This is a genomic window from uncultured Stenotrophomonas sp. (assembly GCF_945952405.1).
Lineage (GTDB): Bacteria > Pseudomonadota > Gammaproteobacteria > Xanthomonadales > Xanthomonadaceae > Stenotrophomonas.
The window spans coordinates 1-56803 of record NZ_CAMFIA010000015.1 but is presented as its reverse complement, the minus strand read 5'-3'; the positions used below and the strand labels follow the sequence as shown (position 1 = coordinate 56803).

Genomic DNA, 56803 nt, shown 5'->3' with positions numbered 1-56803 from the left:
CAAGCGCTGCGAAGGGCTATCCACAGCTTTCCGCAGCGCCGGTCCACACCCGGTGTGGAAAACCGCCTGGCGCCACACCGTTCCGTTGCCCGCGCTGGCCGCCCGCCCGGCACGCGCGTAACCTTGTCATCCCGAGTCCATCGCGGTGGACGGCGAACCCGCCCCACCCCAAGCAATGAAAAGCATCGAGCATCGAGACTTCACCCTGTCGCCGGAAGACAACGAGCGACTGGCCAACCTGTGCGGCCCCTTCGATGGCCACCTGCGCCAGATCGAGCTGAAGCTCGGCGTGGAGATCGCCAATCGTGGTTTCGTGTTCCGCATCAGCGGGCCCAGCGAGGCGATCACCGAGGCGCAGAAACTGGTTGAGGCGCTGTACGCCGAAGCCGGCGAGACCACCTTCGACAACCACGCCATCCACCTGCGGCTGGCGCAGGCCAACGTCGAGCAGATCGCCGAGCGCTCCTATGAAGCGCAGGACGTGGCGATCAAGGTCAAGCGCGGCACGGTGCGCGGACGCGGTGCCAACCAGGGCCGCTACCTGCACCAGATCGCCACCCACGACATCAACTTCGGCATCGGCCCGGCCGGTACCGGCAAGACCTTCCTGGCGGTGGCCAGCGCGGTCGAAGCGCTGAACGAATCGCGGGTGCAGCGCCTGATCCTGGTACGCCCGGCGGTGGAAGCCGGCGAGAAGCTCGGCTTCCTGCCCGGCGACCTGAGCCAGAAGGTCGATCCCTACCTGCGACCGCTGTACGACGCCCTGTACGAGATGATGGGCGTGGAAAAGGTGGTCAAGCTGCTGGAGAAGAACGTCATCGAGATCGCGCCGCTGGCCTACATGCGTGGCCGCACGCTCAACGATGCGTTCGTCATCCTGGACGAGGCGCAGAACACCACCATCGAACAGATGAAGATGTTCCTGACCCGCCTCGGTTTCGGTTCCACCGCGGTGGTCACCGGCGACCTGACCCAGACCGACCTGCCCAAGCACGTGCGGTCCGGACTGCGCGATGCCATCGATGTGCTGCGCGGCGTCGAGGGCGTCAGCTTCACCTTCTTCGAATCACGCGACGTGGTCCGCCACCCGCTGGTGGCGCGCATCGTCAGCGCCTACGACCGCCGCGACCTGCATCAGATCCAACCTGGAGCAACTCCATGACCCGTGGTCCCGTGCGACTGGACGTCGCCGTCAGTTATGCCATGCCGCGTGCCGGCCTGCCTGCGGCCGTCAGCTTCCGCAAGTGGGTGGCCGCCGCGTTGAAGGGCCGCATCCGCGAGGCCGACCTGGCCATCCGCGTGGTCGATGCCAAGGAAGGGCAGTCACTGAACCGCCATTACCGTGGCAAGGACTACGCCACCAACGTGCTCAGCTTCCCGGCCGAAGTGCCCGAAGGCCTGCCCAAGGGCGTCAAGTTCCCGCTGCTCGGCGACCTGGTGATCTGCGCACCGGTGGTCGCCCGCGAGGCCGACGAGCAGGGCAAGGCGCTCAACGCCCATTACGCGCACCTGACCGTGCATGGCGTGCTGCACCTGCTCGGCTGGGACCATGAGGACGACAAGGAGGCCGAGGCAATGGAACAGCTGGAGCGCGATATCCTGGCCGAACTCGGCATCGCCGACCCGTACGCCGGCGAGCGCTGAACGCCCGCGGCCAGCAACGTTCTGGCCGCAGCACAGGAGGAACAAGGATGAGCCCCCAGGACAACTACCTTCCGATCGGCGGCAGCCTGATCATCATTCTGCTGGTGCTCGGCGTCCACGCCGTGCGCCGCATCAGCGCCACCGACCCCAGCGGCCGGCACTGGTTGCTGCGCAGCCTGGCGGTGCTGTCGCCCATCTGCCTGCTGGCGGGCCTGGCGCTCGGCGTCATCGGTCCCCGCCTCAACGGTGGGCCGGAACCCGCGCACATTCCCGGCCTGTGGAATGCCGCGCTGCTGCTGGTGCTGCTGGGTGCACTCATGCTTCCCGTGCTGTGGCGGATGATGGTGCACCGATGGCTGGGACGGCCCGCTGCCGCGCTGCCGTTCTTCCACGCCTCGCGGACCTCGCTGCTGGTCCTGTTCGTGCTGGCCGCGGTCTACATGAAGGTCGCCAGGGACGTGACGCCAGCGCTGATGCCCTGGAGCATGGCGCCCGGCCTGCTGGCGGCCGCAGTGCGGACCGCCGTACAGCTGGTCCATATCGCGCTGCTGTCGGTGCTGCTCACCCTGTCGATGATGGCGGTGCGCGCCGTGGTGGTCGGATTCATCCACCTCATCAGCAGGCCGTTCAGGCGTCCTTCGAGGCTATGATGACGCCCCCACGCCCGCGGAACCCGTTCGTGTCGCTGCGCTGCTGCCTGCCCCTGCTGTGTGCCCTTGCCACCTCACCGGCGTTCGCGGCCGGCGTGGACCTGCCCGCCCTGATCGAGTGCCGCCAGGGCGTGGCCGAGCTGGGCGCGCTGGCGCCGCTGCTGGCCGACCCGCTGAAGGCCGTGGCGCAGGGCCTGCAACCGTTGCCACAGGGCAACCAGTTCATGAGCGAGTACCGCTTGGCCCGCCCGATCAGCGTGTTCGGCGCGTCCACCGAGCGGGTGGCGCTGGCCGGCGCCAGCATCATGGCGGTGCTCGACCAGGCCGATCCGCGCCCGCTGGCCAGGCAGCTGCAGCTGGAGACCGGCTACGACCAGGACGGCAAGTTCATGGCCGGGCGCGAGCTGGTCAGCCGCGACGTGACCGACCCCAGGACCGGCGAGGCCCAGATCGAGTCGATCATCCTCAGCGTCTCCACCGTAGCCTCCCACCCCGGCAAGACCCTGGCCGGCTGCACCTACAGCCTGGACCTGCCGGAACCGGACCCGGCCCCGCCGGCAGCGGCCACCGGCAGTCACTGACAGGCCGCCACATCCTGCTAGACTTGGGCCAACGCCCGGCCTGCCGGGTGCCTTTTTTCCAGAGATGTCAGAAGACGACAGTAGTAGCTCCCCTGCGGAGCACAGTGAAAAGAAGCGGGGTTGGCTTGAACGCCTGACCTCCGCCTTCTCCGGCGAACCCCATACCCGCGACGAGCTGGTCGCTGTCCTGCACACCGCGCAGGAAGAGGGTCTGATCGCCGCCGATACCCTGAAGATGATGGAAGGCGCCATTTCGGTGGCCGAGCTGACCGTGGGCGACGTGATGATCTCGCGCTCGCAGATGGTCTCGCTGCCGGTCGAAGCGCCCTTCCTGGACCTGATGAAGCAGGTGGTCGAGTCCGGCCATTCGCGCTTCCCGGTACACGGCGAGAACAAGGACGACATCCTTGGCATCCTGCTCGCCAAGGACCTGCTGCGCGGGGTGGTCGCCGACCATGGTCCGGCCAACGTGCGCGAGCTGCTGCGCCCGGCGGTGCTGATCCCGGAGGCGAAGAAGCTCAACGTGCTGCTGAAGGAGTTCCGCCTGTCGCGCAACCACATGGCCATCGTGGTCGACGAGTACGGCGGTGTTGCCGGCCTGGTCACCATCGAGGACGTGCTGGAACAGATCGTCGGCGAGATCGACGACGAGCATGACGAAGCCGAGGATCCGTCGGCGCAGATCGCCATCCAGTCCGACGGCCAGTACGTGGTCGATGCGCTGACCCCGATCGGCGATTTCAACGAACGCTTCGGTGCCACCTTCTCCGACGAGGACTACGACACCATCGGTGGACTGGTTACCGAAGCGGTGGGCCACCTGCCGGAAGTCGGCGACGAGCTGGCGCTGGACCGCTTCATGTTCCGCGTGGCGCGTGCCGATGCACGCCGCGTGCAGGCCTTCCACGTGACCGTGCTGCCGCCGGACGCGCAGGACGACGCTTGAACCGCCGCGGCCCCCTCCTGACCCTGTGGCTGGCACTGTGCATGCTGGCCATGGCCGTGCCGCTGGTCGCTTCCGCGCAAGCGGTGGCGGCCGCGCCGGCCACGCCCGCCGTGCATGCGGACCCCGCGGTGCCGCGTATCGGCGTGGTGACCATGCAGCCGGGCACGGTGTTCTTCGAGCGCTTCGGCCACGACGCCATCGTCGTTGTCGATCCGGCCAGCGGCGCGGCAACGTCGTACAACTTCGGTTACTTCGATCCCTCCGAGGACGATTTCATCAGCCGCTTCGTGCGCGGCGAGATGATGTACTACCTGGTGGCGCTGCCGCTGCAGCAGGACCTGTCGTACTACGACGAGACCGGCCGTGGCGCCAGCGTGCAGTGGCTGGACCTGCGCCCCGACCAGGCCCGTGCGCTGGCCGCCGACCTGGCCGAACGGGCCAAGCCCGAAAACGCGCGCTACCACTACGACTACTACACCGCCAACTGCGCCACGATGGTGCGCGACACCGTGGACAAGGCGCTGGATGGCGGCCTGCAGTCGCAGCTGTCGGGGCGCTCGCGCGGCAACACGTATCGCAGTGAATCGGTGCGGCTGGCCTCGCCTGCACCGTGGATGTGGCTGGGCTTCGATGTCGGCCTCGGGCCGTTCGCCGACCAGCCGCTGTCGCGCTGGCAGGAGGCATTCGTGCCGATGCGGCTGGCCGATGCACTGCGCCAAGCCCGCAACAGCGATGGCCGGCCGCTGGTGCAGTCCGAACAGGAACTGCTGCCACACCGCATCGACCCGGAGCCGAAGGAATTCGCGCGCCGCTGGTGGCCATGGCTGCTGTGCGGCCTGGTGATCGCCGCCGCTGTATTGGCGCTGCGCAGCCGCCCTCGCCTGCTGGCCGGCCTGGCGCTGCCGTTCTGGCTGCTGTGCGCCATCGCCGGCAGCCTGCTGGTGTTCCTGTGGGGCTTCAGCACCCACTACGCCGCCTGGGCCAACCGCAACCTGCTGCTGCTTTCACCACTGGCCGTGCTGCTCGTTCCCGGGGCGATCGCCCTGCTGCGCCGGCGCGTGCCCGGCCGCATGTTCAGGATCGTCCTGTGGCTGCTGGCGGTGCAGGCCGTGGCCGCACTGGTGCTGCACTGGCTGAGCCTGCAGGCGCAGTACAACGTGCAGTGGATCGTGCTGCTGTTGCCAGTGCACGTGGCCCTGGCCTGGGTACTGGGGCGCCGTCCTCACTTGTCCGAAACACGCCACTGACGCACGATGGCGGGCATGTCATTGCCCGCCTCCGCTTCCGCACCTGCCTCGGCCAACCCCGCCTGCGTCATCAACTGCGTCCACTACGATGACGAAGGCAAACGCCACGACATCAGCCTGGATGCCATCAGCGATGTGATCGCCGGTGGCAACGGTTTCGTCTGGGTCGGCCTGTACGATCCCAACGACGACGTGCTGCTGAAACTGCAGGAGGAATTCTGCCTGCACGACCTGGCCATCGAGGATGCGCGCAACGCGCACCAGCGCCCCAAGGTCGAGACCTACGGCAATTCGCTGTTCGTGGTGGTGACCACCGCGCAGATGGTCGACGAGCGCATCCAGTACGGCGAAACCCATGCCTTCCTCGGCCCGCGCTTCCTGGTCACGGTGCGCCACGGCGCCTCGTTGTCGTACGCGCCGGTGCGTGCCCGCGTGGAACGCGAACCGCAGCTGCTGAAGATGGGCCCGTCGTACTGCCTGTACGCGGTCACCGACTTCGTGGTCGACAACTACCTGCCGATCGTGCACCGCTTCCGCGACACCCTGGAGCTGCTGGAAAAGGACATCTTCGCCGACACCTACAAGCGCAGCACCGTGGTGCGGCTGTACGAGCTCAAGCGCGAACTGAACAAGATGCGGATGGCGGTGGCCCCGCTGCAGGATGTACTGGCGCAGCTGCGCCGCTACCAGGGCGAGCTGATCCCCGACGAGGTGAAGCTGTACGTGCGCGACGTGCACGACCATGCGGTGCGCATCAGCGATGTGATCGATACCCTGCGCGAGATGCTGGGTACCGCGCTGAGCGTCAACCTGTCACTGGTGACTCTGGCGCAGGGTGAAACAGTCAAGCGCCTTGGCGCATGGGCCGCGCTGCTGGCCGCGCCGACATTGATCACCAGCTGGTACGGCATGAACTTCAGCCACATGCCGGAGCTGAGTGAACCCTGGTCCTACCCGATGATGATCATCGGCGTCGGTGGCGTCTGCGTGGGGTTGTACCGGTTGTTCAAGCGCGCGAAGTGGCTGTAGGGGCGTATCGACCCACGGTCGATACCCACCAGAGCGCTGGGCCACGATCGTGGGTCGTGGCGCATGACCCGCTTCTGCTAGTGCCGGCCGTTGGCCGGCAACCCGGCAATGCCGGCCAGCGGCCGGCACGACCGCTCGGCATCAAGCCACGTAGACGGTCTTGATGTTCATGAATTCATGGATGCCGTGGTCGGCCAGTTCGCGGCCGAAGCCGGACTGTTTACTGCCGCCGAACGGCAGCCGCGCATCGCTCTTGACGATGGCGTTGACGAACGCGGCACCGCATTCCATCCGCTGCGCGAACGTTTCACCACGCACCGGATCGCGCGTCCACACGCTGCCGCCCAGGCCAAAGCGGGTATCGTTGGCCACGCGCAGCGCTTCGGCCTCGTCGCCGACCCGGATCACCGCAGCCACCGGACCGAACAGTTCCTCATCGTAGGCCGGCATGCCCGGGCCCACCTGGTCCAGCACGGTAGCCGGGTAACCCGCATGCGTACCGGCGATCGGCTCGCCACCGACCAGCACCCGCGCGCCCTTGGCCACGCTGGCCTGCACCTGCTTGTGCAGTTCGTCGCGCAGGTCGGCCCGCGCCATCGGCGCCAGCGTGGTGGCGCGGTCGTCGGGATCTCCGTACTGGCGCTGGCCCGCCGCTTCGACGAAGCGACGGGTGAACTCATCGGCCACCGCCTCGACCACGATGAAGCGCTTGGCGGCGATGCAGGTCTGCCCGCTGTTGTCGAAGCGCGACTTCACCGCCGCCGCCACGGTGCGGTCGAGGTCGGCATCCTCCAGCACCACGAATGCGTCGCTGCCGCCCAGTTCCATCACCGATTTCTTCAGCTGGCTGCCGGCATTGGAGGCGATCGAGCGCCCTGCCCGCTCGCTGCCGGTCAGGGTCACCGCCTTCACCCGCGCATCGCGCAGCACCTCGGCCGCCTGGTCGTTGTCGATGTGCAGCACATCGAACACGCCGTCCGGCAGCCCCGCCTCCCGGCAGACCGCCAGGATCAGGTCGGCACACTGCGGCACATTGCTGGCGTGCTTGAGCAGCGCCACATTGCCGGCCATGAATGCCGGGGCCAGGAACCGGAACACCTGCCAGATCGGGAAATTCCACGGCATCACCGCGAACACGCAACCGATCGGTTCGTAGCGCACATAACTGCGCTGGGCTTCGGTATCGATCAGCTGCGGCTTGAGATAGTCGGCCGCGTGGTCGGCGTAGTACTCGCAGGCGGCCGCACACTTGTCGACCTCGGCCAATGCCTCGGCCTTGAGCTTGCCCATCTCATGGGTCATTGCCTGCTGCAGGTCGTCGCGCCGCGCGCGCAGCTGCGTGGCGATCTGGCGCAGGATCGCCCCGCGTTCCTGCAGCGAACGCCCGGCCCAGCCGGGGAACGCGTCGGCAGCGGCCTGCAGGCGCTGCTCGATCCCGGCAGCAGCCATCAGTTCATGGCGGTAGGTCACCAGGCCGGTGGCCGGGTCGATGATCTCGACGGTCATGGGGGATCTCCCTCTGGTAGATCCCCATTGTGCGCCGCCGCGCGTGATCCGGATGTTGCCGGATCAGCCGTTGTCCTGCCGTGCCAGCTGCAGGTCGCGCTGGCGCCGCTTCTCGGCGCGCGCATTGATGTACCAGCCGACCACCGCGGCGATCGACACCGCTGACACCAGCAGCGTCGCCAGCGCGTTGATCTTCGGGCTGATGCCCATGCGCACCGAGGCGAATACCTTCATCGGCAGCGTGGTCGAGCCCGGCGTGGCCACGAAGCTGGCCACCACCACGTCATCCAGCGACAGGGTGAAGGCCAGCAGCCAGCCCGCCACCAGCGCCGGCGCGATGATCGGCAGGGTGATGCGGGTGAACACGGTCAGCCGGCTGGCGCCGAGGTCCATCGCCGCCTCCTCCAGGGAAAGATCCATTTCCTGCAGGCGCGAGGACACCACCACGGTGACGAAGCACAGGGTGAAGGTGACGTGGGCGATCCAGATGGTGGCCAGGCCGCGTGCCGGGAAGCCGGGAATCGCCCCCATCGAAGCCAGCAGCGCCATCAGCGAGAAGCCCAGGATCACATCCGGCATCACCAGCGGCGCGGTGACCAGCGCACCGAACAACGGCTTGCCGCGGAAGCGCTTGAAGCGGGTCATCACCATCGCCGCCAGCGTGCCCAGCACGGTCGCGGTGCAGGCGGTCCAGAACGCCACCACCAGGCTGGTCCACATCGCATCCATCAGCGCGCGGTCGGCAAACAGGTCACTGTAGGCACGGGTGGAGAAGCCGGCCCAGACCATCGCCAGCCGCGAGCTGTTGAACGAATAGAACATCAACAGCAGGATCGGCAGGTACAGGAAGGCGAAGCCGAGCAGCAGCACGCCCAGCCCCAGGCCCTTGGCGGTACGCGGGCTCATGCCTGCTTCCCTTCCAGCAGGCGCTGCTGGGATCGGTTGAACAGCAGGATCGGCACCAGCAGCAGCAGGATCATCGCCACCGCCATCGCCGAAGCGCCCGGCCAGTTGCGGTTGTTGAAGAACTCATTCCACAGCTGGCGGCCGACCATCAGCGTTTCCGAGCCACCCAGCATCTCCGGGATCACGAACTCGCCAATGGCCGGGATCATCACCAGCATGCAGCCGGCGATGATGCCGGCCCTGGACAGCGGCAGGGTGATGCGCAGGAATGCCTGCCACGGCCTGGCCCCCAGGTCGTAGGCCGCTTCCAGCAGGCGGTGGTCGTGCTTGACCAGGTTGGCGTACAGCGGCAGCACCATGAACGGCAGGTAGCAGTAGACGATGCCGATGTAGGCGGCGGTCGGGGTATCGATCAGCTGCAGCTTGGGCAGGCCGATATGGGTCATCAGCGCCTGCAGGCCGGTGAACTGCAGGAACTGGTCGAGCAGGCCGTTGCGGTCCAGGATCGCTTTCCACGCATACACGCGGATCAGGAACGAGGTCCACGACGGCAGCACCACCAGCATCATCGCCACGTTGCGCGCCGCCGGCGACAGGCGCGCGATGGCATAGGCCATCGGGTAGCCGATCAGCAGGGTGAGCAGGGTGGAGATCGCCGCGATCTTGATCGAGCTGAGGAACGCCTGCGCATAGATCGAATCACGGAACAGCGCCAGGTAGTTTTCCAGGTTCAGCTTCAGCGAGAAGCCGCCGTCGGCGTACTGCAGCAGCCAGGTGTATGGCGGCGAGCCGACCCGGCTGAGCGAGAAGCTGATCATCAGCACGATCAGGAACGGCACTGCGAAGAACAGCAGCAGCCACAGGTACGGAATGCCGATCACCGTGGCACGCAGCCCCGGCAGCCAGCGCTTCAGGCCGGCGACGCTCATGAGGTCAGCACCACGCCGTCGTTGTCGCGCCAGTGCACCCACACGCTGTCGCCCCAGGTCAGCCCATCGCTGGCCCAGCGCTGCGAGTTGGCGAAGTTGGCCAGTACCTTGGCGCCACTCGGCAGGCGCACGTGATAGACCGAGTGGCTGCCGAAATAGGCGATGTCCTCGATCACGCCCTGCGCCTTGTTGGTATGCCCTTCCGGCTCGTCCTTGCCGATCATCACCTTCTCCGGACGCAGCGCGAACGCGACCGGCTGTCCTTCATAGCCGGTGATGCCGTGGGCGATGTAGATCGGCGCCGGGAACAGCGGCGAACGCACGGTCACGTACTCGGGCAGGTCCTCGTCGATCACCCCATCGAACAGGTTGACCGAGCCGATGAACTCGGCAACGAAGCGGTTGGCCGGCTGTTCGTAGACCTCGTCCGGCTTGCCGACCTGCTGGATCCAGCCGGCATCCATCACCGCGATGCGGGTGGCCATGGTCATCGCTTCTTCCTGGTCGTGGGTGACCATCACGCAGGTCACGCCCGACGATTCGATGATGCTGACCAGTTCCAGCTGCATCTGCGAGCGCAGCTTCTTGTCCAGCGCACCCATCGGCTCGTCCAGCAACAGCAGCTTCGGCCCCTTGGCCAGCGACCGGGCCAGCGCCACGCGCTGCTGCTGTCCGCCGGACAGCTGATGCGGCTTGCGCTTGCCAAGGTGGCCCATCTGTACCAGATCGAGCATTTCGCCGACGCGCTTGCTGATCGCATCCTTGCCCAGGCCATCCTGCTTGAGCCCGAAGCCGATGTTCTGCTCGACCGTCATGTGCGGGAACAGCGCGTAGGACTGGAACATCATGTTGACCGGCCGCTGGTACGGCGGCAGCGCGTCCAGGCGTTGGCCATCGAGGGTGATGCTGCCCTTGGTGGGCGTCTCGAAGCCGCCCAGGCAGCGCAGCAGGGTCGATTTGCCACTGCCCGAGCCACCGAGCAGGGCAAAGATCTCGCCCTTGCGCACGTCCAGGTTGACGTCGTCGACAGCGACGAAACCGTCGAATTCCTTGCGCAGGTCACGAATGGAGAGATAGCCGGGCACACCGGTCGTGTCGACGACGGCGGCTACCGGCTGGGCTTCAACGGGCATGGGGGCTCCGGGAGCGGGCGGTGGACAGCGGCCGCCATTCTACCGGCCAGGGGCCGCAGGGGATATGACGGCAACGGGCAGGAAGACGCCAGAGCATTGCCCACGCTCCTCAACCCTCCCTGCCCGCCCGCTGAGGCAGAAGAATTGTTACAAAATAACAATTCCTTCCGCGGCGAGGCGATCAGTTCTCGTTGCCATGATTGTCAGCAAAATACTCGTACCCGTATGCGTGCTCGGACGCCAGATCGCGGGCCGTCCTGGCAACGTAGCGCGCATCTTCCGGGCTTGGAAACTGTTCGTCCAGATCTGTGGTTGCGAGCGCATGCGCATCGGCAAAATGCGTTACTTCATGGTAGATGGTGGCCGCGCGCGACCCAGAGGGCACATGTGGGCCTACCGGAAGATCGAAAAATCCCGGGCAGTAATTCACAACATAGGGAACTGCAGTGGAGATCCACGCGATGGTGTCTGCGACCATCTCTTCCGGACAATCACAGGAAGGTGGCTTGAGCAATGCGAACCGGGTAGCGACTCCCGAGATCGTCTTTCTGATCCGGTCGTTGATCGGGTTTGCGATATTGGGATCACCGTGCTCACCAAACCACGATCTGTAGCGGGCGGTTTCATTGAACGTCACGATAATGGATGATTCTCCGAACTCATATCCATAGAGTGACTCCAGATACTTTTTTTCGAACTGCGGGCGATACCTGCCGCAGCCGTCACTCCCGCGGTGACGTCCTTCAACCGGGCTGGCGTGCAGGATGTTAGGCGCGATGCTTTCTGCGACGCGGTTTCGGCGGCTTTGCCAGCAGGCGGCAGCGGAGCGACGATCAGCATTGAAACGGGAGCAGTGGAAGCCTCCTTGTCGATCCTGGTCGCCCCTGCGGCCTCTGAACCGTCAAGAATCCTGTATCTGAGGACAGGGGTAGAAACCCTGTATGTCTGGCCAGGACGAAGCTCATAGCTCAAGGAGACATTGACCTGTCGAACAAACCGTTGCCCGGGTTGCAGCGTCACCGCCCTCTCGCGGGCGGCGGCCCCCAGGTGGGCAATGATTCCGCGATATGCAGCTGCACTTCCATCCTGCGCGACAACAAGAAACGCATCATTCCACAACCTTCCATCCTGCAGGGCTCTGGGCAGGCCACGCTCGGGAATGCTGAGCGCCACTGCGCCGGAGTTGAGGTAGGTGACGTGGATCACGACGTCGGTCGCAGCGGCTCCAGCCGCCTGCTTCATCTGCACGGACAACTGCGCACTCGCGGGAGCAGCCGCGACCAAGAACATGATTACGAAACCGATCCAGGATAGGGTTTTCATTGCTCACTCCGTTGAGATTCATGTTCAACAAGCATCCGTGACATGAGAGTTGAAGTGCAAGCAATCGGCGGACGGATACTGATCCGTCCGCCATTTTCCGGCATTCTCGGCGAATTACCCTGCTATAGAAGACTTCCAGCGGAGGAAAAGCGACTGCTCCGTCTTTCAGGCACTCGCCCACTGCGTTTCCATCGTGAATGTTATTCCAGGCGTGCCGAACCACGGTCGGCAGCCAGCGGCCAGCCGGCCGCGGTGGACCCGGAGGCGGCAGGCTGGCAGGTGGGGTGGCTGGGGCCGGCAGGGGGTCGGTTCTGGCGGGAGAGCGTGCCGACCAACGGTCGGCACCCACCTTTACCAGTCGGCAGTCACCTTTACCTGCCGGTCGGCAGCCACCTTTGCCTGGCGGTCGGTGCTTAACGGCCGGTCTTCACCTCGGTCCAAAGCCGGGTGTAGAGCTTGTCGGTCTCCGGCGTGTTGATCGAATAGGTGAACATCTTCTCGGCCACGTCGGCCGGCGGGTAGATGGTCGGGTCGGTACGGATCGCCTCATCCACCAGCGGGGTCGCGGTCGGCACCGGGTTGGCGTAGTGGATGAAGTTGGTGTTGGCCGCGGCGACCTTCGGCTCCAGCAGGAAGTTGATGAACCTGTAGGCGGCTTCCGGGTGCTTGGCATCCTTCGGGATCGCCAGCATGTCGAACCACTGCGGGGCGCCTTCCTTCGGAATCGAATAGGCCACGTGCACGCCGTTGCTGGCTTCCTCGGCGCGGTCGCGGGCCTGGATGATGTCACCCGACCAGCCGACCACCAGGCAGGTGCCACCGTTGGCCAGCGAGCCGACGTACTGCGAGGAGTGGAAGTTCTGCACGTACGGGCGGATCGACTTCAGCAGATCGGCCGCCTTCTGCAGTTCGGCCGGGTCCGCACTGTGCGGGTCCAGGCCCAGGTAGTGCAGCGCGATCGGGATCATGTCCGCCGGCGTATCCAGGATGGTCACGCCGCAGTCCTTCATCTTGCTGATGTTCTCGGGCTTGAACACCAGGTCCCAGCTGCTGGCGATGTCGGCACTGCCGCCGAAACGCTGCTTCAGCATCTCCACGTTGTAGCCGATGCCGGTGGTGCCGATCATGTACGGCACACCGTACTGGTTGCCCGGATCCTGGGTGGCGATGCGCTTCATCACCGCCGGATCGAGGTTGGCCAGGTTCGGGATCTTGCTCTTGTCCAGCGGCAGGAACACGCCGGCCTGGATCTGGCGCCCGAAGAAGTTCAGGGTCGGCACCACCACGTCGTAGCCGCTGTTGCCGGCCAGCAGCTTGGTCTCGACCATCTCATCGCTGTCGAACACGTCGTAGGTCACCTTGATTCCGCTCTCCTTCTCGAAGGTCGGAATGGTGTCCTCGGCGATGTAATCGCTGTAGTTGTAGACGTTCAGGACCTGGCTGTCCTGAGCGCCACCGTTGCCACCGCCACAGGCGGCGAGCATGGCGGAGGCCAGGCCGAGCGTGAGGATACGCAGCTTCATCGGGTGCTCCAGAATGCGGGAAGGGGGGCCGGCGGGGCCGGCGACGGGTGCCAGCCTACCCCCCGGCGGCGGATTTTTCTATTCCAGATGCTCAGACGTTCAGCAGCAGGAACTCGCGTTCCCACGAGCTGATGACACGGAAAAAGGTCTCGTATTCCTTGCGTTTGACCGAGATGTAGGCCCGGCAGAAGCGCTCGCCCAGAAGCGCCTGCAACTCGCTGCACTGCTCCAGCCCGTCCAGCGCTTCACCCAGCGAGCGCGGCAGGTTGTAGCCCAGTTCCTTGGCGCTGCCGGTCACCGGTGCATCCGGCGCCAGCCGCTCGCGGATGCCGAGCAGGCCGCAGGCCAGGGTCGCGGCCATCGCCAGGTAGGGGTTGGCGTCGGAACCGGCAAACCGGCTCTCCACGCGCATGTTCTCAGGCGTATCCAGCGGCACGCGCAGGCCACAGGTGCGGTTGTCGAAGCCCCAGTGCACGTTGCTCGGCGAGACTTCGCCGAACACCAGCCGGCGATAGGAATTCACGTTCGGTGCGAAGAACGCCATCGCCTGTGGTGCGTACTTCTGCAGGCCGCCCAGGTAGTGGCCGAACACCGGGCTGAACTCACCCTCGGCATCGGTCTCGCCGGCAAACACGTTGCTGCCATCACTCACCCGCACCAGGCTCTGGTGGATATGCATGGCGCTGCCCGGCTCGTTCTCCATCGGCTTGGCCAGGAAGGTCGCGTACACCCCGTGCCGCAACGCCGCCTCGCGCATGGTGCGCTTGAACAGGAACACCTGGTCGGCCAGGTCCATGGCGTCGGCATGGGTGAAGTTGACTTCCAGCTGGGCCGCGCCGGATTCATGGATCAGCGTATCGACATCCAGCTTCATCGCATCGGCGTAGTCGTACATCAGATCGAGGATCGGGTCGAACTCGTTGACCGCGTCGATCGAATACGACTGCCGCGCGGTTTCCGGGCGCCCGGAACGGCCGGCCGGCGGCAGCAGCGGGAAGTCCGGATCGGTGTTCTTCTGCACCAGGAAGAATTCCAGCTCCGGTGCCACCACCGGGCGCAGTCCCAGTTCGGCGTAGGCCGCCAGCACCCGCCGCAGCACGTTGCGCGGTGCCAGCTCGTGCGGCTCTCCGTTCTTGGTGTAGCAGTCATGGATGACCTGTGCGGTGGCATCGGCGGCCCACGGCACCATGCGCACGGTGTCCGGATCCGGCCGCAGCATCATGTCCGAGTCCGACGGCGAGGTCAGCTCGTAATAGTCGTCGGGGAACTCGCCGGTGACGGTGGTGGCGAAGATGCCTTCGGGCAGGCGCGTACCGTAGTCGTGCGAGAACTTGTCGGCAGGAATGATCTTGCCGCGCGCGTTGCCGGTGATGTCCGGCACCAGGCATTCGACTTCGGTGATGCGCCGCTCCTTCAGCCAGCGCAGCAGGCTGCTTTCCTGCGGTGCGGGGGGCGTTGCCGTCTTGCGCGGGCGCGTTCGGGAGCTCATCGGGAATCCAGTCGGTTCTGTTGGTGCTGCCGGCAAGCTTGGCCGAACGCACGGAAAATAGCGTGATAGAACGGCGCCTGCATGACACGCCATTCCGGGTGCCACTGTACGCCGAGCACGAAACGATGGTGCAGGCTGCGCGCCGCCTCGACCAGCCCGTCATCGGCGTGGGCCTCGACCCGCAGGCCCGGTGCCAGCCGGGCAATGCCCTGCCCATGCACCGAATTGACCTGCACCCGGTCACCGCCCTGCCACTGCGCCAGCCAGCCCCCGGCGGCCAGGCTGACCGCGTGCGCCGGCCCATACTGCACTTCCACTGGCGCCAGCGGATCTTCGCGATGGTCGGCCAGTCCTTCCACCGCGTGCACCTGTGGATGCAGGCTGCCACCGAGCGCGACATTCAGTTCCTGGAAGCCGCGGCAGATCGCCAGTACCGGAAGATCCAGCGCCAGTGCCGCGTGCAGCAGCGCAAAGGCGGTGGCGTCACGGGCCGGGTCATGCAGATTGCCGGGCCAGCTGCGGCCGCCCTCGTAGTGCTGCGGTTCGATATTGCTGGCCGCACCGGTCAGCAGCAGGCCATCCAGCCCCTGCAACCAGTCATCGACCGGCAACGGGGGCTGCAGGCTCGGCAACACCAGCGGCGTCACTTCGGCGGCTTCGGCCAGCGCGCGCACATACTTCTCGCCAGCCACCGCGAAACGGTGATGGCCGATCACGGTGCTGTCGGTGGGCAGGCCCACCCAGGGCAGGCGGCGCATGGGAATACTCCTTGGCGTGCGGACACGTTACCCGCCGCCCGGCGAACGCGGCAAGCCATCACCGTCACACCACGGCCGTCACGCATCGGCCAAACTACGCCGGTGAACACCGATCACCCTCTCCCACTCGGACCGTCTGCGCAGCAAGCGCGAGGCGCGCCGTGAGCGCCGCTTTCCCGCCCAGCTGGTACGCCGCCAGCCTGCCCGAACCGGCGCCGTTGCCCTCGCTGCAGGGGGACGTGCAGGCCGACGTGGCGGTGCTTGGCGCTGGCTACACCGGCCTGACCGCGGCACTGGAACTGGCCGCGCGCGGGCAGCGCGTGATCGTGCTGGAAGCGCAGCGGATCGGCTGGGGCGCCTCCGGACGCAATGGCGGCCAGGCGCTGGTCGGCTACGGCTGCGAGGTCGATGAGCTGGAACGCCAGCTCGGCCGCGAGGACGCACGCCACCTGTTCGACTGGTCGCGCGATGCGGTGCAGTCGATGCGCGCGCGCATCGATCGCCATCACATCCACTGCCATTGGGTGGAAGGCCACGCCAGCGTCGCCATCCGCGAACGCCATGAGCGCGACCTGCGCGGCCACTGCGAGCACCTGCAGCGCTACTACGACTACCCGATGCAGTGGTGGGACCGCGACGTGCTGCGCAGCCAGCTGGACAGCCCGCGCTACCGCGCCGCCATGTTCGACCCGCTCAGCGCGCACCTGCACCCACTGGCCTATGCACGCGGCCTGGCCGATGCGGCACGTGCAGCCGGAGTGGTGATCCATGAGAATTCCGCGGTGACCCGCGTGCAGCGCGGGCCTCGGCCAACCCTGCACACCGCGCGCGGCAGCGTGCGCGCCGCGCATCTGGTGGTGGCCGGCAACGCCTGGCTGCAGGGGCTGCTGCCCGAGCTGGAACGGCGGATCATGCCGGTCGGCACCTACATCGGTGCCAGCGAACCGCTGGGAGCCGAGCGCGCCCGCGCCCTGATCGGCAACAACATGGCCGTGGCCGACACCGCCTGGGCGCTGGACTATTTCCGGCTCAGCCATGACCACCGGCTGCTGTTCGGTGGCCGCGCCAGCTACTCGGCACTGCCACCGCCCGGGCTGCACGGGGTGATGCAGCGACGCATGCACCAGGTGTTCCCGCAGCTGGCCGACGTGGCGCTGGAGCAGGTCTGGGGCGGCTACGTGGACATCACCCGCAACCGCGCGCCGCACTGGGGCCGGCTGGATGGCAACCTGTACTTCGCGCAGGGCTTCTCCGGCCACGGCGTGGCAGCAGCCGGGCTGGCCGGCGAAGTCATCGCCGCCGCGATTGCCGGCCAGAGCGAGCGCCTGGAGGTGTTCCAGCGCCTGCGGCATGCCTCCTTCCCCGGTGGCCGGCTGCTGCGTACGCCGCTGCTGGTGGCGGCGATGTCCTGGTACAAGCTGCGTGATGCGCTCTGGTAGCCCTGCCCCTGCCCAGCGCATGACTTGATCCACAGCGCCGCTTTGTTTGCATAATCGGCGCAGGAGCTGGGGAGCACGTGGATGCAGTGGTGGAAGGACGGACTGCTGGTGAGGATACGGGTCAGCCCCGAGGGGCTGGCGCTGGCGCTGGTCTATGCGGTGGCCTGCTGGGGCGCGCGCAAGCTGTCGCTGGACCAGTTCTTCCTGCCCGCCGGCATACGCGTGGCGGCCCTGCTGTTGTGCCCACCCCGCCTGTGGCCCTTTCTGCTGCTGGGTGAATACGCCTACTTCGCGCACCTGCGGATCCCCCTGATCGGCAAGTACGGGCTGACCTGGGTGATCTGCGCCTCGGTGTTCCTGATGCCCGCGGTGATGCTGATCGTGCACCTGCACCGCAGGCTGCTGGCGCGCACCACGATCGTCGGCGTGATCTCGATCGCGGTAGGCGCGGCCACCGTCATCAGCCTTCTCAACCTGGGCATTTCGCACCTGCTGTGGCCGCCGCTGCGTGAAACCTCGTTCCTGACCAGTGCGCTGCGCTATGCACTGGGCGATTTCATCGGCATCCTGATCCTGGCGCCGCTGGCGCTGCTCTGGATCCGGCGCAAGGAAGAGGCCTGGAACGCCCCGGCCATCGCGGCCACGCTGGCGGCACTGCTGGCGATGCTGGTCATCGGCCTGCAGGCGACCCCGATTCCCACCTCGATCGTGGAACCGGGTGCACTGCAGCTGCTGCTGATCCTGCCGATTCCAGCGATCGTGCTGACCTGCATGCAGGGCTGGCGCGGCGCGGCCATCGGCGTCGCCGCCATCAACATGATCCTGGGCCTGAGCGCCCCGGCCGACCGCCCGGACGCGTTCGACGCCGCCACCTTCGCCACCCAGCAGGCCATGGCCATCGCCAGCGTCGCGCTGTTGCTGCTGGGCGCACGCATCACCCACTTCCAGAACCAGCACCGGCTGCGCGAGGAAGATGGGAAAGCCGCCCTGCAGCTTGCGCGCAACTCGCACCTGGCCAGCGAGATGGACCTGCGCGAGCGCGCGGCACACCTTCGCCAGCTGGGCGATGGCATGGACCTGTCGTTGAATGAAATGGTGAACTGGCTGCATGCGCAGGGGCATCACGCCGTAGCCGACAGCCTGCGGCATACCTCGGAGGTGCATTCGCGCCTGTTCAGGGCCCAGGCCAGCATGATCTATCCCTCCGCGCTGGAACGACTGGGCCTGTATGTGGCCTTGCAGGCAGGCGGGGTGCGCGAGGCCTGGGATGCCACGCATCGCATCGGGCAGCCGCGCTTGATGGGGGATCCCTGCCAGCTCAGCCCTGGCCTGCAGCTGGCGGCCTACCGCTCGATCGTCGAGGCGGTGTCGATCCTGCTGGAAAGCGAGAAGGGACAGCTCATGATCCGGGCCCGCTGCGGGCAACGCGCCGGCCAGCGCGGCATTGTGCTTGTGGTGACGGTGATCGATCCGCGCCGGGGGCTGTCCCGGGCAACCGTCGACCTCGCCACATCGCAGCTGTCGGCACGGGTACTCGCCTATCACGGCGCGCTGCATTGCGGCAGGCGGCGGATCAGGCTGGTGCTGCTCGAAGCAGCCAATGGGCCCTCCGGTGATGATGCGGCGCTGCGGGCCACCGGTGCCGCTACCGGACTGCATTACCCCGGAGCCCCTTCGCGCGGGTAATCCATCGGCAGAAAATGCGATGAATATCACAACGTTGTCGTGACATTCTGCAAAAGCGCTTTCCGTATGTCCGCACCGCCGGCTGATGGCTGAGATTGCGCCCATCTGAAACTATCGATACTGTCGCGTTGAGGGAGTACGTCATGTATCGACTGGACAGCGATAGCGTTCGACGAGCAGGGGAGGCTTGCGTTTGAAGTGGCTGAAGAATGGCTTTGAGCTGAGTTTCCGTATCCGCCCCGCAGGCCTTGCGCTGGCGGCACTCTACGCTGTCGTGTGCTGGGCCACATGGCACCTTTCCGTCGATCAGTTCTTCCTGCCCGCCGGTATCCGTGTTGCAGCGCTTCTGCTGACCCCGAAGCGGATGTGGGCCTACCTGATCCTTGGCGAATATGCCTACTTCGCCCAGATGCGCTATCCGATGATCGAGGATTACGGAATGGCCTGGGTCATTCTTGGATCCGCCTGCCTGATCCCGGCGGTCGCGCTGATCGTTCACCTGCATGACAAGCTGATGGCCTTCACCACCGAAAGCTGGCTGCTTTCGCTGGCGGCCTCGGCCGCGCTGGTCGCCACCGCGCTCAAGCTCGGCCTGATCCACATGCTGTGGCCGGTTCCGCCGAGCATGCCGTTCTACACCAACGCCATGCTGTACGTGCTCAGCGATTACATCGCGATCCTCACCGTCGCACCGCTGGCGCTGCTCTGGCTGCGCCGTCGCAGCCATTACGACTGGACGACCTGGCGACGCCGCCCGACCCTGGCGGCACTGGTTTCGCTGGGCGTGCTGGGTGCACTGCTGATCCAGCTCGGCACCCAGGACCATTCGGCGCGGGCCACGCTGCAGCTCCTGCTGGTGCTGCCGGTCATCGCGCTCACCTGCATGCATGGCTGGCGGGGCGCCGCGGTCGGCGTTCCGCTGATGAACATCATCCTCAGCCAGACCATGCCAACCACCGGGTTACCCGGCTCGTTCGACGAGACCACCTTCTTCACCCAGCAGATCATTGCGATCACCAGCACCGCACTCATCGCGCTGGGGCCACGCATCACCCACCACTACCATCAGCACGCACCCGCGCCGATGGCGGCATCGCGGGCCCGTGCCTTCTCGCGCTCGGCACACCTGGCCAACGAACAGGACCTGCGCGAGCGTGCGCTCGGCCTGCGCCAGATTGCGGATGACATCGAAGAAGCGCTGGGCGAGACCGTGCAGCAGCTGAAGGCCGATGGCCATGACGTTCCGGCAACCGACCTGCTCCGCGCCTTTTCGCGCCGCTCGCGGCGGTTCCGTGAACTGACCAGCATGGTGTACCCCACCGAACTCGAGCATGCGGGTCTGTATGTCGCCCTGCACGCCAGCGGCCTCAGCGAAACCTGGAACGCCAGCCATCGGATGGCCCGTCCGCTGCTGGGCGGGGATCCGTGCCAGCTGAGCATGGGCCTGCAGCTGGCCGCCTACCGCACCTTCGCCGAAGCGGTATCGCTGCTGCTGAAGGAAGAAACCGGCCAGATCCAGATCAGCGCACGCTGCGGTCGCTACAAGGGCACACGCGGCATCGTGCTCAACGTCGCGCTGCTGGATCGGCACCGCACGCTCGCACCGCGCACCATGGAACGGGCCATCGACCGCCTTTCGGCCCGCGCGCATGCCTATTCGGGCAGCGTGCAGTGCCGCGGCCACCGCATCACGATGGTATTGCTGGACAGCGCGGGCGAGGCCGGGCGCGAAACCGTCCCCAACGCGCGCAACGACATCTGCGCGGCACCGGCGCGGAACTGACCGGCCACCCGCGCCCGTTGCCCTGCCGCGCCGGCGCTACCCCGCAGCGGCACTCCTGCCACTGCGGGACAGGCCAGCGCCAGGCAGGCCGTCAGCGGGTGCCGGCAGTGCGCTCCACCGACCAGACGGCGTTGCGCCCCTCGCCGTAGACGACCAGGGAGAAATCCGGGCCGCGGAAAACCACGCTGCGACGCGCATTGTTCGGCAACGCCAACGGCGTGGACGGCAGCGATACGCGTGCCGCGGTCTTGCCGGCCGGCAGCGTCCAGAACGCCGAATCGAGGCTGGCGACAATCAGATTGACCTGGCCGGTCAGATCATTGACCTGGTAGTACGACACCCCATCGCGCTCGAACGCATAGACCTGCCATGCCGGGTCCGAGCTGAGATCAAGCGCCGCAGGCTGGCTCTCGCCCAAACCCGCCTTTGCCATCGGCACGCCCTGGCCGCCCCCCGGGCAGCAGGCGAATGCCAGCGCCGGGGCCGCCAGCAGCACGGCAACGGACGTCATCTTCGAGAATCGGGAAAATCTCACAGGCATCTCCATGATTGAAAGGTGGACAGCATCCAGGCAATACACGCCTGACGTCGATCAGATAATGCAATATCCCCTGCTTGACCCGCTGGCGAGGTAAACCATCGCCCAGCACGAGGCGTTGCCAGCATAACGGCGCGGCACCAACGGTGCCATTCACGCCAGCGGGCAGCGCTGACCGGTTGCGGGCCATGCCGGAACGGCTGCTGCTGCCGTTGCACCGGTATCGAAGTCTCGCTACTTTCGCCGCTGGCCCATGATCGCCGCGAGGGAATGTGAGCGTTGCCCGTGCCCAAGCCGGTCCCAGATGGAGCGCGCTGAAGGATAAAGTCCTGTCCGGCATTCCGGTGCACCCGGCAGGGCTTGTGCTGGCGGCAGCGTACGCCCTTGCCTGCGGGGTCGCCCGCCAGCATTCCCTGGACCAGTTTTTCCTTCCGGCGGGCATCCGCGTCGCCGCATTGCTGATGGTCCCCCCTCGCCTGTGGTGCTACCTGCTGCTGGGCGAACTCGGCTATTTCGCGCACCTGCGCATTCCTGCGATCGACCAGTACGGCCTGGAATGGGTCATCCTCGCCTCCACCCTGCTGATGCCGGCGGCGATGCTGGTGGTGCACCTGCACCTGAGAAGGGCCATTTCCGAGGCCGCGACCGGCTTCTGGCTGCTGTCTCTTTCGGTTACGGCGGCACTGGCGGTCACCAGCCTCAATCTTGGCCTGTCCCGCCTGCTGTGGCCGGATCCACCACCGGATGCCCTGCTGGATGTCGCCGGAAGGGAGGTCTTTGGTCATTTCGCAGCGATCATCACCCTGGCCCCACTGGCCCTGCTTTGGGCCCGGCGCCATGCGGGTTCACCCGTACGCAAAGGCAGGCTCATGCCTTCCGTGGGTGCCATCGCCCTGATGCTGGCGCTGGGACTGTGCGTGCTGCTGATTCCCACCAGCGCAGACACCCACCGTACGCATCTGGTTTTGCTGGCAACGCTTCCGGCCATCGCACTGACCTTCCTGCATGGATGGCGCGGCGCAGCCATCGCGATCCCGCTGCTGAACCTTCCGCTTCATCTGGCCACGCCCAGCACCGGCTTGCCGGCGTCGTTCGACCTGGGCACGTTCTCCACCCAGCAGAACATGGCGGTGATGAGCATCGCACTGCTCGCGCTTGGATCGAGCATCAGCTATCACCATCAACGTGCCCGCGCCCGTGGCCTCGCCGAAGAAACCCGCGCCTGGCTGGCGCGCAGCTCGCACCGGTTCAGCGAACGCGACCTGCGCGAGCGGGCCGCCCACCTCCGACACCTGGGCGAAGGCATGGACAGCTCGCTGGGTGAAATGGTCAGCTGGCTGCAGGCGCAGGGCCATCACGGCGTGGCCAACAGCCTGCTGCATGCAGCATCGGTGCACTCGCGGCTGTTCCGCGAACAGGCCAGCCTGATCTACCCGTCCGGCCTGGAGCAGGTCGGGCTCTACGTCGCCCTGCAGGCAGGCGGCGTGCGCGAAGCCTGGAACAGCACCGCGCGGGTGGCTCCGCCGCGGCTGGCAGGCAATCCCTGCCTGCTCAGCCTGGACCTGCAGCTGGCGATCTATCGCACCCTGATCGAAGCGGTTTCGCTGCTGCTGGAGCTGGAAACCGGGCAGGTCTGCATCCGCGCGCGATGCGGGCGATCGGGCAGCCGCCGTGGCATCGTGGTGGTGGTGGCACTGCTCGACCGCGGCCGTGCGCTGGCCCCGTCGACCGCGCAACAGGCCTTCGAGCGCCTGGCGGGACGGACCCTGGCCTACGATGGCGCGGTCCAGTGCCGCGGCAATCGGCTTCGGCTGGTACTGCACGAGCCACGTGCCAGGCTGTAGGCGGCCATCTCACCGGCGGCCTGAGCCGAGGGCGGCCTGGCCGGGTACCATGCGCGGCTAAAGTTGCGCCCGAAACCGCCGCTATCCGTGCCGAGTCCTCCCTCGTGAGCCACCGCATCATGCCCGTGCTGCCGCAGGCCGCCATCGATGGCGACCTGGCCGATCCGTTGCCACAACGGATCCTGCTGGTTGAAAACTCCCGTGCGTTCACCAGCATGCTGCGCGAGGCCATCGAGCAGCGCCTGGAGCTGCCGGTGGTGATCGCGTCCACGCTGGCCGAGGCCGACCGCCTGCTCGGTGAAGGCGGTGGCTGGTTCCTGGTGCTGACCGGACTGGTCCTGGCCGACGGCGACCGTGATGCGGTGGTCGAATTCTTCCTCAAGCGCGGCCTGCCGACGGTGGTGGTCAGCGGCGTGTATGACGAGGACCTGCGCAAGCGCGTGCTGCAGCAGCAGATCATCGACTACGTGCTGAAGAACACGCCCGGCAGCATCGACTACCTGGTGTGGCTGGTGCAGCGGCTGGAACGCAACCGCCGCATCGCCGCGCTGGTGGTGGATGATTCGCCCTCCGCGCGCGGCTACGCCGCCGCGCTGCTGCGCATGTATGGCCATGAAGTGCACGAGGCCGCCGATGGCAACGAGGGGCTGGCCGCGATCGAGGCGCATCCGGCGATCCGCCTGGCGGTGGTCGACCAGGAAATGCCGGGCATGCAGGGCGTGGAGTTCACCCGCCGCCTGCGTACCCTGCGCTCGCGCGACAAGGTGGCGGTGATCGGCATCTCCGGCAATACCGACGCTTCGCTGATCCCTCGTTTCCTGAAGAACGGTGCCAATGATTTCCTGCGCAAGCCGTTCTCGCGCGAAGAGTTCTTCTGCCGTGTCTCACAGAACGTGGACCAGCTGGAACTGATCGGCACCCTGCAGGACCTGGCCACCCGTGACTTCCTCACCGGCCTGCCCAACCGGCGCTTCTTCCTGGAACAGAGCCAGCGCCAGCTGCCGCAGCTGCAGCTGCACGGCCAATGCGTGGCGGTGGCGATGATCGACATCGACCACTTCAAGCACATCAACGATACCCATGGCCACGAAGCCGGCGACGATGCGCTGCGCGCGGTGGCCGGCGCGGTGGCCGCGCACGCACGCAGCCAGGACCTGATCGCGCGCTTCGGCGGCGAGGAATTCTGCCTGCTGGTGCCGGACATGGAGCAGGACGAGGCCGTGCTGTACTTCGAGGCGCTGCGCCAGCGCATCGCTGCGCTGGAAGTGGACATCGGAACCGCCACCCTGCGCATGACGGTCAGCATCGGCCTGTGCTGCCTGCGCCCACAGCGCGATGCCCTGCACCGGCTGATCTCGGAGGCCGACCGCCAGCTGTACCTGGCCAAGGCCGCTGGCCGCAACCGGGTCAGCTGCACGACGGTGGCCAGCCCGCTGCGCCCGCGCGAGCCCGCGCTGCCCTGACCGGCACGCCTTGATCCAGATCAACGCCGCGCCCGTGCGGCGGCTCTACAGTCGGCCCCGACATACGCATGAAGGGACGCCGGGGATGGCACTACTGGTCTGGCAGGACGATCTGAACATCGGCATCGAGGTGATCGATCAGCAGCACCGCCGCATCATCGAGATGCTCAACCACCTGCACGTGGCCCAGGCCAGCATGCAGCGTGCCGCGGTCGGCGAAGTGATCGACGAAGTGGTGGACTACACCATGTCGCACTTCGCGTTCGAGGAAGAGCTGATGGAGGAAGCGGGCTACCCGTTCTGCGCCGCGCACAAGCGCGTGCATGAGGTTTTCATCAAGCGCGTGGCCGAGTACCGGCTGCGTTTCCAGGCCGGCGAGGACATCAGCGACGAGCTGCGCACCATGCTCTCGCGCTGGCTGTTCAACCACATCCGCGGCGACGACCAGGCCTACGCTGAGCAGGTCAAGGCGCACCTGAACCAGTTCGCCCGCGAGCACCAGGGCGGCGGTTGGCTGGGACGCACACTCAAGCGCTTCTTTGGTTGATCCGCAGCGCGCGCCGGTGCAACGCCACCAGCGCGCACAGGGTCGCGGCCGCGGTCAGGCACAGGTAGTAGCCGACCGCGACCAGACCGAAGCGCTCGGCCAGCCAGGTGGCCAGGTACGGCGCCGGTGCAGCACCGAGGATGCCGGCCAGGTTGAATGACAGCGAGGCACCGGTATAGCGCACCTCCACCGGGTAGATCTCGGCCAGGAACGTGCCGCAGGGGCCGTAGGTCAGGCCCATCAGGAACAGGCCCAGGCACAGGAAGGCGGTGACCAGCCACGGGCTGTGCGGCTGGAACAGTGGCGCGAACAGCACGCCGAAGCCGATGATCAGCACGCTGGCGACGATCATCGTGCGGCGCGTGCCCCAGCGGTCGCCATAGCGCGCCGACAGCGGGATGCCGAGCGCGAAGAACAGCATGCCGGCCATCTGCATCAACAGGAACTGCTCACGGCTGTAGCCCAGCACCGCGGTGCCATGGCCGAGGCTGAACACCGTCATCAGGTAGAACAGCACGAAGGTCGCGAACGCGCCCAGCGTGCCGAGCAGCATCGGCACCGGATGGTCGCGCAGCACCGTCCACATCGGCAGCCGCACCGGTGCCCTGCGTTCCAGCGCCTTGCGGAAATCGGGGGTCTCGTGGATGTTCAGGCGCACCCACAGGCCAAGCCCGACCAGCAGCGCGCTGGCCACGAACGGAATGCGCCAGCCCCACTGCAGGAAGTCGTCCTGGCTCAGGCAGCGGCCGAGCACCAGGAAGATGCCGGCCGACAGCAGGAAACCCAGCGGTGCGCCCAGCTGCGGAAACATGCCGTACCAGGCGCGCTTGCCCGGCGGTGCATTCTCGGTGGCCAGCAGTACCGCCCCACCCCACTCGCCGCCCAGGCCCAGGCCCTGGCCGAACCGGCACAGGGCCAGCAGTGCTGGCGCCCACAGCCCGATCTGCGCATGGGTCGGCAGCAGGCCGATCAGCACCGTGGACAGGCCCATGGTCAGCAGCGCGGCGACCAGGGTGGCCTTGCGGCCGATGCGGTCGCCGAAATGACCGAACACCGCCGAGCCGACCGGACGCGCGATGAACGCCACGGCGAAGGTCGCCAGCGACTGCAGCAACGCGGCCTGCTCGCTGCTGTCCGGGAAGAACAGGTGCGGGAACACCAGCACCGCAGCGGTGGCGTAGATGTAGAAATCGAAGAATTCGATGGTGGTGCCGATCAGGCTGGCCAGCAGGACACGGCGGGGGGAATTCACGGGCGGTGTGGCAGCGCGGGGCGTCGACATCGGCAACACGGGTAACGGTGGATCACCCGATTCTGCCACGCGCCGATGGTTTCAACCGACACCGATGCCAACGGAATCCAACGACCGCAGGGCAGCTGGCGTTGGCCGCCGGTGTTGAGCCGATCGCATGCTCGGCTGCTTCTGGCGGAATGCAGCCGAGCATGGGCTCGGCTCTACAATTGGATCCAGGTGGCCTTGATCTCGCTGTATTTGTCGAACGCGTGCAATGACTTGTCGCGGCCGTTGCCGGACTGCTTGTAGCCACCGAACGGCGCGCTCATGTCGCCGCCATCCCAACCATTCACCCATACGCTGCCGGCGCGCAGCTGGCGGGCGACGCGATGGGCACGGCCAAGATCGCGCGTCCACAGCCCGGCAGCCAGACCATAGCGGCTGTCATTGGCCACGCGCACCGCCTCGGCCTCGTCATCGAAGCCGAGTACGGCCAGTACCGGGCCGAATACCTCCTCGCGTGCCAAGGCCTGCTCCGGCCGCACCTGGTCGAACACGGTGGGCTGCACATAGCAGCCTCCCGCCTCCACATCGGCACGCTTCCCTCCCAGCAGCAACCGCGCGCCCTCGCCTTCGGCACGCGCGATATCGCCCATCACCTTGTCCAGATGCGCCGCGTCAACCAGCGCGCCCATCGGCGCATCGGCCTCCAGAGGATGCCGCGGCTGCATGCGCTGGCCATGGGCGACCACCTGGTGCACGAAGTCCTCGCGGATCGAGCGCTGTACCAGCAGCCGCGAACCGGCGGTGCAGACCTCGCCCTGGTTGAAGAAAATGCTCTGGGCAACGCCCCTGGCCGCGGCATCGAGGTCCGGGGCGTCAGCGAACACCACGTGCGGGCTCTTGCCGCCGCATTCGAGCCAGACCCGCTTGAGATTGGAACGGCCGGAGTACTCCAGCAGCTTCGCGCCGGTCGCGGTGGAGCCGGTGAAGGCCACCACGTCCACGTCCATGTGCAGGGCCAGCGGTTCTCCAACGCGTGCGCCATGTCCCGGCAGCACGTTCAGCACGCCCTCCGGCAGCCCCGCCTCGGCGGCGAGTGCCGCCAGCCGCAGCGCACTCAGCGGCGATCGCTCCGAGGGCTTGAGCACCACCGAGTTGCCCATCGCCAGCGCCGGCGCGATCTTCCAGCAGGCCATCAGCAACGGGAAATTCCACGGCACGATGGCCGCCACCACCCCGGTCGCCTCGCGCGTGACCAGCCCCAGCTCGTGCGGACCGGTCGGCGCGACCTCGCCATACAGCTTGTCCACGGCCTCGGCGGTCCAGGCCAGGCAGCGCACCACGCCGGGCAGATCGATGCGACGTGCGTCGCGCACCGGCTTGCCCATGTCCAGGGTCTCCAGCAGGGCCAGCTCGTCGGCGTGCTTTTCCACCAGCGCGGCCAGCGTCAGCAGCACGCGCTTGCGGTGGGCCGGGCTCGCGTGCGACCAGTGGCCCGCCTCGAACGAGCGGCGCGCCGCCTGTACCGCGCGCTCCACATCCTGTGCGTCGCAGTCGGCGACCGCGCCCAGCACGCGGCCATCGATCGGGCTGATGCAGTCGAAACGGGCGCCACTGGCGGCATCGGCGTAGCGGCCGTCGATGAAGGCCTGGCCGGGTATCGACAGGTGCAGGGACAGCGCCTGCCAGTGACTGCGGTCGGGGAAGTCGGCCATGCGAGGCTCCAGCGATCAACCAGCCCCGGTTATACCGGGGCCGCCGCGACTTCGCCGTGACGCGGCTGCGCTACATTCATCGCATCGGACCCGATGGAGCTGGCATGAAGCGTCCCGAGAGCGACCTGCACGACCTGGCCACCCAGCGCCCCGAGTCACTGGACGCGTACTGGATGCCGTTCACCGCCAACCGCCAGTACAAGGCCGCGCCACGCCTGCTGGTACGGGCCGAGGGCATGCACTACGAGGATGTGGACGGGCGCCAGATCCTCGACGGCACCGCGGGCCTGTGGTGCTGCAACGCCGGCCACGCGCGGCCGCGCATCGTCAATGCCATCGTTGAACAGGCTCGCACCCTCGACTATTCGCCGGCCTTCCAGATCGGCTCGCCGCCTGCGTTCGCACTGGCGCAGCGACTGGCGGCGCTGGCCCCGGCCGCGCTCAACCATGTGTTCTTCACCAGCTCGGGTTCGGAGGCGGTGGACACGGCGATGAAGATCGTACTGGCCTACCACCGCCAGCGCGGCGAGGGCCAGCGCACCCGCTTCATCAGTCGCGAGAAGGCCTACCACGGGGTCGGCTTCGGGGGCATGGCGCTGGGCGGGCTGCCCAACAACCGCAAACCGTTCGGCCTGCAGCTGGGCGGCGTGGACTACCTGCGGCACACCCTGGACCTGCAGCGCAACGCGTTCAGCAAGGGCCTGCCGCGGCAGGGCGCGGAGCTGGCCGACGACCTGGAACGGCTGATCGCACTGCACGATGCCTCGACCATCGCCGCAGTGTTCGTCGAGCCCATCGCCGGCTCCGCCGGGGTGATCCTGCCCGCACCGGGCTACCTGCAGCGCTTGCGCGAGCTGTGCGACCAGCACGGCATCCTGCTGGTGTTCGACGAGGTCATCACCGGTTTCGGCCGGGTCGGCATGCCGTTCGCCGCACAGCGCTTCGGCGTCACCCCGGATCTGCTGACCTTCGCCAAGGCGGTCAGCAACGGCGCGGTACCGCTGGGTGGCGTGCTCGCCAGCGACGCCGTGCATGCCACGCTGATGCAGGCGCCGCCGCAAGCCATCGAGCTGTTCCACGGCTACACCCATTCCGGCCATCCACTGGCCTGCGCGGCCGCCCTGGCCACACTGGAGGTGTATGCCGAGGAGCGCCTGTTCGAGCGCGCCATCGAACTGGGCGAGTACTGGCAGGAGCGGCTGCATGCGCTGCAGGGCCTGCCCAACGTCATCGACATCCGCAATTTCGGCCTGGTCGGCGCGGTCGAGCTGGCGCCGCGCCGGGATGCACCCGGCAGCCGCGGCTACGAAGTGTTCCGGCGCTGCTTCCACGAGGGTCGCCTGCTGGTGCGCTGCACCGGCGACATCATCGCGCTGTCGCCGCCGCTGATCGTGGACAAGGCGCAGATCGACCAGATCACCGGCACCCTCGGCGAGATGATCCGGGCCACGGCCTGAGCCGGGGCCGGCGGCGGCGAGCAGGTACAATGGGCGGTTCCGCTCCTGCTCGCTGCCGTGCCCATGGATATCGTCGTCAAAGAAGAACTCAAGGCCTACATCGACCCGCTGACCGCGGACGAACACGATGCGCTCGAGCGCAGCATCCTGGCTGAAGGCTGCCGTGATGCGCTGGTGCTGTGGGGCGATGTGCTGGTCGACGGGCACAACCGCTTCGGCATCTGCCAGAAGCACGGCCTGCCGTTCAACACCGTGCAGAACACCCGCTTCCAGAGCATGGAAGACGTGCACCTGTGGATGATCGAACAGCATCTGGGCCGGCGCAGCGTCTCCGACTTCCAGCGTGGCGTGCTGGCGCTGCGCAAGCGTGACATCCTGGCCGCGCGCAAGCAGGTCGAGCAGGCCCAGCTGCAGCGCGAGAGCGACGGCACCGCGGAGATCGTCGAAGACGCCGGCGAAGACAGCCCGCCGTGGGAACCGGCACCGAAGATCAGCCGTGCCGAGCTGGCCCGTGAAGCCAAGCTCAGCGCCAGCCAGGTCGGCATGATCGAACGCATCCACGCCCAGGCCGCGGCCGAGGTGGTGGAAGCGGTGAAGGCCGGCGTGATCTCGATCAGCGCCGCCGCCGCCGTGGCCGACCTGCCCGAAGAGGAGCAGCGTGCCGCTGCCGCCGGCGGCAAGGACGAGCTGAAGCAGGCCGCCAAGCGCGTGCGCGAATCCAAGCGCAAGCCGCGTGCTCCGAAGCCGGAAGCGGCCGGGATGGACGTCGAGGCGCTGGACGAGGACGAGATCGCCAGCCGTGACGCAGACGTCCTGTCGGCGCTGGAGCAGCTGGGCGAAGACGCGCCGGCACTGCGTCGCCGCATCGTCGCGCTGACCCGCGAGAACGATACCCTGCGCGCGCAGCTGGCCGCGCTGCGCAGGCAGCTGGAAGCGCTGTAACCGGTAGCGCCGGCCGCTGGCCGGCTTACGCGGCGCTTGCAGCATTCCAGGAATTGCCGGCCAGCGGCCGGCACTACCCGGCGCTCATCCACTGGCAGGTAGACTTCCAGGATGACGCCTGCCAACGATCCGCGCCGCGCACAGCTGCGGCGCCTGAAAGCCATCGCGCTGGGCCTGCTGCTGTTGATGCTGGCCGGATTCGCGGTCAGTCACTGGTACGGCGAACGCGGCATCTGGGCCTGGGTATCGGCCTTCTGCGAAGCTGCTGCGGTCGGCGCACTGGCCGACTGGTTCGCTGTCGTTGCCCTGTTCCGGCGGCCGATGGGCCTGCCGATTCCGCACACCGCGATCATTCCCCGCAGCAAGGAGCGGATCGGCGACAGCCTCGCCGTGTTCGTGCGCGACCAGTTCCTGGAGCCGCAGGTCCTGCTGGCCAGACTGCAGGTGTTCGACCCGGCCAGCCGGATCGGCAGCTGGCTGGCCGATCCGGCACGTTCGCGCATGCTGGCCGACATGGCGCGTGGCTGGGCGCTGCAGGCGCTGGATTTCTTCGACGAAACAGCGGTACGCAGGCAACTGCACGCGTTCGTGGTGCAGCAGCTGCGGCAGTGGAATGCCGCCGCCACCGCCGGTGAGCTGCTGGCCCTGCTGACCGCCGATGGCCGCCACCAGCGCGTGCTGGACGAGGGCCTGCAGCGGCTGGGGCGCTGGCTGGAGCAGCCGGAAGTGAAGGAGCGCGCCTCGCAGCTGATCGTGCGCTACATCCAGCGCGAATGGCCGACCCTGTCGAGCACGGTGAACTGGGTCAAGCCGATCGACGAGATCGGCGACAGCCTGGCCGAGCGGCTGGCGCGGGCCGTCCTGGAAGAGCTGCAGCAGGTACTGGCCGAGCCGGAGCACCCCCTGCGCCAGGACTATGAAGCCTGGTTGCAGACCTACGTGCAGCGCCTGCGCGAGGACCCGGCGCTGGCCGCGCGCATCGAGCAGCTCAAGCAGGAAATGATCGATCACCCTGCCCTGCAGGAGTATGTGCAGGGGCTGTGGGCGCGCATCCACGCCAGCCTGCGCGCCGACCTGCAACGCGACGACTCGGCGCTGGTGGGCCACCTGCAGCGCAGCCTGGCCTCGCTGGGCAGCAGCCTGCAGGCCGATCCGGCCCTGCGCGATGCGCTGAACCAGCATCTGCTGGAAGGCGCGCAGCGCCTGACCGGGCGCCTGCGCGAAGGCGTCACCACGCATATCGCACAGACCGTGAAGGGCTGGGACGAACGCCATCTGGTCGAGCAGCTGGAACTGAGCGTGGGCCGCGACCTGCAGTTCATTCGCTTCAACGGCACGCTGGTGGGTGGCCTGATCGGCCTGCTGCTGCACGCGGCGACGGTGGTGTTCAGGTTCTGACGGCCGGTGGCATCGCCGGCCACCGGAGCCCACACAGCCACCGCTTCAACCACCCTGCGCACTGGGGATGAAGCGCCTGCATGGCCGCCGCTGCCCGTCACGCTTGATTAACGAAATGCGAATGCCTATCATTTGCCAATCGGTTGTACGCTTAGCCAAGCGGGGCGCGCAGGCACGCACCCATCCGCCCCTTCGCCCGTGTACATCCCCCGACTACCGGGTCGCCCGCACTGCTGCGCGGGCGGCACACCGTCGATGGGACTCGCTGGGTGACGTGCGCGGAGCGCACGGCTGCTGTGTCTGCGCATTCCATCGCCTGTTTCGTCCTGCATGGAATCGCACCGATGGCAATGCCGCTGCCCCCTCCCCGTCCCACGTTGCTGGCCCTGGCTGTGACCGCATTGATGATCGCCCCGCTGGCCCACGCCGACGGCACTGCCGATCCTTCCGCGCGCACGCTGGATACGGTGAAGGTGACCGCCGATGGCGAGATACCCAACGGCTACACCGTCAGGAATGCACGCAGCGCTACCCGGCTGGACCTGTCGCTGCGCGAGACGCCGCAGTCGGTGACCGTCGTGACCCGCCAGCGCCTGGATGACATGGGACTGTTCTCGCTGTCGGACGTGATGGGCCAGGTCACCGGAGTCAGCGTCTCGGTGACCGACAGCGAGCGCATCAACTATGTCTCGCGCGGCTATACCATCGACAACTTCCAGATCGACGGCATGCTCAACACGTTCGGTGGTTCGGTGAAGACCAACACCGACAACGTGATCTACGAGCGCATCGAGGTGATCCGCGGCGCCACCGGCCTGACCACCGGCGCAGGCGATCCGTCCGGCACCATCAGCATGATCCGCAAGCGCCCGACCGACAGCTTCCAGATGGGTGCCAACCTGACCTTGGGCCGCTGGGGCAATCGTCGCCTGGAAGCCGACCTGGGTGGCCCGATCGCCTGGGACGGTCGCATCCGTGCGCGCGTGGTCGCCGCCAAGCAGCAGAGCGACTCGTTCCGCGATGTCTATGCATTGGACAAGGATGTGTTCTACGGCATCGTCCAGGCCGACCTGAGCGACAGCACGCTGTTCGAACTCGGCTACGAGTACCAGTCGCCGCATACCACCGGCGTGACCTGGGGCGTGGTGCCGTACTGGGGCGCCGACGGCACCCCGGCCAACCTGCCGCGCTCGACCAACCTGTCCGCGTCATGGAGTGCCTGGCCGATCGTTGAAAAAACCACCTTCGCGCGGCTGCAGCAACAGCTGGGCAATGGCTGGTCGCTGAAGGGCAATGTCAGCCACGCCGTGCGCGATACCGACGGCAGCGTCTGGTACGGCGCAGCCGGCTACCCGCGCGCCGACGGTAGCGGCGTGACTGCCTACATTTCCCACTTCAACGAACACAGCACGATGGATGTGTTCGACCTCAACGTGGCTGGGCCGTTCAAGCTGTTTGGCCGCGAACATGAGCTGGTGCTCGGCCTCGGCCAATCGGTACGCAAGGGCGAATCGGAAGGCATGGACTTCGATTACAGCACCGCCTACGCGGTGGTACCGGACTGGCGTCACTGGAACGGTGATGTGCCGGTGCTGCCGGTCACCCGCCTCGGCCGCCTGGCCTCGCAGAACGAACTGCGCCAGCGCGCGGCCTATGTCGCCGCGCGCCTGCGCCTGGCCGACCCGCTGCTGGCGGTGCTCGGCGCGCGCTACGGCAGCTGGGAGACCCGCAGCTGGACCTACGGATATGACGCCAACGGCACCCGCAACCGCACCACCCGCACCGGCTACACACCCGACGATTCGCTGACCCCGTACCTGGGCCTGGTCTACGACTTGAACGCCATCTTCAGTGGCTATGTCAGCTACACCGACATCTTCAAGCCACAGAACTACCGCGACCGCAACGGCAACTACCTGGAACCGGTGGTCGGCAACATGTACGAAGCCGGGGTCAAGGCCGAATTCTTCGGCGGCCTGCTCAATGCGTCTGCCGCGGTGTTCGAAGGCCGGCAGGACAATGTTGCCGAGATTGATGATTCGGTGCCGCTGAACTCGCTGCCCGACGGTGGCCAGCCCTACCGTGCAACCGGCAAGGGCAACAAGGTCAAGGGCTGGGAGATCGAAACCCAGGGCAGCATCGGCGAACAGTGGAATGTCTCGGCCGGTTTCGCCCATACCGTCATCCGCAACAGTGCCGGCGTGCAGCAGCGCACCAACACCCCGAAGGACACCTTCCGGCTCAATGCGAGCTGGCGCCCCGGCGGCATCGATGGCCGCTTCTGGCTGGGCGGCGGCGTGACCTGGCAGAGCCGCCTCTGGAACAACAGCACCAAGCCGGCCGCCGATTACCTCAGCACTGGCCGTACCGAGCGCGCGCGGATCACCCAGGACGCGTTCTACCTGCTGAACCTGGCCGGCGGCTACCGCTTCAACGAGAACTTCGCCGCCCAGCTGAACATCAACAACGTGCTGGACAAGAAGTACTTCAACAACGTCGGTTTCTACAACGGCGTGTACTGGGGCGAACCGCGCAATGTCACCCTGACGCTGCGCTGGAAGCTCTGACCCCCGATGGATGCCGCCGGTTCTGCGACCGGTGCGCGGCCACGGATGGCCACCCCGGCGTACTGCGGTACGCCGGTCCCTTCCCACTGAAACCTGCAGGAATGCCGTGGACCGCTCGCCCGCAACCGCCAGCCCCCGCACCTTCTTCTCCAATCCACGCTGGGGCGTACTGTCACGCTCGCTGGCCGCGATCTTCGGCGGCTATGCGCTGGCCTCGATGACCAGCGTGTTCTGCGCGGTAGCGCTGCCCGGTGCACGCGGCCAGACCGTGCTGACCGGCATGCTGCTGGCCATCCTGGTGGCGGCCTGCGCGGCGTTGTGGGCGTTTGCCACCCGCAGCGCGCTGCGCGCCTGGATCGGGATTGTCGCGCCTACCCTGCTGATGGCAGCGGTCGCCCGCCTGCTGGGAGCGTGGGCATGAAGAACGGATTCCGCCAATCGATGGCCTGGCTGCACACCTGGACCGGCCTGCTGGTCGGCTGGCTGCTGCTGCTGATCTTCATGGCCGGCACCGCCAGCTACTACCGCGAGGAGATCAGTCGCTGGATGCGCCCGGAACTGCCCTCCAGCAAGGTCAGCATCGACGTGGCCGCGCAGCGCGCGGTGGATTACCTGCAGGCCAATGCCACGCAGGCCGAGAACTGGTTCGTCACCCTGCCACAGCCGCGCAATCCGGCCATGCAGATGTTCTGGCGGTTGCCGCCGGAACTGGCCGACCCCAGCCGTGGCCGCCGCGGCGGCTTCGGCGATGCCACGCTGGACCCCAACACCGGCCAGGCACTGAAGGCGCGCGAGACCCGTGGCGGCGACTTCTTCTACCGCCTGCATTTCGACCTGCATTACATCCCTGTGCTGTGGGCGCGCTACCTGGTCGGTTTCTGCGCGATGTTCATGCTGGTGGCGATCATCACCGGGGTCATCACCCACAAGAAAATCTTCAAGGACTTCTTCACCTTCCGCAAGGACAAGGGCCTGCGTTCCTGGCTCGACTTCCACAACGTCAGTGCGGTGATGGCGCTGCCCTACCACGCAATGATCACCTACACCGGCATCGTCACCCTGATGATCATGTACCTGCCATGGGGAGTGAAGGTGGCCTACCCGCAGGACGAGGACAAGTTCTTCAGCGAGGCATTCGGCGGCATGCCCGAGGTCACCGCGCCGGCCGAAGGCCGTGCCGTGCCGCTGCCGATCGCGCAGCTGCTGGACAGCGCGCGTGCACATTGGCATGGCGTCGAGGTTGCCGGCTTCACCGTGTCCAACCCGGGTGCGGCCAACGCGGTGATCGACATCCGCCAGCGCGACGGCAAGCGCCTGTCCACCGATACCCCGGCCGTGCGCTACAACATGGTCACCGGCGCACTGCTGGAAGAGACCCCGCCTTCCGGTGGCGCCACCGCCACCCGCGGCGTGATGTACGGCCTGCACCTGGCGCGGTTCGCCGATTGGGGCCTGCGTGCACTGTTCTTCCTGTCCGGCCTGGTCGGCTGCCTGATGGTCGCCAGCGGCGTCGTGCTGTGGGCGGTGAAGGAGCGACCCAAGCATGCCAAGAGTGGCCGTACCGGCTTCGGCCTGCGCCTGGTCGACGCGCTGAACATCGGTACCGTGGCCGGCCTGCCGATCGCGTTCGCCGCCTACTTCTGGGGCAACCGCCTGCTGCCGCTGGACATCGCCGAGCGCTCCAGCGCCGAAGCCAACGTCTTCTTCTATGCATGGGGTGCGGCCCTGCTGGCCGCCTTCATCTGGCCGAAGCGGAAGATGTGGGCGTGGCAGCTCTACCTGGGTGCCGCGGCGTTCGCGCTGGTGCCGGTGGTCAATGCCCTGACCACGCATGCGCACCTCGGCATCACCCTGCGCAACGGTGACTGGGTGCTGGCCGGCTTCGACCTGTCGATGATCGCCTTCGGCGCGATGCTGGCATTGTGCGGCTGGCGCATGCAGCACTGGACGCCGCCGCTGAGCGCGGCCGAGAAGAAGAAGCGTGCCGCGGCCGCGGCTGTATCCAAGGCCCCGGTGGATGCTGCGGAAGCGGCCGAAGCGGAGGCCAGCGCATGATGCTGCTGGCATTGACCCTGTCGTTCTCTGCGTTCACCGCGCTGTCGCTGGCGATGGAGAAACACCAGCATGACCTGCACGGCAAGGCCGCGGCCACACCGGCACGCCGCACGCAGTGGCGGGTGCTGGGCTGGAGCCTGCTGACGGTGGCGTTCGCGTTGTGCGTGGCCGACCACGGCTGGGCGATGGGCCCGGTCCTTTGGCTGGGCACGATGACCCTGGGCGGCGTGGCGCTGTCGTTCGGGCTGTACCCGTACCGACCGAAGTGGATCGCCGCATTGGCGATCGCGTTGCCGGTGCTGGGCCTGGTGGTGGCCATGGTGTAGCCGACGACGGGGTCAGATCCCCTGCGCACCGCGCAAGGGCTCTGACCCCGGGTCTCCCGGTTGCCGGCCAGCGGCCGGCACTACCGGGCTTACCCCAGCCGCTTCAGCTCCCACGCACGGTGGATGCGCGCGTTGCGCTCGAAATCCGGCCCGATGGTGCGCGCGGTGATCTCGCGGCACTGGGCGAATTCGGCGATCGCGTTCTCCTCCAGCTTGAAGCGGCGGAAGTTGTTGGAGAAGTACAGCACGCCGCCCGGCGCCAGTCGTGCCACCGCCGCACGCAGCAGCTTCAGCTGCTCGCGCTGCACGTCGAAGTCATCGGCACGCGCCGAGTTGGAGAACGTCGGCGGGTCGCAGAAGATCACGTCGTACTGGCCCCGGTCTGCTTCCAGCCACGCCATCGCATCGGCCTGCACCAGCAGGTGCTGGTTGCCGCCCTGCCCGTTCAACGACAGGTTGTCATAGCACCACTGCAGGTAGGTGGCCGACAGGTCGACGCTGGTGGTGCTCGCGGCACCGGCCACGGCCGCCTGCACGCTGGCCACGCCGGTGTAGCAGAACAGGTTGAGGAAGCGCTTGCCACGCACCTGCTCGGCCATCTGCCGGCGCAGCGGGCGATGGTCGAGGAACAGGCCGGTATCCAGGTAATCGAACAGGTTCACCTGCAGCAGCGCATGGTTCTCGCGCACCACGATGAACTCTTCGCGTTGCTCGAAGCGACCGTACTTGCTGCCGCCCTTGCCGCGCTCGCGCGACTTCATCGATACCTGTTCCGGCGGCACCCCGAATACCTCGCGCGCGGCGGCCAGCAGTTCGTTGCGGCGGCGACGCACGTCGTTCTCCGGAATCGCGGCCGGGGCGGCGTACTCCTGCACGTGCAGGAAGGTACGGCGCTTGCCACCCTCTTCCTCGTAGACGTCGATGGCGGCCGCGTACTCCGGCAGGTCGGCGTCATAGGCGCGGAAGCAGGTGATGTCCTCGCGGGCACGCCAGCTCTTGAATTTCTTCAGGTTCTTGCGCAGGCGGTTGGCCACCATCTGCGCACCTTCGCTCAGTTCGCGCGGCTGCGCCGGGTCACGCCCCGGCACGGCAATCGGATCGCAGACGATCAGCGCGCATTCCAGCGCGCCGTTGAACATCTGGTACTTCTTGCCCGCACGCAGGCCGGTGGCGAAAGCCAGTTCGTCGTTGCCGCACAGCAGGCTGGCCCGCCACTGCGGCACCGCCTTCTGCAGCGCATTGCCGAGCGCACGGTACAGCGCCGGATCCGCGGCCAGGCGCTCGTCGTACGGCGGGTTGCAGACCACCGCACCGATCTCCTGCTCAGGCGCTGCCAGATCGGCCACGTCGGCGCGGGTGAAGCGGATCGCATGGGCAACGCCGGCCACTTCGGCATTCTCACGGGCCGCCTGGATCGCGGTCGGATCGATGTCACTGCCGTGGATGACCGGCTTCAGCGCGGCCAGGCCGGCCGCCTCGCGGTCGCGTGCCTCGCTCTGGATGGTTTTCCAGGCGGCCTTGTCGAAGCCCAGCCAGCGGCTCGGCGGCAGGCTGCCGTGGCGCATCAGGCCGGGGGCAACGTCGGCGGCCATCAGCGCGCCTTCGATCAGCAGCGTACCGCTGCCGCACATCGGGTCCAGCAGCCCACCGCCGGCGGCGTGCAGGCGCGGCCACTGCGCGCGCAGCAGCAGCGCGGCGGCCAGGTTCTCCTTCAGCGGCGCCTCGTGGGCGGCCCCGCGCCAGCCGCGGCGATGCAGCGGGCCACCGCCCAGATCGATCGACAGCGAGGCACGACCCTTGCGCAGCGACAGGTTGACGCGCACGTCCGGCAGGTCGGTGTTGACCGATGGCCGCTCCAGACCCTCATCGCGCATGCGGTCGACGATGGCGTCCTTGATCCGCTGCGCGGCGAAGCGGGCGTGGGTGATCTTGTCGCCGGACACGTGTGCGTCCACCGCCAGCGTCATCTCGGGCTTGATGTGCTCGTGCCACGGCAGCGCACGCACGCCGTCATACAGGGCCTGTTCGTCCGGGCAGTCGAACTCGTCGATCGGCCACAGCACGCGGCTGGCCAGGCGCGACCACATCACGATCCGCAGCGCCTGCTCCAGTTCGCCTTCGGCGTTGACGCCGGCAATGGTGGCAGTGGCCTTGCCAAGGCCGAGGGCCGACAGTTCATCGGCAAGCAGGTATTCCAGGCCCTTGGCGCAGGAGACGAAGAATTTCACGGGATCGGTTCGCAGGTGGTCGGGCGCGGCACAACGGCCGGGCCGGTAAGAAAGGAGGGCCGTAAGCACGGCCGGCAGGCCCGCGCCGGGGGCGGCGGGGCTGCCATTGTAGTCAATGCGGGCGGGCGCGCCGTGCGCCCGGGCTTCACAGTTGCCGCAGCAGGCGCTCGAAGGCCTGCGCGGAGGCTTCCACGTGGTGTTCCAGGCGGTGCCCGTCGTCGACCAGCAGCAGCTGCGCCGAGCGCGCCTGCGCCCAGGCGATCACCCCCGCAGCCGGAACCACGTCGTCATGCCAGGCCTGGACCACGCTGGTCGGCACCGCCGCGGCATCCAGCGCCGGCATCGGTCCCATGTGGGTCGGCGGCACCATCAGGAACAGGCCGGCCACTGGTACCTGCAGCGACGCGATGGCCGAGATATAGGCACCGAGGCTGGAACCGGCCAGCACCACCGGCCCCTGCCGGGCGGCAATGGCGGTGCGTTCGACCAGGCGGCGCAGCCGGGTCGGCACGTCGCCCACCCGGCTGACCTGGCTCATCGCGTCCAGGTCGGTGTAGTCCGGGCGCTCATGGGTCCAGCCCAGCCGCTGCGCCACGTCGGCCAGCGCCGTGACCTTGGTCGCTTCCGGGCCGCTCTCGAAGCCGTGGGACAGGATGCAGTGGCCACGGCTCATGCGCACGCTCCGTGCGAGCGGGCCGGCGATGAAAGAGGAGGCAGGTTCATGCCGCAATGCTAGCATCGCCGGATGCCCAACCCGCTCCTGCCCGGCCTGCAGCTGCAGCCTCTGCCCTACCACGACCACCTGCCGCTGCGCGACCCGGCCACGCTGGAGATGGTGGTGATCCACTGCACCGAGCTGCCGGACCTGGTCATGGCCCGCGCCTACGGCGAGCGCGTGTTGTATGAAAGCGGCGCCGGCAACAGCGGCCACTTCTATATCGACCGCGATGGCAGCGTGGTGCAGTACGTGGCACCGGAGCGCGTGGCCCACCACGTGCGCGGCATGAACGCGCATACCTTAGGCATCGAGCTGGTCAATACCGGCCGCTATCCGGACTGGTTCGACAGCCGTCACCAGGCGATGGACGAGCCGTACAGCGAGGCGCAGCTGCGGGCCCTGGAGCAGCTGCTGCTGGCACTGGTGGCGCGCTATCCGTCGCTGCGCCGGATCGCCGGGCACGACCAGCTGGACCTCGAGCAGGTGCCGGCCAGCGACAATCCGGCGCTGACGGTGGCGCGCAAGCGCGATCCGGGCCCGCTGTTCCCGTGGGCGCGGATCCTGGCCAAGGTGCCGCTGCAGGGGTTGGGGTGAGGGTTTGCAGGGCTGCGCCCTGCACCTGCAGAAGTCGAAGCCGAAGCCAGAGCAACAGCAGAAGCTGACTTCCTGAGGGGAGGCGGGGTGGGTGCCGACCTTGGCCGACACGGTAGATCCACGCCATGCGTGGATGAACTTCGAATCGATCGGAACGAGCCTTTGTAGAGTCGAGCCATGCTCGACTGCTTCATGCGCGATGCGTGCGAGGGTACGAGCTCAGGCGCCGGTCGCGACCGGTCGCGAGCTGTCACTGACCCAGCCGCTCCAGGAGTCGGCGTAGATGCGCGCGCCCGCCAGGCCGGCCGCCTCCATCGCCAGCAACAGATGGCAGGCGGTGACACCGGAGCCACACATCAGCACCACCTGCTGCGGATCACGGTTGCCGATCACCCCCTGCAGTTCGGCGCGCAGCGCCTGCACATCGCGCAGGCGGCCGTCGAGCACGTTCAGCGCGAACGGGCGGTTGACCGCACCCGGTACGTGGCCAGCAACCGGGTCCAGCGGCTCCACTTCGCCGCGGAAGCGTTCGCCGGCGCGGGCATCGACCAGCCAACCCGGCGCATGCTTCAGGCGTGCACTGATCTCATCGGCATTGGCGATCTGGGTGGTATCGAAACGGCCCGGATAGGCCGGCAGCGCCTCCACCTCACCGTGGCCAGCGACCAGGGGCTGGCCGGCCGCCTGCCAGGCGGCGATGCCGCCGTCGAGCACGGCCACCCGGCTGTGCCCGATCAGGCGCAGCAGCCACCACAGCCGCGAGGCGGCCATGCTGCCGTCGCTGCCGTCATAGACCACGACCTGGGTATCGGGGTCGATCCCCCACTGGCCCAGTCTGGTGGCGAAGGCGTCGCTGTCCGGCAGTGGATGGCGGCCGTGGCCGATGCGTGCCAGATCGGACAGGTCGCGGTTGAGATCCGCATGCACCGCGCCCGGAATATGCCCCGCCAGGTACTGCTCGCGCCCGGCCTGCGGATCGGCCAGCGAAGCGCGGGCATCGACCACGCGCACCGCGGTGCTGGCGGTGGCACGCGCGTCGACCACGCGGACGCCCTCGCCCAGCGCGGCGGACAAGGTGGCGACATCGACCAGGGTGGTCCAGGGCGGATCGATCGGCTTCATTGCGCTTGCTCCAGGCGGCGACGCAGGTTGTAGAGAATGGCGGCGGTCGCGCCCCAGATGCGCTGGCCGGGCCAGCCGTACTCGAGGACGTGGCGGACGCGTCCGCGATGATTGATTTCGACCTGGCGCAGGTTGTCGGCCGACATCAGGTAATCCAGCGGCACTTCGAATACCTCGGCCACTTCGCTGGGCTGTGGAACCGGCACGAAATCCGGGTCGACCACCGCCACCACCGGGGTGACCCGGTAGCCGGTAATCGTCACGAAGGGATCGAGATAACCCAGGGCCTGCACCTGGCCGGGGGCCAATGCGATTTCCTCCTGGCTCTCGCGCAGCGCGGCAGCCAGTGCATCGCGATCATCGGGTTCGGTGCGGCCGCCGGGGAAGCCGACCTGGCCACCATGCGTGCGCAGGGTTTCGGTGCGCCGGGTCAGGATCACCTGCGCGCCGTTGGCGCGCGGCACGATGCCGGCCAGTACCGCCGCCTCCACCGGTGGCCCGGGCGGCAGCAGGTCGATCAGCTCGCTGCGGTTCCAACCGTCACCGGCCGGCGGTTCGGCCAGTGGATGCAACGCGCGCATCAGTCGTTCGTGGTCGGCCAACGAGCCGCGCAGTGAGTGCTGCAGCTGCTGGCGCAAGGGTTGCACGCGGTGCAGGATGCGGCTGCGTTCGTCGCTGCTCATCGACGACCACCGTGCGATCTCATCGATATGCCGCCCGCAGCCGGTGCACTGCCGGTCCGTATCCAGCTCGCATACTCCGATGCAGGGGCTTGCCACAACACGCGCCGATTCTTCCAGTGTTTGCACCCGCCAACAGTAGCGCGAATGGGCCGGGTTTGCGCGGGGGCAACCACGCGGCGCATGGCACGTTGCATCGTGCGGCGCATGTTCGCCGGGCATGGCACGGCGCTTCCGGCCGCGCTCCGCGCAAACAGAAACGCGCCGGTGGGATCACCGGCGCGTTGCGTTTACTGCTTCGATCTGCTGTTACTTGACGCTGACCAGCTTGATCTCGAACTGCACAGCCACGTTCGGCGGGAACGGGGTGCGCGGGTCGGCACCGTAGGCCTGGTCCGGCGGCAGGGTGACTTCCCACTTCGAGCCTGCCGGCATCTGCAGCAGGGTCTCGCGCATGGCCTTCATTTCGACTTCGCTGACCTTGATCGACGGAATCTGCTGGGCCGGGCGGGCTTCGGTCGGGCGCTGGCCGTACGGGAACGGACCGGCCACTTCCAGCTGCACGGTGCTGGCCTGGGTCGGCTTGGCACCCTTGCCGGCTTCGATCACGCGGTACTGGACGCCGCTCGGCAGGGACTGCACGCCGGCCTTGGCCTTGTTCGCCGCGATGAACTGATCGCTCTTGGTCTTGTTTTCGGCAGCGGCCTTTTCGTACTCGGCCTTGGCGGCCTGGGCACGGCCCTGCTCGCGCTTCTGGAAAGCTTCAACGGCCGGCTTCAGCTGCTCGGCGGTGATCGCCGGCTGCTTCTTGGCGTAGGCATCCTGCAGGCCCTTCACCACCGAGTTGATGTCCAGCTGCTCACCACGACCGGTCAGCTCCGCCAGGTTGTTGCCGTAGTCGTAACCGAAGTAGTAGCTCAGCTTGCCCTTTTCGGACGAAACGTCCTGGGCGAAGGCATTGCCCGTCAGGGCCAGGGCCGCGACGGCGACCGCGATAGAACGCAACTTCATCAAACAGTTCTCCAGGGGTGGTAACTCAGGGACGTTCTGCGCCGCCCTGAGGCGACGGGTTAGGATAACGGGCGCAACGTATAACCGCTACTCACGATGCAGGCTATGACCCGTCTGCGTTCGCGGAGTTCAATATCACTTTTTTTTAACGTTCCAGGAGTTTCCCGTGGCCGATGCCCTGATCGCTGTCGCCGACGACGGCGCCATCCGCACCGTGACCGTCCAGCGCCCGGACAAGCTCAATGCCCTGAATGCCGCGACCCTGCAGGCCCTTGCCGAGGCATTCAGCGCGGCTGCGGCCGACCCGGAGGTGCGCGTGGTGGTGCTGACCGGTGCCGGCCCCAAGGCCTTCGTGGCCGGTGCCGACATCGCGGAAATGAACACACTCAGTGCGGTTCAGGGACGTGATTTCTCGCTGCTGGGCCAGGCGCTGATGCGCCAGATCGAACGCATGCCCAAGCCGGTCATCGCCCGCGTGAACGGTTTTGCGCTGGGCGGCGGCCTGGAACTGGCGATGGCCTGCCACCTGCGCATCGCCGCAGACAGCGCCAAGGTCGGCCAACCGGAAATCAATCTTGGGCTGATTCCCGGCTTCGGTGGCAGCCAGCGCCTGCTGCGCCTGTGTGGCCGTGCCGCCACCCTGGAACTGTGCCTGCTGGGCGCACCGATCAACGCCGCGCGTGCGCTGGAGCTGGGCATCGTCAACGAGGTGGTGCCCGCCGACGCGCTGGACGATCGCGTGCAGGACGTTGCCCGGCAGCTGGCGCGGTCGGCCCCGCTGGCCCTGCGTGGTCTGCTCGATGCGGTGCACGTGGGCGGCGAATGCAGCCTGGAAGCCGGGCTGGAATACGAAAGCGCGCAGTTCGGCCTGCTGTTTGCCACCGAGGACATGCGCGAAGGCACCAGCGCCTTCCTGCAGCGCCGCCCGCCGGCCTTCCAGAACCGCTGACGCCATGGCATCCCGACCCAACCCCGCGCAGCTGTTCGCCCGGGTCCAGGCAGACGATCTCGATGGCGCCCTGCAGGCCGGACTGATGGACTACGTACCCCGCGCCGGCGATGAACTGTTGCTGCCCGGCCACCCGGATCTTCCGCAGCGCCTGCGCCAGGCCCAGCAGCGGCTGCACGCTGCCTGGGCTGCACGCGAACGCTACCGCGCGCGCGCGGTTCGCCTGGCACGCCGGGAAGCCGAACGTGATGCGCGGCGCACACCTGCGCCGGCGCCGGACATGAAGCCTGCGCTGCCCGCCGCCGCCGCCGCCATCCTCGCCCGGGCCAAGGCCCGCGCCAGCGGCAAGGAGCAGTAATGGCCACGCCCCGCAAGACCCAGCGCGCAGCTGCGCGCCGCGGCGGCAGCATGCCGCGTGCCGACGTGGTGGAGATGTTCAGCCGCCTGCGTGAACTCAATCCGCACCCGAAAACCGAGCTGGAATACAGTTCGCCGTTCGAACTGCTGGTGGCGGTCGCGTTGTCGGCGCAGGCAACCGATGTCGGCGTCAACAAGGCCACCCGCCGCCTGTTCCCGGTCGCCAATACGCCGGCGAAGATCCTTGCACTCGGCGAGGATGGGCTGAAGCAGTACATCGCCACCATCGGCCTGTTCAACGCCAAGGCGAAGAACGTGATCGCCACCTGCGCGATCCTGCTGGAGAAGCACGGCGGCGAAGTGCCGCGCGATCGCGATGCACTGGAAGCGCTGCCGGGGGTGGGACGCAAGACCGCCAACGTGGTCCTCAACACCGCCTTCGGCGAACCGGTGATGGCGGTGGACACGCATATCTTCCGCGTCGCCAACCGCACCGGGCTGGCCCCGGGCAAGAACGTCCGCGAGGTGGAGGACCGGCTGGTTAAGGTGATTCCAGCCGAATTCCTGCTCGACGCGCACCATTGGCTGATCCTGCACGGGCGTTACGTCTGCAAGGCACGCAAGCCGGACTGCCCGGGCTGCGTGATTGCCGACCTGTGCCGGTTCAAGGAAAAGACACCGGCCGCAGCGTGACGCAGTTCCTGATGTGACCAAACGAAGACGGCGGGCCCCCGGCCCGCCGTCTTCATTTCCAGACAAGCGTGGTTCCGGCGATCAGAACGACAGGTCGCCCCAGACGCCGAACTCCTTGGTCTTGTCGTTCTTCTTGTCGCCGGCGTTGGCCAGGTGCGTGTACTTGTACACGGTCGACAGCTTGAGGTTCTTCATGACCGGGAACTCGACGCCGACGTTCCAGTATTTGTCGCTCAGGGTCGGGTCCAGGGTCTTGCTGACGTCGGTGTCATCGTAACGACCGAACACGTTGATGCCACCGTCGGTGACGCGCACGCTGCCCCACACCGACCAGCCGCTGGTCTTGTCGGTGGCAACGGTCAGCACGTTGTTGAGGTTCTTGGCCTGGAAGTACTCACCACCGACGCGGAAGTTGCTGTCGGCGTAGGCCACCATCGCGTTGGCGCGGGTGTAGGTGTTCTCGGTGCTCTGGATGTCGGTTTCCTTGCCCAGCTTGCCGCTGTAACCACCGACGGCGACCACGAAGTTCTCGTTCGGGGTGTAGGCCACGCGGCCTTCCACGTCCATGCCCTTGCTGCGGGTCGGGTTCTTGTAGCCGGCGCCGGAAACGACCGACACCGCGTAGTTGAAGTTGTTGCCCAGGTTGCCGAAGCCATGCAGGCCCCAGTCGGACGAGTTGCCGTACTTCAGGCGGTCGGTCAGGGTGTTCTCGACATAGCGCATGCCGTAGAACTTCTCGACGTACGGGATCCACGGCATGTCGGCGGCACCGACGCGCAGGTTGAAGGCCGGGTCGAAGCTGCCCTGCACGTAGGCCTTCTTGACGAACAGTTCGGTGTTGCCGATGGCCGAGCTGTACTGGAAGTCGGTGGTCAGGTTCGCCGACCAGATGTCATTGAACTTGTGGTCGACGGTCAGGTAGAAGCGCTTGACGTCCAGACCGGTGCCGCTGGCGGCGGTGTCCTTGCCGTTGCTGGTCTTGTCGATGTTGGTCAGGTCGAAGAACATGCGACCGCCGATCTTGTTGTCATTGACCAGCTTGGCCAGCTTGTCGACGCTGGTCTGGGTCTTCTGCGCACCTTCCAGGGCCTGGGCCTGGGTGATGTTCACTTCGGACTGCGCGTCGGACTGCGCCTGCAGCGCCTGCGAATCGTTCTGCAACTGCTGGACCTGGGCCTGCAGAGCAGCGATCTGCGCCTGCAGCTGCTGCAGCTGTGCCTGGGATACGCCCGTGCTGGCGGGAGCTGCAAAGGCGTCGGCGGAAACCAGACCGAGGCTTGCAACGACCGCGGCGGCGAGCAAATGGGAACGCATTTTGGATTTCTCCAGAGGGTTGGAATGGCTTGGGCAGAACGCCACGCCGGCAGGCCGGTCAAGCGTTTTGCGAACATTCCGTTAAAACCATGACAGCCGAATGACAACCTGAGCACCAACCACAGATTTCTTCGTGCCGTCATGCGTACGACGCATTTATCGCCCCATCCTTGTCGATCCCTTGCGGCATATGGCGATCTGTACCGGCATCGATGGCCCGGCGGCCCACCGCGCGACGGCCCACCGGCGCCAGGCGGGGTGTGGATGACGCAACATCGCTGCGCGATGCCCAGGCCGCGGCAACCACCTGCCACCGGTGATGTGCAGCAGCCGACATACAGGGAACGGGCGCGGATGCGCGGGAACACGCGGCGCTGCCTTGGAGCGGCCGCAGCGCTCACTTCAAACCTTCACACCGCTGCCGCAGGTACCGCAGGCAACGCTGTAACGGTGGCGTCATACAACGGTCCCTGCGCTGTCATCGAACCGTTATGGAATGTGCGCCGGGCGGGTAACCCCGCATCCCAATCAACCCAGGAGCCACCCCGTGATCCACGCCTTCAAGTCGCGCGTTGCCGTTGCCGTCTTCGCAGCGTCGTCCGTGTTCGCCGCCAACGCCGCTGAAATCACCGGCGCGGGCGCCTCGTTCATCTACCCGGTGATGTCGAAGTGGTCGGCCGACTACAACGCCGCCACCAGCAACAAGGTCAACTACCAGTCGATCGGCTCCGGTGGTGGTATCGCCCAGATCAAGGCCAAGACGGTTGACTTCGGTTCCTCCGATGCCCCGTTGAAGCCGGAAGAACTGGCGGCCTCGGGCCTGGCCCAGTTCCCGTCGGTGATCGGCGGCGTGGTGCCGGTGGTCAACGTGGCCGGCATCGCTCCGGGCGCGCTGAAGCTGGACGGCACCGTGCTGGCCAACATCTTCCTGGGCAAGATCAAGACCTGGAACGACCCGGCCATTGCCGCGCTGAACCCGGGCGTGACCCTGCCGAGCGCCAAGATCACCGTCGTGCACCGTTCGGATGGCTCGGGCACCACCTTCAACTTCGTCAACTACCTGTCCAAGGTCAGCCCGGAGTGGAAGAGCTCGGTCGGTGAAGGCACCTCGGTGCAGTGGCCGGCCGGCATCGGCGGCAAGGGCAACGAAGGCGTTGCCGCCTACGTGAAGCAGATCAAGGGCGGCATCGGCTACGTCGAACTGTCCTACGCGCTGCAGAACAAGCTGTCGTACACCGCGATGAAGAATGCCGCCGGCAAGTTCGTGCAGCCGAGCGATGCCTCGTTCGCCGCCGCCGCCGCCAGCGCCGACTGGGCCAACGCCAAGGACTTCTACCTGGTGATGACCAACGCCCCGGGCGCCGAATCCTGGCCGATCACCGCCACCAACTTCATCCTGGTGCACAAGAAGCCGAAGAACGCCGCCAACGGCAAGGCGACCCAGGAGTTCTTCCGCTGGGTCTACAAGAGCGGCGACGCGCAGGCCCGCCAGCTGGACTACGTGCCGCTGCCGGACAGCCTGGTCCGCCAGATCGAGACCTACTGGTCGCAGAACCTGAAGTAAACGAGTTCCCCCGCAGGAACGGGGTCGGCGGGTCCTCTCTCCCCCTCCGACCCCACCCGGGCGCGAGATCCTCGAGATCTCGCGCTCTTCTCGTTTGCGGGCGCCACCGCCCCTGTAGAGCCGAGCCCGTGCCCGGCTGGCTTCGCCCCCCCCCTGTAGAGCCGAGCCATGCTCGGCTGCTTCCGGCCTGGCCTCACCCGCAACCGAGCATGGCTCGGCTCTACCTCGCAGCTATCGTCACATCCGTGCGCAGATCCGGGGTCCCCGGGTGCCTGCGGGACCGGCGCCAACCCGGTGAAACCCTTGTCAGAACGTGATCCAGTACACCTCTGTCATGGTCGTAATACGGCTGTAACAAAAACATCATTTCATAGCCGCATCCGCCGACGACGTCGGCTCTTCCCCGCTATGGAGTGACCATGAAACTGCACTCGGCCGGCCTTGCCGCCCTTTCCCTGGCCATCGCCCTGGGCCTGTCGGCCTGCGGTGGCGACAAGCAGGCCGCGCAGCAGCCGGCAGCCGACGGTGCCGCCGCCCCGGCCGCTGCCGGTGCCAAGGTGACCGCCGAAGTGTCCGGCGCGGGCGCCTCCTTCATCTTCCCGCTGGTCTCCAAATGGTCGGCTGACTACAACGCCACCACCGGCGCCAAGATCAACTACCAGTCGATCGGCTCTGGCGGCGGCATCGCCCAGATCAAGGCCGGCACCGTCGATTTCGGCTCCTCCGACAAGCCGCTGAGCAGCGAAGAGCTGGCCCAGGCCGGCCTGGCCCAGTTCCCGTCCGCCATCGGCGGCGTGGTGCCGGTGGTCAACATCGAAGGCCTGGAAGGCGGCAAGCTGCGCCTGAGCGGCGCCCTGCTGGCCGACATCTTCCTGGGCAAGGTCAAGACCTGGAACGATCCGGCCATCGTCGCCGCCAACCCGGGCGTGAAGCTGCCGGACGGCAAGATCACCCTGGTCCACCGTTCGGACGGCTCGGGCACCACCTTCAACTTCTCCAACTACCTGTCCAAGGTCAGCCCGGAGTGGAAGAGCAAGGTCGGCGAAGGCACCTCGGTGCAGTGGCCGGACGGCGTCGGTGGCAAGGGCAATGAAGGCGTGGCTTCGTACGTGAAGCAGATCAAGGGCTCGATCGGCTACGTCGAACTGGCCTACGCGCTGCAGAACGGCATGCCGTACACCGCCATGCAGAACGCGGCCGGCAACTGGGTCGAGCCGAGCGCGGAAACCTTCGCCGCCGCGGCCGCCAGCGCCGACTGGGCCAGCGCCAAGGACTTCAACCTGGTCATCACCAACGCACCGGGCGACCAGGCGTGGCCGATCACCGCCACCAACTTCATGCTGATGCAGAAGAAGCCGAAGGATGCCAAGCGCAACCAGGACACGCTGGCCTTCTTCAAGTGGGCCTTCGAGAACGGCCAGGCCCAGGCCAACGAGCTGCACTACGTGCCGCTGCCGGCCGAACTGGTCAAGCAGATCGAGGCCTACTGGGCGACCGACCTGAAGTGATGGACACGACGGTGCCCGCCACGTGCGGGCACCGCTTCTTCCACGCCGTGCCGCCCCGCCCCTTCCTGGCCCTGCCGTCCCCATGAATGCCATCGCCCAGCCTGTAGCCGCCCCGTCCACGCGTGATGCGCGTGATGCCCGCAACGACAAACTGTTCCGATGGGTGCTGGTCGGCACCGTCATCTTCGTCCTGATCGCCCTGGCCTGTGCCGCGCTGTCGATGCTGTGGGGCGGCCGCCATGCCCTGCAGATGCAGGGCCTGAGCTTCTTCTTCTCGGCCGACTGGAATCCGGTCGAGAACAAGTTCGGCGCGCTCGCGCCGATCTACGGCACCCTGGTCACCGCGCTGATCGCGATGGTCATCGCCGTGCCGGTCAGCTTCGGCATCGCCTTCTTCCTCACCGAAGTCGCACCGCGCTGGCTGCGTGGCCCGGTTGGCACCGCCATCGAGCTGCTGGCCGGCATTCCCTCGATCATCTACGGCATGTGGGGCCTGTTCGTGCTGGTGCCGGTGATGACCGAGTACGTCACCCCGTTCCTCAACGAGACCCTGGGCGAATGGCCGATCATCGGCCCGATGTTCCAGGGCCCGCCGCTCGGCATCGGCATGCTCACCGCCGGTTTCGTGCTGGCCATCATGGTCATCCCGTTCATCTCCTCGGTGATGCGCGAAGTGTTCCTGACCGTGCCGACCCGCCTGAAGGAATCGGCGTACGCATTGGGTTCGACCAAGTGGGAAGTGAGCTGGGACATCGTCCTGCCCTACACCCGCTCGGCGGTGATCGGCGGCATCTTCCTCGGCCTCGGCCGCGCCCTCGGCGAAACGATGGCGGTCGCCTTCGTGATCGGCAACAGCGTGCGCCTGTCGCCGTCGCTGCTGGAGCCGGGCACCACCATCGCCGCGCTGATCGCCAACGATTTCGGCGAAGCCACTGAAACCTATCGCTCGGCCCTGCTGCTGCTCGGCTTCGTCCTGTTCATCGTCACCTTCGTGGTGCTGGCGATCGCCCGCCTGATGCTGATGCGCCTGTCCCGCAAGGAGGGCAACTGATGTCCACCACCGCTGATTCGCTGTACCTGCGCCGCCGCATCGGCAATGTCGTTGCGATCACCGCCTCCTGCGCCACCGCGCTGTTCGGCCTGTTCTTCCTCGGCTGGATCCTGTTCACCCTGGCCTCCAAGGGCCTGGCCGGCATCAACCTGGACCTGTTCACCAAGATGACGCCGCCGCCGATGCAGGAAGGTGGCCTCGCCAACGCCTTCTTCGGCAGTGCGGTGATGTGTGCGCTGGCGATCGGCATCGGCACGCCGCTGGGCGTGCTGGCCGGTACCTGGCTGGCCGAGTACGGCAACGCCCGCAAGGCCGGCACCGTGGTCCGCTTCGTCAACGACATCCTGCTGTCGGCGCCGTCGATCGTGCTCGGCCTGTTCGTCTACACCCTGTACGTGATGCAGACCGGCGGCAACTTCTCGGCCTTCGCCGGTGCCCTGTCGCTGGCCTTCATCGTGCTGCCGGTGGTGGTGCGCACCACCGACGAGATGCTGCGCCTGGTGCCCTCGCAGATGCGCGAAGCGGCTTTGTCGCTGGGTATCCCGCAGTGGAAGGTGATCGTGCAGGTGCTGTACCGCAGCGCCTCGGCCGGCATCATCACCGGCATCCTGCTGGCGCTGGCCCGCATCTCCGGCGAGACCGCCCCGCTGCTGTTCACCGCCTTCGGCAACCAGTACTGGAACAACAACATCTTCCAGCCGATGGCCTCGGTGCCGGTGGTGATGAACCAGTTCGCCGGCAGCCCGTATGAATCCTGGCAGGTGCTCGCCTGGGCCGGTGCCCTGGTGCTGACTGTCTTCGTGTTGCTGGTCAGCCTTGCCGCTCGCGGCATCCTGCTGCGCAACCGTATCTCCCATGACTGACCTTTCCGTGGAAACCGCCATGAACGACCTCTCCAACGCCGTGCCGATGCAGCGCATCGCCGTGCCGGCCTCGCACGAGAACCTGCACACGCCGGCTCCGGTCAAGCTCGCCGCGCGTGGACTGGACTTCTACTACGACAAGTTCCATGCCCTGAAGGGCATCAACCTGGAGATTCCGGAAAAGCGCGTGACCGCGCTGATCGGCCCCTCCGGTTGCGGCAAGTCGACCCTGCTGCGCATCTTCAACCGCATCTACGCGCTGTATCCGAAGCTGGAAGCGCGCGGTGAAGTGCTGCTGGACGGCGAGAACATCCTGTCGCCGAAGTACCCGATGAACCGCCTGCGCAGCAAGGTCGGCATGGTGTTCCAGAAGCCGGTGCCGTTCCCGATGACCATCTTCGAGAACGTGGCCTACGGCATCCGCCACCACGAAAAGCTCTCCAAGGCCGACATGGCCGACCGCGTCGAGCAGGCGCTGCGCCAGGGCGCGCTGTGGGACGAGGTGAAGGACAAGCTGGGGCAGAGCGCACTGGGCCTGTCCGGTGGCCAGCAGCAGCGCCTGTGCATCGCCCGCGCGGTGGCGCTGCGCCCGTCGGTGCTGCTGCTGGACGAGCCGACCTCGGCGCTGGACCCGATCTCGACCAGCCGCATCGAGCAGCTGGTGGAAGAGCTCAAGCACGAGTACACCATCGTCATCGTCACCCACAACATGCAGCAGGCCGCCCGCGTGTCCGACTACACCGCCTTCATGTACCTGGGCGACCTGATCGAACACGATCGCACCGAAGTGATCTTCTCGCAGCCGTCGCAGCGGCAGACCGAGGACTACATCACCGGCCGCTTCGGCTGAAAGGTCAGTCGAGCATGGCTCGACTCTACAGACAACGTCAGTCGGGCATGGCTCGGCTTTACAGAGTGGAACAACCATGAATCTTCCCAACGACCATATCGTCAAGAGCTACGACGAAGAACAGCAGCGTCTGGTGGCCGAAATCGTGCGCATGGGCGAGATGGCCGTCGCCCAGCTGGAAGCGGCGATGGACGTCATCGAGAAGCGCGACGAGAACGCCGCGCATCGCATCATCGCCAACGATGAAGCGATCGACGCGCTGGAGCAGCAGATCAGCCACGACGTGATGCGACTGGCGCTGCGCGGCCCGATGGCGCGCGACCTGCGCGAGATCCTCGCCGGCCTGCGCATCCCCGCCGACATCGAGCGCATCGGCGACTATGCGGCCAATGTCGCCAAGCGTTCGATCGCGCTCGGCAAGGTACCGCCGCTGCCACAGATCCAGGGCCTGCGCGCGCTTGGCCGCCTGGCCGCGCAGCAGGTGCGCCGCGCCATCGCGGCCTACCGCGACAACGACGCCGATGCCGCCCTGGCCCTGCGCGAGGACGACGCCCGCCTGGACGCGCAGTACACCGCGCTGTTCCGCGAGCTGCTGACCTACATGATGGAAGACCCGCGCAACATCACCCCCTGCACGCACCTGCTGTTCATGGCCAAGAACCTGGAGCGCGTGGGTGACCACGCCACCAACATCGCCGAGAACGTGTGGTTCCTGGTGCATGGCGAGCAGCCGCTGCCGCCGCGTGAGAAGCGCGACGAGACCTCCAGCACCGGCCAGCTCTGACGCTGCACTGCAACACCGGAGTTGAGTCCAAGGTGGCCGCTGTCCTGGTGACAGCGGCCATTGTTTTTGTCCGTCCCGGCGCTGCATCCACGCGCGGCGTGGATCCACCGGGGCCGCTCATCCCCTCACGGTCTGGCCCGGCCGGCGGCCGGAGGTAGATCCACGCCACGCGTGGATGGCCTGTCCGGGGCCACCGGTCTCCCCTTCTGTAACAAACCTCACGAAAATTTGAGTTCTTGGCGAGGATTCGTTGAGTAGGATCGCTGCACCATCGTTTCCACCGGCATCCCTGCCGGCCACCCGGGCACCCGCCCACACCACCCAGGAGCACGACCGATGAGCAGTTCCAACAAGACCCTGTCCCTGCTGACTGCTACCGCCCTGGCCGCAGGCCTGGGCATGACCGCCAGTGCCTCCGCGCTGAGCATGAACGACCTCGCCCAGGGTTACCTGGTGGCAGGCCAGGCCGCCAAGGCCAGCACCGACGCCAAGGCCGCCGATGCCGCCAAGGCGGCCGGCACCGGCAAGCACGCAGAGGGCAAGTGTGGTGCCGACGGCAAGAGCGCCGAAGGCAAGTGCGGCGCCGACAAGGGCAAGGCCGCCGGTGCTGCGGCAGGCGCCAAGGCCAAGAGCGGCGACAAGAAGGCTGCGGAAGGCAAGTGTGGCGAAGGCAAGTGCGGTGGCAAGCACTGACGTCCGCGCCAGCGTCGTCGACCCTCGGCCGCCGCTGCATGCGGCGGCCGTGGGGCTGGGGCTGCGCAGGGCGCTGCTGCAGGATCTGCGGGATGCACCGGCCGGCGATTTCGACTTCCTTGAATGCGCTCCGGAAAACTGGATCCATGTCGGCGGCCCCGCCGGTGACGCGCTGGACGAACTGGCACAGCGGCATCCGCTGAGCTGCCACGGCCTGTCGTTGTCACTGGGCGGCAGCGCGCCGCTGGACACGCAGCTGCTGCAGCAGGTCGGCCAGTTCCTCGAACGGCACCGCGTACCGTTGTACAGCGAGCACCTCAGCTACTGCAGTGACGACGGCCACCTGTACGACCTGCTGCCGATTCCCTTCACCGACGAAGCGGTGCGGCATACCGCGGCGCGCATCCGCCACGTGCAGGACCTGCTTGGACGCCGCATCGCGGTAGAGAACGTGTCCTACTACCTGGCACCGGAACCGGCAATGGACGAACTGGCATTCACCCAAGCGGTACTCGCCGAAGCCGACTGTGACCTGCTGCTGGACGTCAACAACGTCTACGTCAACGCCTGCAACCATGGTTACGACGCCGATGCCTTCATCGCCGGCCTGCCGGCGCAGCGCATCGTCTGCCTGCACGTGGCCGGGCACCTGGACGAGGCGCCGGACCTGAAGATCGACACCCACGGCAGTGCGGTGATCGACCCGGTCTGGGAGCTGCTGGCACGCACCTATGCGCGCATCGGCCCGCGTCCCACCCTGCTCGAGCGCGACTTCAACTTCCCGCCCTATGCCGAGCTGCAGGGCGAACTGCAGACCATCCGCCGCCTGCAGGCCACCCACGCCGGGAATGCACATGGCTGACGCTCCCGCAGCGCTGCGCGCGCAGCAGCACGCATTCACCGCACACCTGCGCGACCCGCAGGCGGTGCCCGCGCCGGCCGGGCTGGAGCCACGCCGGCTGGCGGTATACCAGCGCCTGCTGTTCAACAACCTGCTCGGCCTGTTGGGCAATGGTTTCCCGGTCTGCGTGCGCCTGCTGGGCGAACCGGCCTGGAGCGCGCTGGTGCGCCGCTACTTCGCCACGCACCACTGCCAGACGCCGCTGTTCACCGAACTGGCCGCCGAGTTCGTGCAGTGGTTGCAGGCACAGCCGCAGCTGCCACACCCGGCGCTGGCCGAGCTGGCCCACTACGAGTGGGTGGAAACCGCGCTGTACCAGCTGCCGGCCGAGCCGCTGCCTGCCGCGGGCGATATCGATCCACTGCAGGTGCCGCTGCAGCGCTCAGCGCTGGCCTGGCCGCTGCTGTACCAGTGGCCGGTGCACCGCCTGGGAGCCGAGGATGCGCCGGCGCAACCGCCGGCCGAACCGACCGGCCTGCTGGTCCGGCGCGAACCCGATGGCGAGGTGCGCTTCGCCACTCTCAGCCCGCTGGCGGTGTACCTGCTGGCCCGCATCGGCGAGCACCCCGGGCTGACCGGCCACCAGTATCTGCAGCAGCTGGCCGGCGCTCATGGCCTGGAGCTGGATGCGCTGGCCGACCCCGGTACCGCGCTGCTGCAGCAGTTCCTGCAGGCCGGCGTGATCGGCCCGCTCACCGCCCCGCCCTGACGCCCCTTCCGCGGAGATCCCCTGATGAACCTTCCGACCCTGGCCGCTACCCGCGGCCAGCTGGACCGCCTCGCCCCCTGGTTGGCGCCGCTCGGCCTGCGCCTGCTGCTGGCCTGGGAGTACTTCGAATCCGGCCGCGAGAAGCTGCACGGCCAGAACTGGTTCGCCGATCTGCAGGACGCCTTCCCGTTCCCGTTCGACCAGCTGCCGGCCGCACTGAACTGGCAACTGGCGACCTGGTTCGAGCTGGTCGGCGCGGCCTGCCTGCTGTTCGGCTTCGGCACCCGCTTCGCCGCGGCCAGCCTGCTGGTACTGACCGTGGTCGCGACCTATGCGGTGCACTGGCCGATGCAATGGGATTCGCTGGGCGACCTCGCGATGGGTTATGCGATCAGTGACCAGGGCTTCGGCAACTTCAAACTGCCGGTGCTGTTCATGGCAATGCTGCTGCCACTGATCTTCACCGGTGCCGGCAGGCTGAGCGTGGATGCATGGCTGACGCGCGGGTCTCCCTCGGCCACGCCTGCGCGGCCCGCAGCCCGCTAGATGCCGACCTTGGCCGGCGCACCGTGTGCCACCCCAGGTTGGCACCTACCGGGTTCTGCCCGGGCGGGCGGCGCGCTCTGGCAGGTGTCAACCGGGGTCGACACTCCCCCACGCAGGCACCTCGTGCCGCCAAGGCTGGCCGGGCGCTCAGGAGCGCTCTGCTAGAATTCCCGCATGACTGACCCGATTCCCGCACCTGCTGCCGCTTCCGATTCCGCAATGCCCCCGGCGCAGCGCGCGATGTCACAACGCTTCCGCGGCTTCCTGCCGGTGGTGGTGGATGTGGAAACCGGCGGCTTCGACAGCCAGCGCAATGCCCTGCTGGAAATCGCGGCGGTGCCGATCGAAATGGACGAGAACGGCCTGCTCTACCCCGGCCAGACCGCCAGCGCCCACGTGGTGCCGGCCGAGGGCCTGGAAATCGACCCGAAGTCGCTGGAAGTGACCGGCATCATCCTCGACCACCCGTTCCGGCTGGCCAAGGAAGAGAAGGCGGCACTGGACCACATCTTCACCCCGGTGCGCGCCGCGATGAAGAAGTACGGCTGCCAGCGCGCGATCCTGGTCGGCCACAACGCCCATTTCGACCTCGGCTTCGTCAATGCAGCGGTGGCGCGGACCGGCCACAAGCGCAATCCGTTCCATCCGTTCAGCGTGTTCGATACGGTGACCCTGGCCGGTATCGCCTACGGCCAGACGGTGCTGGCCCGTGCGGCCACGGCCGCCGGGCTGGGCTGGGATGCCAACGAGGCGCACAGCGCGGTGTATGACACCGAGCAGACGGCGCGGTTGTTCTGCACGATCGCCAACGCCTGGCCGCGCTAAAGCGCAGCAGGTGGCTGCCGACCGTGGGTCGGCATTGTCAGGTAGGTGCTGATTCTGGTGGGTGCCGACCGTGGGTCGGCACGCTCTGGCCGGGCCAGCTGCCCATCCACGCATGGCGTGGATCTACTGCCGTCCACGCAGGGCGTGGATCTACTGCCGTCCACGCAGGGCGTGGATCTACT

53 protein-coding genes are annotated in these 56803 nt (G+C 67.2%); 35 read left to right on the top strand and 18 right to left on the bottom strand.

The genetic code is table 11. The features are described 5' to 3' along the window. Positions 1–175: 175 nt before the first annotated feature. The 7 genes from Q0P60_RS15040 to Q0P60_RS15010 all read left to right on the top strand — a co-directional run bounded on the left by Q0P60_RS15040 (position 176) and on the right by Q0P60_RS15010 (position 6097). The gene (locus tag Q0P60_RS15040) at positions 176–1162 is read left to right on the top strand and encodes a PhoH family protein (protein ID WP_294995112.1); all 987 of its coding nucleotides are present in this window, start codon (positions 176–178) and stop codon (positions 1160–1162) included. Then, positions 1159–1644 (top strand): rRNA maturation RNase YbeY, encoded by a 486-nt coding sequence (gene ybeY / locus Q0P60_RS15035; RefSeq protein ID WP_294995069.1) that lies wholly within the window; start codon positions 1159–1161, stop codon positions 1642–1644. Before Q0P60_RS15040 ends, ybeY begins: the two co-directional genes overlap by 4 nt. Before the next feature lie 47 nt (positions 1645–1691). Continuing rightward, on the top strand, positions 1692–2294 hold the full coding sequence (locus tag Q0P60_RS15030) for a hypothetical protein (protein ID WP_294995066.1): 603 nt from the start codon (positions 1692–1694) through the stop codon (positions 2292–2294). Further along, positions 2294–2875, top strand: coding sequence for a hypothetical protein (locus tag Q0P60_RS15025; protein ID WP_294995063.1), 582 nt, complete (start codon positions 2294–2296; stop codon positions 2873–2875). The genes Q0P60_RS15030 and Q0P60_RS15025 overlap by 1 nt, the downstream gene beginning before the upstream one ends. Before the next feature lie 64 nt (positions 2876–2939). Beyond that, complete coding sequence (locus Q0P60_RS15020) at positions 2940–3821, top strand: transporter associated domain-containing protein (protein WP_294995060.1); 882 nt, start codon at positions 2940–2942, stop codon at positions 3819–3821. Beyond that, on the top strand, positions 3818–5068 hold the full coding sequence (locus tag Q0P60_RS15015) for a DUF4105 domain-containing protein (RefSeq protein ID WP_294995057.1): 1251 nt from the start codon (positions 3818–3820) through the stop codon (positions 5066–5068). Before Q0P60_RS15020 ends, Q0P60_RS15015 begins: the two co-directional genes overlap by 4 nt. A 6-nt stretch (positions 5069–5074) precedes the next feature. After that, positions 5075–6097, top strand: coding sequence for a magnesium and cobalt transport protein CorA (locus tag Q0P60_RS15010; protein WP_294995054.1), 1023 nt, complete (start codon positions 5075–5077; stop codon positions 6095–6097). Between the two features lie 141 nt (positions 6098–6238). Here the strand turns inward: Q0P60_RS15010 and Q0P60_RS15005 are convergent, their stop codons facing one another. The 9 genes from Q0P60_RS15005 to Q0P60_RS14965 all read right to left on the bottom strand — a co-directional run bounded on the left by Q0P60_RS15005 (position 6239) and on the right by Q0P60_RS14965 (position 15664). Continuing rightward, positions 6239–7603: an NAD-dependent succinate-semialdehyde dehydrogenase gene (locus tag Q0P60_RS15005; RefSeq protein ID WP_294995051.1), complete on the bottom strand. Its 1365-nt coding sequence runs from the start codon at positions 7601–7603 to the stop codon at positions 6239–6241. A gap of 63 nt (positions 7604–7666) precedes the next feature. Further along, entirely contained in the window at positions 7667–8509 is an 843-nt protein-coding gene (locus Q0P60_RS15000) for an ABC transporter permease subunit (protein ID WP_294995048.1), read from the bottom strand. Further along, a complete protein-coding gene (locus tag Q0P60_RS14995; RefSeq protein ID WP_294995045.1) occupies positions 8506–9438 on the bottom strand; it encodes an ABC transporter permease subunit in 933 nt (310 codons plus the stop codon). Before Q0P60_RS14995 ends, Q0P60_RS15000 begins: the two co-directional genes overlap by 4 nt. Further along, a complete protein-coding gene (gene potA / locus Q0P60_RS14990) occupies positions 9435–10571 on the bottom strand; it encodes a polyamine ABC transporter ATP-binding protein (RefSeq protein ID WP_294995042.1) in 1137 nt (378 codons plus the stop codon). Before potA ends, Q0P60_RS14995 begins: the two co-directional genes overlap by 4 nt. Before the next feature lie 181 nt (positions 10572–10752). Next, positions 10753–11208: a M35 family metallo-endopeptidase gene (locus Q0P60_RS14985; RefSeq protein WP_294995039.1), complete on the bottom strand. Its 456-nt coding sequence runs from the start codon at positions 11206–11208 to the stop codon at positions 10753–10755. Further along, positions 11205–11894 carry a hypothetical protein gene (locus tag Q0P60_RS14980; RefSeq protein ID WP_294995035.1) on the bottom strand — a complete coding sequence of 230 codons (690 nt, stop codon included), beginning with the start codon at positions 11892–11894 and terminating at the stop codon, positions 11205–11207. The genes Q0P60_RS14985 and Q0P60_RS14980 overlap by 4 nt, the downstream gene beginning before the upstream one ends. Positions 11895–12307: 413 nt before the next feature. After that, positions 12308–13417, bottom strand: coding sequence for a polyamine ABC transporter substrate-binding protein (locus Q0P60_RS14975; protein WP_294995032.1), 1110 nt, complete (start codon positions 13415–13417; stop codon positions 12308–12310). 91 nt (positions 13418–13508) lie between these two features. Beyond that, positions 13509–14906: a glutamine synthetase family protein gene (locus Q0P60_RS14970; RefSeq protein ID WP_294995029.1), complete on the bottom strand. Its 1398-nt coding sequence runs from the start codon at positions 14904–14906 to the stop codon at positions 13509–13511. Further along, positions 14903–15664 carry a gamma-glutamyl-gamma-aminobutyrate hydrolase family protein gene (locus tag Q0P60_RS14965; RefSeq protein ID WP_294995026.1) on the bottom strand — a complete coding sequence of 254 codons (762 nt, stop codon included), beginning with the start codon at positions 15662–15664 and terminating at the stop codon, positions 14903–14905. The genes Q0P60_RS14970 and Q0P60_RS14965 overlap by 4 nt, the downstream gene beginning before the upstream one ends. 161 nt (positions 15665–15825) lie before the next feature. Between Q0P60_RS14965 and Q0P60_RS14960 the strand changes: the two genes are divergently transcribed. The 3 genes from Q0P60_RS14960 to Q0P60_RS14950 all read left to right on the top strand — a co-directional run bounded on the left by Q0P60_RS14960 (position 15826) and on the right by Q0P60_RS14950 (position 20572). Continuing rightward, positions 15826–17103, top strand: coding sequence for an FAD-binding oxidoreductase (locus tag Q0P60_RS14960; RefSeq protein ID WP_345780335.1), 1278 nt, complete (start codon positions 15826–15828; stop codon positions 17101–17103). Positions 17104–17184: 81 nt separating this feature from the next. After that, positions 17185–18789 (top strand): MASE1 domain-containing protein, encoded by a 1605-nt coding sequence (locus tag Q0P60_RS14955; RefSeq protein ID WP_294995023.1) that lies wholly within the window; start codon positions 17185–17187, stop codon positions 18787–18789. 193 nt (positions 18790–18982) lie between these two features. Then, positions 18983–20572: an MASE1 domain-containing protein gene (locus Q0P60_RS14950; protein ID WP_294995020.1), complete on the top strand. Its 1590-nt coding sequence runs from the start codon at positions 18983–18985 to the stop codon at positions 20570–20572. A 91-nt stretch (positions 20573–20663) separates the two neighbouring features. Here the strand turns inward: Q0P60_RS14950 and Q0P60_RS14945 are convergent, their stop codons facing one another. Beyond that, positions 20664–21083: a hypothetical protein gene (locus Q0P60_RS14945; RefSeq protein ID WP_294995017.1), complete on the bottom strand. Its 420-nt coding sequence runs from the start codon at positions 21081–21083 to the stop codon at positions 20664–20666. A 341-nt stretch (positions 21084–21424) separates the two neighbouring features. On the opposite strand from Q0P60_RS14945, the gene Q0P60_RS14940 reads away from it, so the two are divergent. From Q0P60_RS14940 to Q0P60_RS14930, 3 genes are all read left to right on the top strand, one after another. Beyond that, positions 21425–22954, top strand: coding sequence for an MASE1 domain-containing protein (locus tag Q0P60_RS14940; RefSeq protein ID WP_294995211.1), 1530 nt, complete (start codon positions 21425–21427; stop codon positions 22952–22954). Positions 22955–23073: 119 nt separating this feature from the next. Then, entirely contained in the window at positions 23074–24417 is a 1344-nt protein-coding gene (locus tag Q0P60_RS14935) for a diguanylate cyclase (protein WP_294995208.1), read from the top strand. Positions 24418–24502: 85 nt separating this feature from the next. After that, a complete protein-coding gene (locus tag Q0P60_RS14930) occupies positions 24503–24964 on the top strand; it encodes a bacteriohemerythrin (RefSeq protein WP_053449260.1) in 462 nt (153 codons plus the stop codon). On the opposite strand, the gene Q0P60_RS14925 is transcribed toward Q0P60_RS14930, so the two are convergent. Both Q0P60_RS14925 and Q0P60_RS14920 read right to left on the bottom strand, forming a co-directional pair. Beyond that, positions 24945–26246 carry an MFS transporter gene (locus Q0P60_RS14925; RefSeq protein WP_294995012.1) on the bottom strand — a complete coding sequence of 434 codons (1302 nt, stop codon included), beginning with the start codon at positions 26244–26246 and terminating at the stop codon, positions 24945–24947. The genes Q0P60_RS14930 and Q0P60_RS14925 overlap by 20 nt on opposite strands. A gap of 173 nt (positions 26247–26419) precedes the next feature. Next, complete coding sequence (locus Q0P60_RS14920; RefSeq protein WP_294995009.1) at positions 26420–27916, bottom strand: aldehyde dehydrogenase; 1497 nt, start codon at positions 27914–27916, stop codon at positions 26420–26422. 104 nt (positions 27917–28020) lie between these two features. Here Q0P60_RS14920 and Q0P60_RS14915 point away from each other — a divergent pair, with 104 nt between their 5' ends. The 7 genes from Q0P60_RS14915 (at position 28021) to Q0P60_RS14885 (ending at position 36661) form a co-directional block, all read left to right on the top strand. Beyond that, entirely contained in the window at positions 28021–29373 is a 1353-nt protein-coding gene (locus Q0P60_RS14915; RefSeq protein WP_294995006.1) for an aspartate aminotransferase family protein, read from the top strand. 63 nt (positions 29374–29436) lie between these two features. Beyond that, complete coding sequence (locus Q0P60_RS14910) at positions 29437–30315, top strand: plasmid replication/partition related protein (RefSeq protein WP_294995003.1); 879 nt, start codon at positions 29437–29439, stop codon at positions 30313–30315. 111 nt (positions 30316–30426) lie between these two features. Further along, positions 30427–31713, top strand: coding sequence for a DUF445 family protein (locus Q0P60_RS14905; RefSeq protein ID WP_294995000.1), 1287 nt, complete (start codon positions 30427–30429; stop codon positions 31711–31713). Between the two features lie 344 nt (positions 31714–32057). Further along, positions 32058–34280, top strand: a complete 2223-nt coding sequence (locus tag Q0P60_RS14900) for a TonB-dependent siderophore receptor (RefSeq protein WP_294994997.1) — start codon at positions 32058–32060, stop codon at positions 34278–34280. Positions 34281–34386: 106 nt separating this feature from the next. Then, positions 34387–34701 (top strand): DUF3649 domain-containing protein, encoded by a 315-nt coding sequence (locus Q0P60_RS14895; protein ID WP_294994994.1) that lies wholly within the window; start codon positions 34387–34389, stop codon positions 34699–34701. After that, complete coding sequence (locus tag Q0P60_RS14890; RefSeq protein ID WP_294994991.1) at positions 34698–36335, top strand: PepSY-associated TM helix domain-containing protein; 1638 nt, start codon at positions 34698–34700, stop codon at positions 36333–36335. The genes Q0P60_RS14895 and Q0P60_RS14890 overlap by 4 nt, the downstream gene beginning before the upstream one ends. Continuing rightward, positions 36332–36661 (top strand): DUF3325 domain-containing protein, encoded by a 330-nt coding sequence (locus Q0P60_RS14885; RefSeq protein ID WP_294994988.1) that lies wholly within the window; start codon positions 36332–36334, stop codon positions 36659–36661. The genes Q0P60_RS14890 and Q0P60_RS14885 overlap by 4 nt, the downstream gene beginning before the upstream one ends. Before the next feature lie 89 nt (positions 36662–36750). On the opposite strand, the gene rlmKL is transcribed toward Q0P60_RS14885, so the two are convergent. Further along, positions 36751–38889 (bottom strand): bifunctional 23S rRNA (guanine(2069)-N(7))-methyltransferase RlmK/23S rRNA (guanine(2445)-N(2))-methyltransferase RlmL, encoded by a 2139-nt coding sequence (rlmKL, locus tag Q0P60_RS14880; protein ID WP_294994985.1) that lies wholly within the window; start codon positions 38887–38889, stop codon positions 36751–36753. 145 nt (positions 38890–39034) lie between these two features. Beyond that, complete coding sequence (locus Q0P60_RS14875; RefSeq protein WP_294994982.1) at positions 39035–39562, bottom strand: hypothetical protein; 528 nt, start codon at positions 39560–39562, stop codon at positions 39035–39037. A gap of 72 nt (positions 39563–39634) precedes the next feature. On the opposite strand from Q0P60_RS14875, the gene Q0P60_RS14870 reads away from it, so the two are divergent. Then, positions 39635–40201 carry an N-acetylmuramoyl-L-alanine amidase gene (locus Q0P60_RS14870; protein WP_294994979.1) on the top strand — a complete coding sequence of 189 codons (567 nt, stop codon included), beginning with the start codon at positions 39635–39637 and terminating at the stop codon, positions 40199–40201. A gap of 219 nt (positions 40202–40420) precedes the next feature. Here Q0P60_RS14870 and Q0P60_RS14865 read toward each other — a convergent pair whose 3' ends face one another. The 3 genes from Q0P60_RS14865 to Q0P60_RS14855 all read right to left on the bottom strand — a co-directional run bounded on the left by Q0P60_RS14865 (position 40421) and on the right by Q0P60_RS14855 (position 43014). Then, on the bottom strand, positions 40421–41323 hold the full coding sequence (locus tag Q0P60_RS14865; RefSeq protein WP_294994976.1) for a sulfurtransferase: 903 nt from the start codon (positions 41321–41323) through the stop codon (positions 40421–40423). Next, on the bottom strand, positions 41320–42132 hold the full coding sequence (locus tag Q0P60_RS14860; RefSeq protein WP_294994973.1) for a CoA pyrophosphatase: 813 nt from the start codon (positions 42130–42132) through the stop codon (positions 41320–41322). Before Q0P60_RS14860 ends, Q0P60_RS14865 begins: the two co-directional genes overlap by 4 nt. Before the next feature lie 180 nt (positions 42133–42312). Continuing rightward, positions 42313–43014, bottom strand: coding sequence for an FKBP-type peptidyl-prolyl cis-trans isomerase N-terminal domain-containing protein (locus Q0P60_RS14855; protein WP_005408797.1), 702 nt, complete (start codon positions 43012–43014; stop codon positions 42313–42315). A 166-nt stretch (positions 43015–43180) separates the two neighbouring features. On the opposite strand from Q0P60_RS14855, the gene Q0P60_RS14850 reads away from it, so the two are divergent. The 3 genes from Q0P60_RS14850 to nth are packed head-to-tail and all read left to right on the top strand — an operon-like array spanning position 43181 to position 45013. Next, positions 43181–43963, top strand: coding sequence for an enoyl-CoA hydratase-related protein (locus Q0P60_RS14850; protein ID WP_294994969.1), 783 nt, complete (start codon positions 43181–43183; stop codon positions 43961–43963). 4 nt (positions 43964–43967) lie between these two features. Next, a complete protein-coding gene (locus tag Q0P60_RS14845; RefSeq protein WP_294994966.1) occupies positions 43968–44321 on the top strand; it encodes a hypothetical protein in 354 nt (117 codons plus the stop codon). Then, on the top strand, positions 44321–45013 hold the full coding sequence (nth, locus tag Q0P60_RS14840) for an endonuclease III (protein WP_294994963.1): 693 nt from the start codon (positions 44321–44323) through the stop codon (positions 45011–45013). The genes Q0P60_RS14845 and nth overlap by 1 nt, the downstream gene beginning before the upstream one ends. A gap of 81 nt (positions 45014–45094) precedes the next feature. Here the strand turns inward: nth and Q0P60_RS14835 are convergent, their stop codons facing one another. Then, on the bottom strand, positions 45095–46327 hold the full coding sequence (locus tag Q0P60_RS14835) for a porin (RefSeq protein ID WP_294994960.1): 1233 nt from the start codon (positions 46325–46327) through the stop codon (positions 45095–45097). A gap of 547 nt (positions 46328–46874) precedes the next feature. On the opposite strand from Q0P60_RS14835, the gene pstS (Q0P60_RS14830) reads away from it, so the two are divergent. From pstS (Q0P60_RS14830) to rnt, 11 genes are all read left to right on the top strand, one after another. Further along, positions 46875–47891, top strand: a complete 1017-nt coding sequence (pstS, locus tag Q0P60_RS14830; RefSeq protein ID WP_294994957.1) for a phosphate ABC transporter substrate-binding protein PstS — start codon at positions 46875–46877, stop codon at positions 47889–47891. Between the two features lie 419 nt (positions 47892–48310). Then, positions 48311–49399: a phosphate ABC transporter substrate-binding protein PstS gene (gene pstS, locus Q0P60_RS14825; RefSeq protein ID WP_294994954.1), complete on the top strand. Its 1089-nt coding sequence runs from the start codon at positions 48311–48313 to the stop codon at positions 49397–49399. A gap of 82 nt (positions 49400–49481) precedes the next feature. Next, positions 49482–50450, top strand: a complete 969-nt coding sequence (pstC, locus tag Q0P60_RS14820; RefSeq protein WP_008267250.1) for a phosphate ABC transporter permease subunit PstC — start codon at positions 49482–49484, stop codon at positions 50448–50450. Beyond that, a complete protein-coding gene (pstA, locus tag Q0P60_RS14815) occupies positions 50450–51313 on the top strand; it encodes a phosphate ABC transporter permease PstA (protein WP_006428262.1) in 864 nt (287 codons plus the stop codon). The genes pstC and pstA overlap by 1 nt, the downstream gene beginning before the upstream one ends. 19 nt (positions 51314–51332) lie before the next feature. Beyond that, entirely contained in the window at positions 51333–52163 is an 831-nt protein-coding gene (gene pstB, locus Q0P60_RS14810; RefSeq protein ID WP_294995204.1) for a phosphate ABC transporter ATP-binding protein PstB, read from the top strand. Between the two features lie 76 nt (positions 52164–52239). Next, positions 52240–52947 carry a phosphate signaling complex protein PhoU gene (gene phoU, locus Q0P60_RS14805; protein ID WP_294994947.1) on the top strand — a complete coding sequence of 236 codons (708 nt, stop codon included), beginning with the start codon at positions 52240–52242 and terminating at the stop codon, positions 52945–52947. Positions 52948–53283: 336 nt separating this feature from the next. Next, positions 53284–53640: a hypothetical protein gene (locus Q0P60_RS14800; protein WP_294994944.1), complete on the top strand. Its 357-nt coding sequence runs from the start codon at positions 53284–53286 to the stop codon at positions 53638–53640. After that, complete coding sequence (locus tag Q0P60_RS14795; protein ID WP_294994941.1) at positions 53627–54502, top strand: DUF692 domain-containing protein; 876 nt, start codon at positions 53627–53629, stop codon at positions 54500–54502. Before Q0P60_RS14800 ends, Q0P60_RS14795 begins: the two co-directional genes overlap by 14 nt. Further along, positions 54495–55250: a putative DNA-binding domain-containing protein gene (locus tag Q0P60_RS14790; protein WP_294994938.1), complete on the top strand. Its 756-nt coding sequence runs from the start codon at positions 54495–54497 to the stop codon at positions 55248–55250. The genes Q0P60_RS14795 and Q0P60_RS14790 overlap by 8 nt, the downstream gene beginning before the upstream one ends. A 24-nt stretch (positions 55251–55274) precedes the next feature. Further along, positions 55275–55796 (top strand): DoxX family protein, encoded by a 522-nt coding sequence (locus Q0P60_RS14785; protein ID WP_294994935.1) that lies wholly within the window; start codon positions 55275–55277, stop codon positions 55794–55796. Positions 55797–56015: 219 nt separating this feature from the next. Next, entirely contained in the window at positions 56016–56621 is a 606-nt protein-coding gene (gene rnt / locus Q0P60_RS14780; RefSeq protein ID WP_294995200.1) for a ribonuclease T, read from the top strand. Positions 56622–56803 lie beyond the last annotated feature (182 nt).

Coding starts and splice junctions, on each gene's coding strand:
- Q0P60_RS15000 (WP_294995048.1), bottom strand. CDS start 8,509: ATGAGCCCGCGTACCGCCAAGGGCCTGGGGCTGGGCGTGCTGCTGCTC.
- Q0P60_RS15040 (WP_294995112.1), top strand. CDS start 176: ATGAAAAGCATCGAGCATCGAGACTTCACCCTGTCGCCGGAAGACAAC.
- Q0P60_RS14965 (WP_294995026.1), bottom strand. CDS start 15,664: ATGCGCCGCCTGCCCTGGGTGGGCCTGCCCACCGACAGCACCGTGATC.
- Q0P60_RS15030 (WP_294995066.1), top strand. CDS start 1,692: ATGAGCCCCCAGGACAACTACCTTCCGATCGGCGGCAGCCTGATCATC.
- potA (WP_294995042.1), bottom strand. CDS start 10,571: ATGCCCGTTGAAGCCCAGCCGGTAGCCGCCGTCGTCGACACGACCGGT.
- pstA (WP_006428262.1), top strand. CDS start 50,450: ATGTCCACCACCGCTGATTCGCTGTACCTGCGCCGCCGCATCGGCAAT.
- Q0P60_RS14885 (WP_294994988.1), top strand. CDS start 36,332: ATGATGCTGCTGGCATTGACCCTGTCGTTCTCTGCGTTCACCGCGCTG.
- Q0P60_RS14925 (WP_294995012.1), bottom strand. CDS start 26,246: ATGTCGACGCCCCGCGCTGCCACACCGCCCGTGAATTCCCCCCGCCGT.
- Q0P60_RS15005 (WP_294995051.1), bottom strand. CDS start 7,603: ATGACCGTCGAGATCATCGACCCGGCCACCGGCCTGGTGACCTACCGC.
- Q0P60_RS14870 (WP_294994979.1), top strand. CDS start 39,635: ATGCCCAACCCGCTCCTGCCCGGCCTGCAGCTGCAGCCTCTGCCCTAC.
- Q0P60_RS14920 (WP_294995009.1), bottom strand. CDS start 27,916: ATGGCCGACTTCCCCGACCGCAGTCACTGGCAGGCGCTGTCCCTGCAC.
- Q0P60_RS14890 (WP_294994991.1), top strand. CDS start 34,698: ATGAAGAACGGATTCCGCCAATCGATGGCCTGGCTGCACACCTGGACC.
- Q0P60_RS14900 (WP_294994997.1), top strand. CDS start 32,058: ATGGCAATGCCGCTGCCCCCTCCCCGTCCCACGTTGCTGGCCCTGGCT.
- phoU (WP_294994947.1), top strand. CDS start 52,240: ATGAATCTTCCCAACGACCATATCGTCAAGAGCTACGACGAAGAACAG.
- Q0P60_RS15010 (WP_294995054.1), top strand. CDS start 5,075: ATGGCGGGCATGTCATTGCCCGCCTCCGCTTCCGCACCTGCCTCGGCC.
- Q0P60_RS14970 (WP_294995029.1), bottom strand. CDS start 14,906: ATGAGCTCCCGAACGCGCCCGCGCAAGACGGCAACGCCCCCCGCACCG.
- Q0P60_RS14915 (WP_294995006.1), top strand. CDS start 28,021: ATGAAGCGTCCCGAGAGCGACCTGCACGACCTGGCCACCCAGCGCCCC.
- rnt (WP_294995200.1), top strand. CDS start 56,016: ATGCCCCCGGCGCAGCGCGCGATGTCACAACGCTTCCGCGGCTTCCTG.
- Q0P60_RS14905 (WP_294995000.1), top strand. CDS start 30,427: ATGACGCCTGCCAACGATCCGCGCCGCGCACAGCTGCGGCGCCTGAAA.
- Q0P60_RS14845 (WP_294994966.1), top strand. CDS start 43,968: ATGGCATCCCGACCCAACCCCGCGCAGCTGTTCGCCCGGGTCCAGGCA.
- pstC (WP_008267250.1), top strand. CDS start 49,482: ATGAATGCCATCGCCCAGCCTGTAGCCGCCCCGTCCACGCGTGATGCG.
- Q0P60_RS14955 (WP_294995023.1), top strand. CDS start 17,185: ATGCAGTGGTGGAAGGACGGACTGCTGGTGAGGATACGGGTCAGCCCC.
- Q0P60_RS14995 (WP_294995045.1), bottom strand. CDS start 9,438: ATGAGCGTCGCCGGCCTGAAGCGCTGGCTGCCGGGGCTGCGTGCCACG.
- Q0P60_RS14800 (WP_294994944.1), top strand. CDS start 53,284: ATGAGCAGTTCCAACAAGACCCTGTCCCTGCTGACTGCTACCGCCCTG.
- Q0P60_RS14935 (WP_294995208.1), top strand. CDS start 23,074: ATGCCCGTGCTGCCGCAGGCCGCCATCGATGGCGACCTGGCCGATCCG.
- Q0P60_RS14980 (WP_294995035.1), bottom strand. CDS start 11,894: ATGAAAACCCTATCCTGGATCGGTTTCGTAATCATGTTCTTGGTCGCG.
- Q0P60_RS14785 (WP_294994935.1), top strand. CDS start 55,275: ATGAACCTTCCGACCCTGGCCGCTACCCGCGGCCAGCTGGACCGCCTC.
- ybeY (WP_294995069.1), top strand. CDS start 1,159: ATGACCCGTGGTCCCGTGCGACTGGACGTCGCCGTCAGTTATGCCATG.
- Q0P60_RS14855 (WP_005408797.1), bottom strand. CDS start 43,014: ATGAAGTTGCGTTCTATCGCGGTCGCCGTCGCGGCCCTGGCCCTGACG.
- Q0P60_RS14865 (WP_294994976.1), bottom strand. CDS start 41,323: ATGAAGCCGATCGATCCGCCCTGGACCACCCTGGTCGATGTCGCCACC.
- Q0P60_RS14910 (WP_294995003.1), top strand. CDS start 29,437: ATGGATATCGTCGTCAAAGAAGAACTCAAGGCCTACATCGACCCGCTG.
- Q0P60_RS14790 (WP_294994938.1), top strand. CDS start 54,495: ATGGCTGACGCTCCCGCAGCGCTGCGCGCGCAGCAGCACGCATTCACC.
- Q0P60_RS14835 (WP_294994960.1), bottom strand. CDS start 46,327: ATGCGTTCCCATTTGCTCGCCGCCGCGGTCGTTGCAAGCCTCGGTCTG.
- pstS (WP_294994954.1), top strand. CDS start 48,311: ATGAAACTGCACTCGGCCGGCCTTGCCGCCCTTTCCCTGGCCATCGCC.
- nth (WP_294994963.1), top strand. CDS start 44,321: ATGGCCACGCCCCGCAAGACCCAGCGCGCAGCTGCGCGCCGCGGCGGC.
- Q0P60_RS14945 (WP_294995017.1), bottom strand. CDS start 21,083: ATGACGTCCGTTGCCGTGCTGCTGGCGGCCCCGGCGCTGGCATTCGCC.
- pstB (WP_294995204.1), top strand. CDS start 51,333: ATGAACGACCTCTCCAACGCCGTGCCGATGCAGCGCATCGCCGTGCCG.
- Q0P60_RS14930 (WP_053449260.1), top strand. CDS start 24,503: ATGGCACTACTGGTCTGGCAGGACGATCTGAACATCGGCATCGAGGTG.
- Q0P60_RS15025 (WP_294995063.1), top strand. CDS start 2,294: ATGACGCCCCCACGCCCGCGGAACCCGTTCGTGTCGCTGCGCTGCTGC.
- Q0P60_RS15020 (WP_294995060.1), top strand. CDS start 2,940: ATGTCAGAAGACGACAGTAGTAGCTCCCCTGCGGAGCACAGTGAAAAG.
- Q0P60_RS14875 (WP_294994982.1), bottom strand. CDS start 39,562: ATGAGCCGTGGCCACTGCATCCTGTCCCACGGCTTCGAGAGCGGCCCG.
- Q0P60_RS14975 (WP_294995032.1), bottom strand. CDS start 13,417: ATGAAGCTGCGTATCCTCACGCTCGGCCTGGCCTCCGCCATGCTCGCC.